The sequence below is a fragment of the Mesorhizobium sp. P2_F8 genome (assembly GCF_056403655.1).
In genome coordinates this window covers 336,275-391,317 of the sequence record NZ_JBFUFB010000002.1, presented here as the reverse complement: position 1 = coordinate 391,317, position 55,043 = coordinate 336,275, and the positions used below count along the sequence as shown (strand labels likewise).

Here is a 55,043-nt window from a genome sequence, read left to right as displayed (position 1 = left end):
TCCGTTCGATCCCGTCCCAGGTGGAATGATTGCCCGTCAGGCCATCGGTCCCGCCAAGCACGTGCGGCAGGATGATCTCGGCAGCGCCATAGGAATAGCTGAGGACCGAGCTTGTGTAGCCGCCGATCGTGTTGAGGAAACGGTGGACCTGGCTTTGGGCATGGTGGAATCGCCCCGCACTCGCCCATCCGTAGGACCCCGCATAGATCGCGGCATTCCCATGCTCAACGCGAATTCGGTCCAGTTCGGCCGCCACGATATCCAGTGCGGTTTCCCATGGGACTTCGACAAAGGGTTCGCTGCCGCGCCCGGCCTTAGCGCTGGACCTGTCCCCCTCCAGCCAGCCACGCCTGATAGCGGGACGGGAGACGCGCAGGTCACCCTGTACCGTACCAAGCATGGACTTGCCGATCGGCGATGGATCGGGGTCGCCGCTCCATGGCTCGACGCCGACGAGCCTGCCGTTCTCGGCACGGACTTCGTAAGTCCCCCAATGCATGGTGGTGAGCAGGGTCTCGGACTCCATGGGACAATGATAAATCGCCCCGCAACGCGGGGTTTCACGTCAGGCCGACGCGCAGCGCCTTGCCTCGGCCTGGCAGAGAAAGCGCCAGCCCCCGCAGGGGCTGGCAGTTGCGGGTTGGGCTTGTCTGCCTCCGTTCAGGCCCTCGATGCCTTGTCGAGGAACAGCTGCGACATCGCGGTCGGCTGCACGCCGGCCACGCCTTTCGCCGTCGCTGTCAGATAGTCGTAGAAATAGCCGAAGATGACCGGCGTTTCTTCGAGCAGCAGGTTCTGGATCTTGCCTGCGGTCGCCTTCTGCGCCTCGAGGTCGAGTGCGGCGATATAGCTGGTCGCCAGCGTGTCGTAGTCCTTGTTCTTGAAATGCGCGGCGTTCCAGGTGCCGTCGCTCTTCAGCGGTGCTGCAAGATAGACATTCGGCACCCCGCGGTGGCCATAGTCGGTGATGCCCATCACCGAATCCAGCCAGTTCGACTTGCCGAACACCGCGTCTCCGTAATAGCCGCCCTGGTCGAGGATATTGAGCTCGAGCTCGATGCCGATCTCCTTGACCCAGTTCTGGATCAGCTGGGCGTATTCGGGGATTTCCAGGTAACGCTCGGTGGTCAGCGTCACCTTGAAGCCCTTGCCGGCGCCCGCTGCTTCCATCAACTGCTTGGCCTGCGCGATATCCTGCTTGCGCTGCGGCACGCTCGCATCGGTTGACGGATAGGCCGGGGCGAATGGGCTGTCATTGCCTGGCGAAGCCCGGCCTTTCATCAGACCGGCAACCAGCTTGTCACGGTCGAGGCTGAGTGCGATGGCGCGGCGCACGCGCGGGTCCTTGAAGGGGTCGGAATCGCAGCGCATATGCAGTTGCTGGTGAGCGACCGACTTCAGGCTGATGATGTCGACATTCGGATCGTTGAGCAGCGCGACACCGGACAGCACCGGCAACTGGTTGATGATGTCGACCTGTCCGCCCTGCAGTGCCAGGATTTGCGGCTGCGTGTCGGTAAAGAAGGTGAACTCGGTGCGCTCCGGCAACGCCTTCGTGCCCCAATAGTCTTCGTTGCGGACGAAGGAGGCGCCGACCTTTGCCGTGTATTTCTCGATCTTGAACGGCCCAGTGCCGTCGAAGCTCTTCTCGTACTCGCCCTTGTAGCTCGCCGGGATGATGACGGCGTTGTAATTGTCGGACGACAGCATGTAGGGGAAATTGCCGTTCGGCGCGTCGAGGTGGAACTCCACCGTGTAGTCGTCGACTTTCTTACTGGCGCCCTTCTGCAGGATGCCATTGAACACCGACAGCGCGTTGGACGAGTTTGCCGGATCGGCAAGGCGGTCGATGCTGGCCACGACGTCGTCGGCCTTCATCTCGCCGCCGCTGTGGAATTTCACGCCCTTGCGCAGCTTGAACGTCCACACCGTGCCGTTGTCGTTCGGCTTCCAGCTTTCGGCCAGCGCCGGCTGCAGCACGAGGTCGGGGCCGTCCACGCAGAGGAACTCGGCAACCTGCTGCATGACCAGGAGGCCGCCGGCGTCGGCAATGGTAACAGGGTCGATCGTTGCCGCCGGCACGCTGCTGGCGACGCGGATGGTGGCGCCGGGCGCGCCCTGGGCGCGCGCCAGCGACGGCATGCCGCCGAGGCCGGCTGCCGCGCCGATGCGGCCCAGCAGCGGCAGCGACAGGCCGAGCAGGCTGCCGTGACGGATGAAGTCGCGGCGGCTGACCCTGCCGTCGACGAGGCCATCGATCAGGTGATTTTCAAGCGGCGAGCGATTGCGCCGGATCAGGTCGAGAATGTGATAATTCTTACTCATGGGTTTTTACCCTTTCCCCTATGTTTTTATGGCTGACGAATTTTGCGGATAGCTCCATTTTCCGGCCGCCAGAATAGCCCGTGACCGGGACTGTAGCATGCGATCTTTTCCGGTCCATCCAGTCCTTGGCGTGGATGCGCCGGATTCCTGGCTGCACTGCTTTCACCCGTCTTTGTCCAATCTTCCCGACCGAAGTCGCGGCGGTTGGCTTCTCGTTTCTTGGTCACCTGCCGTCATCTAGTTCAGCGGCAAACGGCGATAGGTTCCGGGCTTTGCCGGGTCATGATACTTGTTGCACGGTCCCCTCTCGGTAAAGTCTCTGTGACAGGCAGCGAGGTTTTCACGTGACAGCGTGACGCCCAGACCGGGCCCTTCCGGCACGCGCACGACGTTGTTCTTCGGCGAAAACGGCCCTTCCTCGATGACGTCCATCGGCAGCATGCGAAACAGCGACTGGTTAGGCTCCCTGATCCAGCCCAGCGCCGCGCACAGATGCAGATAGGCCGCGCTGCCGATGCCGCTGTCGCCGCTGTAGCACCAGAAGTCGATGCCGGCATGCTCGCAGGCGCCGACGAAACGCAGCATTCGTCCGATGCCTCCGTGCGTCGTCGGGTTGCCGACGAAAGCGTCCGGCACCTTCATGTCCATCGCGCGTGCAATGTCGATGTTGTGGGTCGAGAACGGGATCGAGCAGTGGCGCCGCAGTTCGCGCATCTCCTCGATCGTCGCCACCGGATCCTCCCAATTGCGCACGCCCAGCTCCTCCAGCGGCCGCGCCAGGCGACGCGCCGTCGCCAGCGAATAGGCCTGGTTGGAATCGATACGGATCATCGCATCGTCGCCAAGTCGTTCGCGGATCAGCTCGACCATTCTCAGCGAGACTTTTGGATCCTGCGTCGAGAACTTGCCTTCGAAGAAGGTCGTCCCATGGGTCTGGTGCAGCTCGACGCAATAGTCGGCGACCTCTTCCGGCGTCGTCTCGCCCTTGACCTTCAGCCCGTCGCCGCGCAGCGAAAAATAGTCGGTGAACGGGATGTCCTTGCGCACGGCGCCGCCGAGCAACTGGTAGAGCGGCTGGTTCCACGCCTTGCCGCGCAGGTCCCAGAACGCCATCTCGATGGCGCCAAACGCCATGATGCGGGTGCGGTCATTGATCGACTGCACGCCGGTCCAGTAGGGCAGGCAGGCATTCTCGGCGCCCGCGATGTCGAAGGCATCGCGGGCGACGAGGCGCGGCGCCAGGACATCATTGATGATCGCGGCGGCCGCCGGCGTCGGCGCCTCGCCGAGGCCGATCAGCCCATCCTCGGTCTCGACCTCGACGATGGTCGGCGAGAACCCATCGAGTTCGCCGAACACCCAGGCGTAGGGCGCCTCGAGGCGCAGGTTGATCGGCGTGGCCTTGATGCCGCGGATTTTCATCTCAGCCGCCGATTTCGAAGAACRGCGCCCCGAGCAGGTCGGGGACCACGTCGATGCCGAGGCCGGGTCCATCCGGAATGCCCATGCGGCTGCCGGTGACCGGCGGCTTGTTCGAAGCCGTGCGCACCGTCACCCATTCGTGGAAGGCGATCGCGTGCAGGCGGCGTTCCTCCGGCGTCGACAGCGACAGATGCGCCATCGCCGCGGTGTCGATCTCGGCGCCGCCGGTGTCCTCAACGGTGATCATGAAGCCGAGGTCGACGGCGAGATCGCGGATCTGCCGCGTCTTCGTCACGCCGCCAAGCCGCGAGATCTTTAACGTCAGCCCGTCGGCGGCACCCTTGCGATGGATATCGAGCATGTCGTCCAGCGAGGCGACGGATTCATCGAGCACCATCGGCTTGTCGAGCGAGCGGCGCACCGACATGCATTCGTCGATTGTCGTGCAGGGCTGCTCGAACGTGTAGTCGATGGCCCGCGTCGCGTCAGCGAACTGGCGCGCCTGGTAGGGCGTCCAGCCGGCGTTGGCATCGCAGAAGATCACCGTGCCTTTCGGCACCGAAGCGGCAACCGCCGTCACACGCTCGATGTCGTCACGGACATTGYCGCCGACCTTGACCTGGAGCCGGTGGAAGCCGTCCTTGACGATGCGCTTGGCCAGCGCCGCCATGGCCTCGACGCTGCCGTGGGTGACGACCTTGTACAGCTCCGCCGTCTCGCTCTCCTGGCCGCCGAGCAGCGTCACCAGCGGCACATCGGCGGCGCGCGCCGCCAGATCCCAGCAGGCCATGTCGAGCGCCGACTTGATGTAGGGATGGCCCTTGAACACCGTATCCATCAGCCGGCCGATACCGGCCAGCCCGCGCGGATCGTGGCCGATGAGATGCGGCGCGATCTCGACCACGCCGGCACGCACGCCGGCCGCGAAGGCGGGCGAGTAGAAATTGCCTAGCGGCGCCATCTCGCCCCAGCCGGTCAAACCGCCATCAGCGGTGATGGACACGATCACCGCGTCGAAGGCATCGGCAACGCGTCCTTTCGACATGCGGTAAGGCCCGTCCACGAAGGGCTGCACGACATGGTAGGCTTTGATGGTTTCGATCTGCACGTGTCTGTCCATTGTCTGCGGTGGTGAGGAACGGGTCAGGCGCCTTTCGACGGGCGCTGTTCGAGATCGCGCGCGTAGGAAAGAAGCTCCTCGAAATCGAGGTCGATATGCTCGCGGGCATGGCGCTGGGCAGCGCGCATGTCGGCTCCTTTGAGCAGCGACACATAGGTCTCGTGAACGTCTTCAGCCGGCACCGCTTCGTTGCGGGCCTGTTGGTGCAGGGCGAAATACATCTGCAGCCGGCTGGTCAGCCGCTGCCAGGTTTCCAGCAGCACAGAATTGTCGGCCCATTCGTAGATCAGGCCATGCAGTTGCAGCGCCGTTTCGATCTGACGAGTGGTGTCGCGGTTGCGGGTCGCCTGTTTCACCGCCTCGTGGCGTTGGTCGAGCTCGTCGAAGAAACGCTGGTCCCGCAGCGGCCAGGTGCGCTCGATGGCGAATTCGTCGAGCACCTTGTTGAGCGAATAGGCATCGTCGATGTCCTTGGCGGTGACGTCGACGACGAAAGTGCCGGCATAAGGAATACTGGTCAGGATGCCCTCCTGCACCAGCTCGCGCATCGCCTCGCGCAGCGGTGCGCGGCTGACCCGCATCTGTTCGGAAATGCGGAGCTCGTTGAGTTTCTGGCCCGGTTCCAACTGGCCGGTCAGGATCGCGCGCCGCAGCAGCGCGACGATCTCGGCGCGCCGCGTCGTATCCGCGATCGGACTGAAATCCACTTTCGCCATTCGGCCACTCCCAAGGAAACCGAGAGCAAGACAAGCAGATTGTCGACAATCTAACAAGAGGTCATTTTCGGATTCTTGGGGACCGCTTGGAGGACCGCTGGTATGTCTGCTTCTTCGGCCTCAGGCCGCGCGGCCGTAGAAGCCGACCCGTTCCTCGGCGCTGAACATCACGCCGGGCTTCTCGTAGTAGGAGAACACCGCGATCATGCGCTCGCGCTCGCCTTCGACGGTGGTGACGCGATGCGCGGTGTTCTTGCCACGAAAGACGTTGAGCGTGCCGGGCTTCATACGCAGGATCTTGGCTTCGGGGTCGCGCCCTTCGAGCAGTCTGGCGACGCCGTCATAGTTCGGATTGTCGTCCGACCGCAGGTCCGTGCGGTATTCGAGGTCGCCGCCGCGTTGCGACTGCTGCAGCAGGAGGGTTGTGGTGAATTCCGAACGGTCGAAATGCCAGTTGAGCGCCTCGCCGGCGCGATAGGCCATGACATTGGTGCGCGCCAGTGGGTCCTGCATGACATGCAGCCTGGTCTTGCCCATCGCCGCCGCCAGGAAGCGCAGCAGCGGTTCGTATTCGTAAATGGCGAGCACGACGCTGCCGGGGATCTGGTCGGCGCAAACGGTGTGGCTGATGGTCTCGACCTTGCGCAATGCCGGATGGTCAGGCGCAAGCTCGGGAATGTCAGGCTTGAAATAGATGTTATGCATCCGCTTGTGCACATGCGAGCGCGCAGCCATGACAGGCTGGATTTCCCCCACCGCCTTTTCAGCGACGCCGGGCCGTAAGAACCCCTCGAGGTTGAACATGCCGTCGGCTTCCAGTGCCGCGATGGATTGGTCGACGAGGCGCTGCCATTCGGCGCTGCCTTCGCGGTCGAGCGGATAGCGGTCGAGATCGAGGATGTCTTTCATGGTCGTGGGCTCCGAGTTTCCGAGCCTATGAGACGGCAAAAAAATCTTTCTCTCAACGCGCAAAATAATTAGGATTGGACAAGAAAAACTTTCGAGGATCGATGTGGAACGGCTGCCTCCGCTGAATGCGATCAAGGCCTTCGAGGTCGCGGCGCGTGCCGGCAGCTTCACCCTGGCTGCGACCGAGCTTGGCGTGTCCTCGGCGGCGGTGAGCCAGCAGATACGCAATCTCGAAACCTGGTTCGGCAAGCAACTGTTCGTGCGCAGCGGCAACCGCATCGCGCTGACCGACGCCGGCCACGCCATCTATCCGCAAACCGCGCGGGCGCTGGGCGACATAGCGGCGATCGGCCGGCGCATGCTGGAAGGCGGCTTGCGAACCCGCCTTGTCGTCAGCGTGCCGTTTTCGCTGGCCGAACTGTGGCTGGCCCCGAAGCTCGCCGTGCTTCTCGATGCCTTTCCGCAGATGGCGATCGATGTCCGGGTCGAGGACGATCCGGTCGACCTGATCCGCCAGAACATCGACCTGCGCATCAGCTATGGCGATTATCACTATCCCGGATTGAAGCTCGTCCGGCTTGTCCATGATGATGTCTTGCCGGTCTGCGCGCCCGAATTCTGGCACCGGCACGGCAATGGCGATTCGGGTCTGGCGGACCTGCATGAAAGCCTGTTCATCCACACTAATTGGGGACCGAACTACGCCTCGCATCCGACCTGGGCCGATTGGTTCGCGGCATCAGGCGGCAGTCGCTCGCCCGACCCGTCGCATGGGCGGCGCGTCGGCCTGTCCAGCCTGGCAATCACCTCGGCGAGGCTGGGTCTCGGCATTGCGCTTGGTCAGCAGGTCATGGCGCGCGCCGATCTGGAGGCAGGCCGCTTGATCGCGCTGTCACCCGTCTCGGTCCGCCTCGGGCATCCCTACTGCGCGTTCATGCCGCCGGCCAAGGCTGATCGTGCCGATGTCGCGGGCCTGCTGGAGCTGCTCACGAAAGCGGCGCCCGCGACCTATGGGAAGGTCGGGGCGCCGCGCTGAGGCCGGACCTGACGGGGGTGTTCAGGTGGCCGGCTTTTCCGGCAGCGGAGAAATCGGCATTCCGGGTCCGATCTTCTGCAGATTGCCTGTTATCACCTGATCGCCTTCGGCCACGCCGGTCAGGATCGCCACCTGGTTGCCGCTGGTCGGGCCAAGCGAAACCAGCCGCTGGTCGACCGTGTTGCCCTTGCCGACGACGTAGAGATATTTGCCGAGCTGGCTCGAGCCCAGCGCCGTCTGCGGCACCATCAGCGCATCGGCCTGCTGCTTCACATGCAGCCGGACACGTACATATTGGCCCGGCAGCAGCGTGAACTTGCCGTTGCCGATCGTCGCCCGCGCCGTGATGGTGCCGGTCGAACGGTCCACCGTATTGTCGATGAAGGTGAGTTCGCCCTTCTGGCTGGCCTCGGTCTCGCCGGGAAGCAGGACCTCGACCTCGATCGGACCGGCCGCGCGAGCCTGCTCGATCTCAGCCAGGTCCGTCTCGCTCGGATTGAAGGTGACGTAGATCGGATCGAGCTGCACCAGCGTGTTGAGCACGGTGCCGGCAACGCTGACCAGCGTCCCGACCGAGGCCTGGTTGCGACCCAGGCGTCCGGCGAACGGCGCGCGGATTTCGGCATAGCTCAGATTGAGCTCGGCCGTGCGGACCGCCGCCTGGTTGAGCGCCAGCGACGCCTGTGCTTCGCGCAAGGTGCTGGTGCGCTGGTCGAACCCGTCCTTGGCGAGATAGCCGCTCTTCGCAAGCTCGGTGCCGCGCCCGAGATTGGACTGGGCATAGTCGAGCGTTGCGGTGTCGCGCTGCACCTGCGCCTTCGCCTGGTCGAGAGCCGCCTGGAAGTCATCAGGCGAGATCTTGTAGAGCAGATCGCCCTGGCGGACGTCGACGCCGTCGGCAGCGGCCTGCTCCTGCAGATAGCCCGGAATCCTGGCCTGCAAGGTGATGTTGCGGATCGGCTCCGTCCGCGCGGCGTAGTCGAGGTAGATCGGGATCGTCTTCTTGACGACGCTGACCACCGGCACCGGCATGACGAACGCCGCCGGGGCGGGCGCCGCACCAGCGGTGCCGGCATTGAGGCTGACGTTGCCCATGTCGAGCAGATGGACGCTGGCCACCGAGATCGCACCCAGCGCGACAGCCGTTCCCAACGCGATTTTCCATTTACGCATGATTAGTCTCCAATCTTATTCGGCCGCTTCCGCCAGGGGAGGGAAGGCGGTTTCGGCAGTTGGTTCAGTGTGTTCGTCAGCGGCGGGCTCGTCATTGCCGCCGCGTTCGCGCAGCTGTTCGATGACCGCGTAGAAGACCGGTACGAACACCAGCGACAGGATGGTGGCCGCCACCATGCCGCCAAAGACGGTGGTGCCGATCGACTGACGGCTTGCGGCACCGGCGCCGGTGGCGAACATCAGCGGCAGCACGCCGAGGATGAAGGCGAAAGCCGTCATCAGGATCGGCCGCAGCCGCAGCCGTGCCGCCTCCATCGCTGCGTCGACGATGCTGAGGCCTTCCTCGCGGCGTCTCCTGGCGAACTCGACGATCAGGATGGCGTTCTTGGCCGCCAGGCCGATCAGCATGACGAAGCCGATCTGCGAGTAGACGTCGATCTGCATGCCACGCGCCCACAGCACCGCGAACGCGCCGAACAGGGCGAGCGGCACTGCCAGCAGCACCATGAACGGCATCGCCCAGCTCTCATACTGCGCCGCCAGGATCAGGAAGACGAAGACGATGGCGAGGCCGAAGACGACGGACGCGATCGATCCTGCCTTGAGTTCCTGGAAGGTGATGCCGGTCCATTCGAAACCGAAATCCCTGGGCAGTGCCGTGGCGGCGGCCCGTTCCATCGCAGCAACCGCCTGGCCCGAGGAGAAGCCCGGTGCGGCACCGCCATTGATCGAGGCCGACGCGTTGTTGTTGTAGTGCGGCACGGTTTCGGGGCCGACGAACGGCACGAGCTTGCCCAGTGTGCTCAACGGCACCATGCCGCCCGAGGCATTGCGCACATAGAGCCGGGAAATGTCGGCAGCGCCCGCACGTGCATCCTTGTCGGCCTGGATGGTCACCCGGAAGGTGCGGCCGAACAGGTTGAAGTCGTTGACGTAGAGCGAACCGAGATAGATCTGCAGCGTGTTGAAGACGTCCGGCAGGTTGAGGCCGAGCAGTTTCGCCTTGCTGCGGTCGAGGTCGTAGTTGAACTGCGGCGTCGAGGTCGAGAATGGCGAGAACAGCTGCTGCGGATTGATCTCGGGCTGCTTGCGCGCCTCGGCGATCACGGCTTGCGTCGCGTCGTTGAGGGCTGAACTGCCGCGGCCGGTGAGATCCTCGACGACGAATTCGAAGCCGCCCGTGGTCCCGATCCCGGGGATCGAGGGCGGATCGAAGCTCAACGCGAAGGCTTCCGGGATCTGCAGCAGCTTGCCGCGCACATCGGCGACGAGCTTCGACGCGCTCTGGTCGGGACTGCGTTCCTCCCAGGGCTTGAGGATGGCGAATTCGACCGCCGAGTTCGACTGCGCCGCACTGGTCAGGAAGTTCAGGCCGCTGATCGAGCCGACGATGTCGACGCCGGGTGTCGCCTGCAGGATGTCGCGCGCCTTTTGCGCCACCGCGTCGGTGCGCTCCAGTGAAGCGCCGTCGGGCAGCTGGATGACGACGAAGAAGTAGCCCTGGTCCTCGACCGGAAGGAAGGTCGAGGGCAGGCGCTGCCAGACGAAGTAGGTGGCGACAAGTCCGGCTGCAAACAGGCCAAGCATGATCCAGCGCAAGCGGATGAGGATGCGCACGCCGTGCGCATAAGCATGCGACAGCCGGTCGAAGCCTGTGTTGAACCAGCGGAACAGCACGAACTGCGTTGGCTGGCGATGCCGCAGGAAGGCGGCACTGAGCGCGGGGCTCAGCGTCAGCGAATTGAAGGCGGAGATGCCGACCGAGATCGCCACCGTCAGCGCAAACTGGTTGTAGAGCTTGCCGGAGACGCCGGGAATGAAGGCGACCGGCACGAACACCGCCATCAGCACGGCGGTGGTGGCGATGATCGGACCGGTGACCTCGGCCATCGCGGCCTTGGTCGCCGCCAGTGGCTTCAGCCCGGCCTCCAGCTGTCGTTCGACGTTCTCGACCACCACGATGGCATCGTCGACGACCAGGCCGATCGCCAGCACCATGCCGAGCAGGCTCAGCATGTTGAGCGAGAAGCCAAGCATCTCCATGACGACGAGCGTCGCCACCAGCGACACCGGAATGGCGATGGTCGGGATGATCGTCGTGCGCCAGCTCTGCAGGAAGATGAACACCACGGCGACGACAAGGACCAGCGCCTCACCGAGCGTGATCAGCACGTCATGCATCGACGCCGAGACGAAGCGGGTCGTGTCGTAGTGCATCGCATAGGAGACGCCCTTCGGGAAACGGGCCGACAGCTCCTGCATCTTGTCCTTGACGCGCTGCTGCAGATCGAGCGCGTTGGAGCCGGGCATCTGGTAGACGGCGAGCACCACGGTCGGATCCTTGCCGAAGAAGGCCGACGATGAATATTGCAGCGCACCGAGCTCGATGCGGGCGACGTCGCGCAGCCGCACCAGCGAGCCGGTGTCGGTGTTGGCGCGCACGACGATGTCGCCGAACTCCTTGGGATCGCTCAAGCGGCCGACGGCGTTGACCTGCATCTCGAAGGCGGTGCCGGCCGGGGCCGGCGACTGGCCGATCTTGCCGGCCGCCACCTGGACGTTTTGCTCGGCAATAGCGTTCTGGACGTCGACGGCGGTGATGCCGAGATTGGCGAGCTTGTCCGGATCGAGCCAGACGCGCATCGAATAGCGCCGCTCGCCGAAGATCTGCACGTCGCCGACACCGGGCAACCGCTTCAGCGGATCGACCACCTGCAAATAGGCAAGGTTGCTCAGCGCCACCGGATCGACCGAACTGTCGGGCGAGGTCAGGTTGACGATAAGGACGAAGTTCGGATTCTGTTTCTTGATCGTAACGCCGCCCTGATTGACGATCGCCGGCAGCGACGAGGCCGCTTGCGAGACGCGGTTCTGGACGTCGACGGCGGCGGTGCTGAGCGAATAGCCGACATCGAAGGTGATCGTGATGGTCGAGGAGCCGTCATTGGAGCTCGTCGACGACATGTAGGTCATGCCTTGCACGCCGTTGATCTGCTGTTCCAGCGGCGTCGTCACGGTGTCGGCCACCACCTGCGCGCTGGCGCCCGGATAATGAGCACTGACCACGACCTGCGGCGGTGTGATGTCGGGAAATTGCGAGACGGGCAGCAGGAAATAACAAATCGTCCCGGCGAGCACCATGATGATGGCGATCGCCGAGGCGAAGATCGGACGATGAATGAAAAAGTTTACCACGAAACACACGCCTCCCCGGCCGCTCTTGCCTTGCCGAAGGCGCTGGCAACCCTGGACAGCCTTTGGCCGCGCCCGTCACCGGGCTCTCCCAGCGAATGCAGCAACGGCATCTCGCTGTGCTGCGCATCGGCGAGCGAGCGCAGCATCCTTTCGAAGGCGCGCGGGTCGACGCCATCTGCTTTCATGACCAGCCGGATCATCGGATCCCGGACGGCTTCATCTATGGTAAGATCGCGGCGCTGTGGCATTGGCCGGCTCCTTGTCTGTCGGTTCGCAGCCCATGCTCACGAACCGTTTTCAACTCTTCACCGGCCGAGGCCGCATGAACTGCAATTGTTCGCCCATCTCGCTGAGGTCCCTCTCGATCTGGCAGGACCAGTTCACGGTCTTGTGATTGACGGAGGGCGACATAGGTGTTACCAGTAAGTAACATTCGTGACGTTACAGACCGGTAACACCCTAGTCAAGAGGCGTACCGAGGGATTTTTGGGAAACCAAGGAGGTTTTGATGGAAGACGGCACTGTGGAACGCGTTCGCCCCCGGGACAGGATCCTGGAGACGGCGCAGGACATGTTTCACAAGCATGGCATCAAGGGCGTCGGCATCGACGCCATCACTGAGGCCGCCGGAACCAACAAGATGACGCTCTATCGTCATTTCGATTCCAAGGATGATCTCATCATCCAATGCCTGCGCGCCACCGCCTGCAAGGCTGGTGCGATCTGGGAGAAATTCGAGAGTCAGCATCCCGGCGACAAGCTGGCGCAATTGCATGCCTGGGTTCGCATGGCCGCCGATTGCCTGACGGCTGACGGCCGCGGCTGCGATATGGCCAACGCAGCCATCGAGTTGACCGACGCGGATCATCCGGCCCGGCGCGTCATCAAGGAACTCAAGGAAGCCCAGCGCGATCGCCTTGTCACGCTGTGCAGGGATGCCGGCATCGGCCAAGCTGAGCTGCTTGCCGATACGCTGTCGCTTCTGCTTGAAGGCGCCCGTGTCAGCGTTCAAAGTGTCGGTACCGAAGGCCCCAGCGCGCAGTTCGTGCGCATGGCGGAAGGGCTGATCGTCTCCTTCCGCGGCACTGCTGCCGGCTGAATTCTCCCCGGCAATCTTTTCGATCTCGCGACCGAGAATGGACGATGCGCCACGCCTTTGGCGTGAGCGCCATTGCAATCGCGGCTGACTGGAACGAAAAAAGCCCGCTGCCGGGAGGAGGTGGCAGCGGGCTCGATTTCGAGTGTGGCGCGGGAGGAGGTGCACCCCACTCAGCGTCGGCATCGCATCTGGGAGGAGTAGATGGCCGACAACTGCAAATTAGGGGCTGCCCAATGATTCGGCAATCGTGGATCGTGCATAGCAGCTGTGGAGATTCGCTGTATCACCCGCGAAAGTTGCCGAGTGTGACCGGAAAAGCGCAGGCAAGCTTCACTGCACCGGAACGTTTTCCCTGAAGATCAGGCGCGGCTCGATGAACTTCCGCGTCAGATAGGGCGCCGAGGATGCAATCGAGCCGAGCAGGCGGATGACCGACTGCTCGGCGATCAGCCTGGCATTCTGGTCGATGACGACATCGAGCAGGTCGTCGACGAGATAGCCCCGGGTGTCCTTTGTGAGGTCGTGACAAATGAACACCGGCTTGCGGTTCGGCCTTAGTTCCCGGATCGCCTTTGCAACGCCCGAATGTCCGGCTCCGACGCAATAGATGCCGAGCAGTTCGGGCTCGTTGTGCAGCGCCTTCATGGTCTCGGCATAGCTGACGTCGGGCTCGTCGTTGATCTCGACCGCGCTGCTGACGGTCAGGTTGGGAAACTCTTCGTTGAGCACCGAGCGGAAACCCATTTCGCGCTCTTCGTGGCCGCGATAGGAGCGCGAGCCGACGACCATCGCCAGGTGCCCGGTGCGGCCGCCGAGGAAGCGTCCCATCAACAGCGCCGCGGTTCGTCCCGCCACCCGGTTGTCGATGCCGACATAGGCCGATCGCGGTGCGGCCGGAACATCTGACACCAGCGTGACCAGGCGCATGCCGGCGTCGACGATGTCGCGCAGGATGTTGCGTGTGCGCGGATGGTCGACGGCGATGACACCGACGCCATTGGCCCTGAGCGAGAGGTTTTCGACGGCGGTCTGCAGCGCGTTCGGCGAGATTCCGGCGAGGTTGTGGATCCGGCACGAGGCGACAAGCGGCAGCCGCGCGGCATAGTCCTCGATATGTCCGGCGAGATCGCGCATGAAGGCATTGCTGCCGATCGGCAGCAGGAATTCGAGATGGGCGGGCCGCGAGGGAAGCGTCACCTGATCGGCGACCGGCAGATAGCCGAGCTGCTTGGCGGCCTCCATGACACGCTGCCGGTTGGCGGCACTCGCACCTGGCCGGTTGTTGAGCACCCTGTCGACCGTTGCTGTCGACAGCCCGCAATTGCGTGCGATATCCGAGACGGTGGCTTTCATGCCCTAACCCTATGTCCCGATGCGATGCCGCGCCAGACGAGCGATGCGATTTGAGGTGACGGCTGATTGCCGCCCATCAGCCGGACAGTCATTCGGCCGCCTCGACAAGACGGCTGTCCCGGACTCAGTGCGATGGCTTGCCATCGGCGATGGCATCGCGGATTTCCTTGTCCGACATGCCGGTGATGATCCGCTCGACTTCCGCCACGCTGGTCTTCTTCGGGTCGATGTCGTCGGCGACCACCTTGCCCCGGCGCATGACGACGATGCGGTCGACCACCTGGAAGACATGGTGGATGTTGTGGGCGATGAAAATGCAGGAATGACCGGAATCGCGGGCGTTGCGCACGAAGCTCAGCACGCCCTGTGTTTCGGCGACGCCGAGATTGTTGGTCGGCTCGTCGAGAATGATGAGGTCGCTGTCGAAATGCATGGCGCGCGCGATCGCCACTGCCTGCCGCTCGCCGCCGGAGAGCGAGCCGATCGGTGTCGTCGGCGGGATGTTCTTCGAGATGCCGACCTGCTTGAGCAGGTCGCGTGCGACCGTGTTCATGGCGTCCTGGTCCATCCGGTTGAGGAAGCGCGGCGGCTTGATCGGCTCGCGTCCGAGGAACAAATTGCGGGCGATCGACAATTGCGTGACCAGCGCCGAGTCCTGGTAGATCGTCTCGATGCCGTGGGCGATGGCGTCGCTGGTGTTGCGCAAGCTGACCTTCTTGCCGCGGATGAAGATGTCGCCGCTGGTCAGCGGAACGGCGCCCGAGAGCACCTTGATCAGAGTCGACTTGCCGGCGCCATTGTCGCCGAGTAGGCCGACGATCTCCCGTTCATTGACATGGAAACTGGCGTCCTCGAGTGCCTGCACGCGGCCATAGGACTTGCGGATGTTCTGCATGCGGATCAGTGGCTCGGCCATGGTTCAAGTCCCTGCCTGATGCCGGCGTTCCAGCCATGAATGGAGCGCCATCATGCCAAGGATGATCGCACCGATGAAGATGTTGTAGGCAAGGCCGGGCACGCCGATCAACACAATGCCGTTGCGCATGACGCGCAGGATCAGGATGCCGAGCACGGTGCCGATGATCGTGCCGCGCCCGCCGGTCAGCGCCGTGCCGCCGATCACCACCATGGCGATGACTTCGAGCTCATAGCCGGTGCCGCTGTTGGGGTTGGCGGCCGAGGTGCGCAGCGAAGAGATGACGCCGGCAAGCGAGGCCATCAGCGATGACAGGACGAACAGGCCGATCTTGACGCCGCTGACGTTGACGCCGCGGGCGCGCGCCGCATTGGGATTGCCGCCGGCCGCCTGGATCCAGTTGCCGGTGCGGCTCTGCGTCAGGACATAGCCGAGCGCGATGGCCGCGGCGATGAACCAGAACAGCGACATGTAGATGCGGAACGGTCCGATGAAGAAGTCGCCGACCAGCGCCTCCGCCAGCCAGCTGCCTTCGGCGCTCCAGGTGCGCTGCGGAAACCCGTCGGTGACGAAAAGGGCGGTGCCGCGCACCACCAGCAGCATGCCGAGCGTCACCAGGAAGGACGGGATCTTGAGCTGCGTGACGAACCAGCCATTGACCAGCCCGATGAAGGCGGCGACCAGCAGCGCCGCGACAAAGCCGACCTCAAGCGAGGTGAGGCCGCTGTTGAACAGCGTCCACATCAGCACCGGCGAGAAGCCGAACAGCGAACCGACCGAAAGGTCGAACTCGCCCGACGTCATCAACAGCGTCATCGCCAGAGCGATCAGGCCGAGTTCGACCGTGAAGGCCAGCGTGTTCGAAATGTTCTGCGGCGACAGGAAGTCGTGGTTGATGCTCCAGAAAACGGCGATCTCGATGACGAGTAGCACCAAGGGGCCGAATTCAGGCCGCGCGATCAGGTGTTGGATGAGCGAACGATTTTCCACGAGCAACCCGCGATAGGATTGGAAAGGCTGAGCCTTGCACATCCGCATGCGAAGGGCTCGGCGAGGACGGAGAAGTCAGTCGCGACCGCCGGGGCAGTCGCGACTGTTTGAGTTTGGAATCTTATTTGCCGGACAGGATCTTGTCGTAGACCGCGGCGGTATCCTTTTCGTAGAGCGCACCGGTGATCACGTTGAAGCCCGGAGGAATGCCGGCAGCGGCCATGTTGGCCAGGGAGAGGGCGACATAGCTGGTCGCCTGCGGGTCCTGCCACTGGCCGGCATTGACGTAGCCGTTCAGCACTTCCTGGGTGGTGTCGAGCGAGTTGCCCCAGCCGACGACCGGAATTTCACCCGGCTTGATGCCGACCTGGTCGAAGACCCGCTTGATCGAGCCGGTCACCAGGTCGCCAAGGCCGATGATCGCCTTGACCTTGGCCTTGTTGGCGGTGAGGTAATCGACCATGCGGTTGATCACTTCGGCCTGGTCAAGCGTCGCCTCCGTGATCTCATACGTGATGCCGAGCGGACCGAAGACGCTCTTGATGCCTTCCTCTTCCTGGACGCCATAGGTGGCGCCGGGAACCTCGACCGGCATCCAGACGAAGTCACCTTTCTTCACCAGGCCCTTGTCGACCAGATACTGCGCCCAGTGCTTGCCGAAGGTGACGTTGTCACCGCCGACATAGGCGTTGAAATTGGCTTTGGGGTCTGGCGTGTTGAAGTTGATGATCGGGATGTTGGCCGCGCGGGCTTCCTTGACGATCTCGACAAGGCTGCCCGGATCAGGACTGGTGGTGACGATGCCGTCGGCCTTGGCGGAGAGGGCGGCGCGAACCGCTTCCTGCTGCGAGGCCACGTCGCCATTGTGGAACGAGGTGTTGACGGTGTTGCCGGTGTCCTTGGCCCATTGCTTCGCGCCGGCCAGGAAGTAGGTCCAGACCGGGTCAGCCGGGCCGCCATGCGAAATCCAGTAGAAGGTCTTGGCCTGTGCCGCTGCCGGAACAATCGTCAGCGCCACCAACAGGCCATATAGAACGAGTCTTAGCCGTGTCAGCATTTGATTTCCTCCCGTTTGTAGATGGTCAGTTCCTTATCCGTCCCTTGTTCCGGCGACCGCCGGATCGCGTATTTGCCAGCGCCGGTTGGATGCGTCAGAGCATTCCCTTTTTCGACGGATGGCAAGCCTCCATCTGCAGATGTAGTGGGCGCCTGACGGGGCGCCATCAACGCTCCCATCAGATTGCATCAGTTGCGGTGGTTTTTCGCGGCGGTCGAAAGATTGGCGTCGACGATGCCGCCGGAGCCGACGAGGATCACTCCCGCAAGCTCCGCCATCGCCCCCCCAACATCAGCCGCCACACCTTGGCGGTCGGAATGCCGGCACGGGCGTGCGAGCGGAGGCCGGCTAGATAAGCTTGGCCCCGGCCAACTCGCGCATCAGATGGCTGGCGCCGTAGGTCCAGTGCGGGCAGTCGGGCGACAGCCGCACGCGGTTGACCAGCGCGCCGAATTTTTCCGACGAGATCGTGACGATGTCGCCGACCTTGTGGGTGAAGCCCTTGCCCTTTTCGCCGCGATCCTTCGACGGCACGAACATGGTGCCGAGATAGAGCGCCAGCCCGTCGGGATACTGGTGGTGCGGACCCATGGCGGCGGCAACCAGCTCTTCCGGCGAGCGGCTGATCTCGGCCATCGAGCTTGCGCCCTCCAGCGAGAACCCGTCCTCGCCTTCGACCTTCAGGCGCACGACGGCCCGCTTCACGTCATCGATCGAGAATGTGTCGTCGAACAGCCGTATGAAGGGGCCGAGGGCGGCCGAGGCATTGTTGTCCTTGGCCTTGCCGAGCAGCAGCGCCGAACGCCCTTCGACGTCGCGCAGATTGACGTCGTTGCCGATGGTGGCGCCGACGATCCTGCCGCTGCCGGCGGCGATCATGGCGATCTCGGGCTCGGGGTTGTTCCAGGTCGACACCGGGTGCAGGCCGACATCGGCGCCGAAGCCGACCGAGGCCATCGGCTGGCACTTCGTAAAGATCTCGGCGTCGGGGCCGATGCCGACTTCCAGATATTGCGACCACGCGCCGCGTGCGATGAGCTTGGCCTTGATCTCCATCGCTTCTGGCGAACCGGGCTTCAGCTTCGACAGATCGTGGCCAATCAGCCCGGCAATGTCGGCGCGGATGGCGTCGGCTTTTTCCGCCGAACCGCGCGCCTGTTCCTCGATCACCCGTTCGAGCAGGCTGACGACGAAGGTGACGCCCGAGGCCTTGACCGCCTGGAGGTCGACCGGGGACAGCAGATACGGCTTTTTGGCATCGCGCGTGGCCGCAAAACTGTTCGCGGCGACGGCCTCGAGCGAGCCGATCGGTTTGCCCTTGGCAGACCGCACATGACCGGCCGGATCAGGCATCCCGCAGACATCACGCACGGTCGGTGCCGCGCTCGACGTGATGTCGAGGACCGTGCCGTCGCGCACCGTGACCACCATGGGGTACGGGACATCACTGCTCCTGGCGCGGCCGACAAAAAGGCCTTCAGCGGGCAGGTGCGTGGGGTTGGTCATGGCGTTCGGTCCTCTGAAATGATCGACAATGCGGGCTAGCCGCATCGGCGCGGCACCTTCACCGGATTCCGGTCAAAGGTCTATCCCGTTTGCTTGCCAATCTGCATTGCCGTGTTCGATCGGCAAGTACCTGGTCCGAAAGGTCCGTTGGCGTTGGTCCAAATGTCAGGGCCGCGAACGCTATTTCAAAATCGTGAAATTCTGACTACAGTTTTCATTCATCGCAGCCCATCCAGGTGACCCTTTGCCCGCACCGTTCTCCGATCCCGTCTGGCGCAAGCCGCAAGCGGCCTCCAGGTTTCAGTCGCTGTTTGCCGGCGGCGGACGTGTCGATGTGGTCATTGTCGGTGGCGGCATCATGGGTTTGTCGACGGCTTTGCATGCGGCCCGCTCTGGCATGTCCGTGCAGGTGCTGGAGGCCGGCGACATCGGCCGCGGCGCCTCGGGGCTCAATGGCGGGCAGGTCATTCCCGGTCTTAAATACGATCCGGCATGGTTGCTCGCGCATTTTGGCCCGGAGCGCGGCGAGGCGCTGATCGATTTCGCCGCTTCGACTGCGGATGCCGTGTTCGAACTGATCCGCGATGAAAAACTGGCGGTTCCCTTCGTCCGCAATGGCTGGATCCAGGCGGCGCACACCGAGGCCGCGCTGAAGGCGGCGGCAAACCGTGACCGGCAATGGCGGGCGAGGGGCGCCGACGTCGAGCTTTTGACTGAGGCCGAGATCGCGGCGATGACCGGCGCTCGAGGGTATCTCGGTGGCTGGCTCGACCGCCGCGCCGGTGTCATCGATCCGCTCGCTTACACATCGGAACTGGCCCGGGTCGCAGTGGCGGCTGGTGTCGGGATAGCGGAGCGCCAGAAGGTCGTAAAGCTCGTCAACGCCGGCGGCGTTTGGCGTGTTTCGACCGAAAGCGGCACTGAATTGCAGGCGAAGGCGGTCGTGCTGGCGACCAACGCCTATACGGATGGTTTGATCCCTGGCCTCGCCGAGACGATCGTGCCGCTGCATTCCTTCCAGATCGCCACGGCACCGTTGCCGCCCAAACTGGCGGCCACGATCCTGCCGGAAGGGCAGGCGGTGTCGGATTCGCGTCGCATCCTCGTCTACTACCGCAAGAGCGCCGATGGCCGGCTGGTGCTCGGCGGGCGCGGCCGCATGGCCTTGCCGACGAGCGCCAGTGACTGGGCACATCTCGAGCGGGCGCTGCGGCGGCTCTACCCCGGCCTGTCCAACGTCGCCATCGAGAAGCGCTGGTTCGGCCGGGTGGCGATGACGCCGGACCACCTGCCGCACATCCACGAGCCGGAGCAAGGCCTTGTCGCCGTGGTCGGCTGCCAGGGCCGTGGCGTCGGCCTGATGACCGCGCTTGGCGAGCGCATCGCAACCTATCTTTCCAATGGCGACGCCAGGCAACTGCCGTTTCCGCTCACGCCGATCCGGCCGATCCCGTTCCACGCCTTCCGGCAGGTCGGCGTTGCCGCGACCATCGCCTGGTATCGCCTGCTCGATGCGCTGGAGCGTTGACGCAGCATGCCAGCGGGATTCCGCTTGACAGTTTCATGAATATGAAAAATTCTTAGGTAATTTCAAAATTCGATGGGCAGGTCGATGTCGACCATTGTTGCAACGCAAGCGCCAGAGGCCCGGTCTTCAACGGGCTTCCGGGTCGCGATGTTGCTGCCGGGCGCATTGGTCACCTTCCTGCTGATCCTGTTTGCCCTCGGCCTGGTGCTCTTCCTTGCCTTCCGAAACAACGACGGTTCGCTGCTCGGCACCGGTTTCAGCCTGGCGAATTTCGCCACCGTGCTGTCCGATCCGCTGTACTGGACGGTGACGCTGCGCTCGCTGGTCATTGCCGCGCTGGTGACGCTGGCCACCGTCGTCACCGCCTATCCCGTTGCCTACTACCTTGCCTTCCATGCCGGACGGCGGCGCGGCCTGCTGCTATTCCTGGTGACGCTGCCGTTCTGGACCAGCTATCTCCTGCGAGTCTTCGCCTGGAAGATCGTGCTCGCCTACAACGGCGTCTTGAACTCGGCGCTGATCGAAAGCGGCATCTGGTCCGAGCCGACATTGGCCTTTCTCAACACGCCGGCCGCTGTCGTCGTCACGCTCGCCCACGCCTATGCGCCGTTCGCCATCCTGCCGATCTATGTGGCGCTGGACACCATCCCGAAGTCGCTGATCGAGGCCGCTTCCGATCTCGGCGCCAGACCCTTCACCTCTTTCCGCCGGGTCGTGCTGCCCAATTCGATGCCCGGCGTGCTGGCGGCCGCACTTGTCGTCTTCGTGCCGACGGTCGGCGACTATGTCACGCCAGCGCTCGTCGGCGGCCCGGCCAGCACCATGATCGGTACGCTGATCCAGGCCGAGTTCGGCAAGGCCAACGACTGGCCGTTTGGCGCCGCACTCGCCGTCGCCGTCATGCTGGTCATCCTTGCTGTGGTGCTGGTCGCACGCTTCACCGACCGCAGATTTGGCAGCCGCACATGAACATCGCGCACACGCAGGGTGGCGGCCGCTGGCTTGGCGTCTATGTCATCGCCTACCTGGTCTTTCTCTATTTGCCGGTGCTGCTGATCCCGCTGTTTTCCTTCAACAACTCGATCCAGGCAGCATTTCCGCTGCAGGGCTTCACCTTGCAATGGTACGCGACGCTCTACGGCAATTCGGTGCTGTCCGGCGCGCTCGTCAACAGCCTCGTCATCGCTGCGATTGCCGCCACGGGGGCAACGCTGTGCGGCATCACCGTGTCCTACATGGATCTCTATGGCCGCTCGCCGCTGGCCGCCGTCATCAGCGCCGTCGCGCGGCTGCCGATCCTGATCCCGGGTGTCATCGTCGGCATATCATTGCTGATCCTCATCAACCTCATCGGTCTCGGGCCGTCGCGCATTGCCATCGTTCTCGGCCACATACTGGTGGCACTGCCAACGACGGTGGTGATCATGCGCAGCCGCTTTGCCGCCATTCCGAAAACCATTCGCGAGGCGGCACTCGACCTCGGCGCTTCCGACTGGACGACCTTCCGGCGGGTGATGCTGCCGCTCAGCCTGCCGGCCATCGTCTCGGCCTTCATGCTGGCCTTCCTGATCTCCTTCGACGAGTTCATCGTCGTCTTCTTCCTCGCCGGCACAGAGCCGACGCTGCCGCTCTATATCTGGAGCCAGCTTAGGTTCCCGAAATCGCTGCCGACCGTCATGGCGCTGGGCACGTCGATCCTGGCCGTCTCCTTCGTCATTGCTGCAATCGCCGAAATCCTGCGCCATCGCGGCCTGTCCGCAGCGGCGCCACGACCCGCGGATCCATCACAACCAAAACAAACCAAGAGAGGAGAACTGCAATGGCATTCGACCTGATATCTGGAAAGTTGGCCCGGACCGGCCTGGCCGCCCTGGCTCTGGCGCTGTCGTCGACCGTCGCTTTCGCCGGCGACAAGCTGCAATATTTCACCTGGTCGGGCTATGAACTGCCCGACTTCAACAAGAGCTTCCTTGCCGCGCATCCCGATGGCGTCGAGGCCTCCATCTTCGGTGACGATGATGATGCCTTCACCAAGGTCAAGGCGGGCTTCCGCCCTGACATCGCCCATCCCTGCTACGACAAGGTGGCGCGCTGGAACAAGGAAGGCCTGCTGCAGCCGATCGACACCAAGCGCATCAAGAACTGGGATTCGATCTTCCCGGTGTTCAAGAACCTGCCCGACCTGCAGGCCGGTGACGGCAAGGTCTGGATGGTGCCGTGGGACTGGGGCAACACCTCAATCCTCTACCGCACCGATCTGGTGAAGAACCCGGAAGCGAGCTGGAACCTTCTGTGGGACAAGCAGTATGCCGGTCGCATGGCGACCATCGACGCCGTGCATGACACGCCGATCGTTGCGGCACTTCTGGCCGGCGTCAATCCGTTCGACATGACGCCGGAGCAAATGGACAAGGTGGCGGAGAAGCTGCGCGAGCAGCGTCCGCTGCTCTCCAACTACACCACCGACATGACCTCGGTCGAACAGGCGCTGGCCAGCGGCCAACTGGTCGCCGCCATGACCTGGAACGCGTCGGCCACCTCGCTGAAGAAGCAAGGGGTGCCGGTCGAGTTCATGAAACCGAAGGAGGGCATGCTGACCTGGTCCTGCGGCTTCGTCATGCTCAAGGACGCCAAGAATGTCGATCTCGCCTATGATTTCATCAACAGCCGGCTGGACGCCGACTCGGGCAAATACCTGATCGAGTCCTATGGCTATGGCAGTTCGCTGAGCTCTGCCTTTGCCACCGTGCCGAAGGAGGATTTGGAAAAACTGCAGCTGCCGTCCGACCCCGAGGTGATGCTGAAGACCACCATCTTCACCGGACCGATGAAACAGAATGACGAACTCGCCAAGATGTTTGAAAAGGTCAAGGCAGGCGGCTGAGCCTGGTTCTTCCTTCTCCCCTTGTGGGAGAAGGTGGATCGGCGCGCAGCGCAGAGACGGATGAGGGGTGTTGGACGGATCACCGTCTTTGCCAAGCTGGAACACCCCTCATCCGTCGCCTTCGGCGACACCTTCTCCCACAAGGGGAGAAGGGAAGCCCAGCAAGCGCCCCGCCCAAAAGTTGACTGCAACGAGGACGAATGCATGGACATGCTGGACGAAGCGGCTGAAAAGCCGAAGGACGATGCCGATGTGCGGGTTGGCCGGCGCGTGCGGGCGCTGCGGCTTGAGCGCAACCTGTCGCTGGCCGATCTGGCCGCCAGGGCCGGCGTGTCGATCGGCGCGCTCAGCCAGATCGAGCGCGGCATGTCCTCGCTCCGCGTCAAGGTGATCTGGCCGCTCGCGGCCGCCCTCGATATCGAACCTTCGGCGCTGATCGCCGACGGCAACGATGCCGTGAGCGATCTCTATTGCGTGCGTGCCAACAGCCGCCGCGCCATTCCGGTCAAATCTGAAGGCATCGCCAAGGCGCTGCTGTCGCCACCGGGCGCGACGCTGACCGGCATGCTGGTGTCGGTGGAAGCCGGCGGCGGCACCGCCGAGGCCTATGCCCACGCCGGCCATGAATTCGGCTTCGTCGTTTCGGGTGAGGTCGAACTGGTGGTGGATTCGACGAACTACGTGCTGAAGGCCGGCGACAGTTTTGCGTTCAAGAGCACGCTTTTGCACGCCTTCCGCAATCCGGGCGCCGAGCGCTGCCAGATACTCTGGGTCAACACCACCAAGCCGTCCGAGGTTCGCGATGGCGCCTGATCCTCTTGTCCGGCTGCAGGCGGTCTCGAAGATATTTCCAGGCGGCATTGTCGGCCTCGACGCCGTCGATCTCGACATCGTCCGCGGCGAGTTTCTCACCCTGCTTGGGCCGTCGGGCTGCGGCAAGACCACCAGCCTGCGCGTCATCGCTGGCTTCGAAAGCCCGTCGAGCGGCAAGGTGCTGCTCGACGGCCGTGATATCACTGCACTCAGGCCCTACGACCGGCCAGTCAACACCGTGTTCCAGGATTACGCGCTGTTTCCGCATATGAATGTTGCCGAAAATGTCGGCTTCGGGCTGTCCTTGCGAAAACTTTCCGGCGCCGAGCAGGCAAAACGCGTTGGCGAAGCCCTCGATATGGTTGGTCTGGCCGACAAGCTCGGCGCCCGCGTCTCCGATCTGTCGGGCGGCCAGCGCCAGCGCGTGGCGCTCGCCCGCGCCATTGTCTGCGAGCCGCGCGTGCTCTTGCTCGACGAGCCGCTGTCGGCCCTCGACGCGCATCTGCGCGAACAGATGCAGGTCGAGCTGAAGCGGCTGCAGTCGCGGCTCGGCACCACCTTCGTCATGGTCACCCACGACCAGACCGAAGCGCTGTCGATCTCCGATCGCATCGTCGTCATGAACAAGGGCCGCATCGAGCAGATCGCGCCGCCGGCAACGCTCTACGATCGGCCCGCCACCACATTCGTCGCCAGTTTCATCGGCACCATGAACCTGTTGCAGTCGCGTTTTATCGAGCGCGATGGCGACCGCTTGCGGTTCGCCGCCGGTGCCTTGCCGCTGGAAGCGACCTCCGAAACCGGCGAAGCTCCGGCCGAGGGCACGATCCGCACCGTCGGCGTGCGGCCCGAGGATTTGCTCGCGGCCACCGAGGCGGCACCCGGTACGGCGCCGGCCCGCGTCAACAGCATCGTCTTTCACGGCCGCACGTTGCGCCTGCATGCCGAACTCGGGCAGGGCGCACCTGTTGTCATCGACGCGCCGCGCCAGGCCGATGGTTTTCAATTCAGCGTCGGCGATGTGGCGCATATCAGGGTGCGCCGGGGTGCCAACTGCCCTATGCTGCCAAGCTAGTTTCACCGACATTCCAGAACCGGAGCACCGCGGGTGAGCAGTCATCTGGACTGCTTACCGACGGCAGATGGGTGGCACCCGTGGTATCGTACGCGTGGAAATCCCACGCTTGACTCGAAGCTAGGTTCCTGTTTTGTTCTATGTCGACAAGGCAAGAGCGTACTTCTGCGGGCGTATGCGTATGTATCTGCAAGGCGAATTCGACTTAGGCATTCCAAAGCCGTCATGGTGGCCCAAACGGCCGGCCGCTGAGGGCGATGTGATCCGCCGATCGCTCCCTCAAATCGTCGTCACATACCCCGCGCGATATCATCATCCTGACATCGCTTGTCAGCTACCAAGCGGATCGATGATGGCAGGCCAACAGGCTGTCCCCTAATTGCAATGCGTCTGAACAGGAGGAACACAAATGACCATCGCGGAAATTGCCAAGGATTTCACCGAACTCCTACAGCAAGGCGACCACCACGGTGCCGCTGAGAAATACAATGCCAACGAAATCGTCAGCTACGAAGCCATGGAGGGGCCGATGGCCGTCTCCCATGGCAAGGAGGCCCTCAAGCAGAAGGGCCAGTGGTGGCAAGAGAACCACGAAGTCCATGGCGGCTCGGTCGAAGGCCCCTATGTCAACGGCGACCAGTTCGCAGTGCGCTTCAAGTTTGACATAACGCCCAAGGCTACGGGCGAGCGTGTCACCATGGATGAAGTCGGCGTGTACACGGTCAAGAACGGCAAGATCACCGAAGAGCGCTTCTACTACTGAGGCCGGAAATAATACCGGGCTCCGGGAGCCTGCTCGCTTCGCTGCAGGCTTGAAAATAAGCATGGCGGCCGGGACGATAGCCCGGCCGCATGTGAGAGTTCAAATCGTCTTCACGTACTCTGCCAGTTGATCCGCCACAGTGCCCCAGCCATCGAAGAAGCCCATCTCTTCATGGTTCTTGCGGGTCGCTTCGTCGCGGTGGATGGCGGTGGCGGTGTAGCGCGTACCCTTGCCGTCCGGCTGCAAGGAAATGACTGCGGTGATGAACGGCTCCCCTGACGGCCGATAACCCGGCAGCAGCGCATCCGTCCACACCAACCTCTCGTTCGGCACGATTTCCAGATAGCAGCAATGGCGGTCGTTGACCTCCTTGCCGTCAGGCGACTGCATGCGCGTGCGAAACAGCCCGCCCGGCCTGAGGTCGATCTCGCAGTCGGTGACGGTCCACGGCTTCGGCGTGAACCACTGCTTGACATGGGCAGGGGTCGTCCAGGCTTTCCACAACAACTCGCGCGGCGCATCGACGACACGCTCCAGCACGAGGTCCAGTCTGGGGTCCGGCTTGAACGGATAGCTCATGCGTCTTTCTCCTTCAGGGTCATCACATAGGCGTCGAACTGGTCGAGGCGGCGTTCCCACAATGTGCGCTGTTCGGCCAGCCAGTTTTCGGCAAGCTTCAGCGGCTCAGGCGCCAGTTGATAGGTCCTGACCCGGCCGGTCTTTTCCGAGCGCACCAGCCCGCAGCCCTCCAAAACCCGCAGATGCTCGATGAACGAGGGCAGGGCCATGTCGAAGGGCTTCGCAAGTTCGCTGACCGAGGCGGGGCTGCGGTTCAACCGCTCCACCACGCGTCGCCGCGTCGGGTCCGACAGGGCGCGAAAGATGCCGTCGATCGGTGGCGGCGTTTGTGTCGCGGATTGCAGACTTGTCATGGCGATCACCGCTCGACACGATAGGCGAGCACCACGGCGCCGTTGGCGAAGGAGCGTGTGTCGACCAGCCTGAGGTCCGTCGCGTCCTCGGTCCTGTCGAAAAGCTGCGTGCCGCTGCCGAGCATGACCGGGAACACCATCAGCCGGTATTCATCGACAAGGTCGTGCTGCTTGAGCGCGTTGACCAGCGTGCGGCTACCGCCAACGACGATATCGCCTTTCAGATCCTGCTTGAGTTTGCGGATGGCGGCCATCAGCTCGCCTTGAAGGACTGTCGTGTTGTTCCAGGCCGGGGTCTTCACCGTCGCCGACACCACATATTTCGGCATGCTGTTCATCCGGTCCGCAAAGGCGCCTTTGTAGGTCGGCCAGGCGTCCGCGAAGCTTTCATAGGTCACCCGGCCGATCAGCAGCGCTTCGTGGTCCAGTACCTCTTGGAATTTGTACTCGATCTGTCCGGCCTCGTGCCGTTTGCCGACCCAGTTGGTGTGCCGGTAGCCCGGCTCGCCTCCCGGCGCTTCCATCACGCCATCGATGGAGATGAATTCCGATACAACGATCCTGGCCATGGTCATTCCTTTCCAGCGCTGACCAATACTTAGGAAAAATCCTTAGTGTTGGCAACAGCCAAAATTCGAAGGATGCCAACCAGGGGTGCTGGCAAAGCGGGAAGGGCGGTTCTAGGCTGGGAGCGGATTCGACTGTCAGTTTGGGGAAGTGCGCTTGACGATCACGATGTACGGCATCACCACCTGCGACACGATCAGGAAGGCACGCGTCTGGCTGGAGGGTCATGATGTGCCCTACCGGTTTCACGACTACAGGGCGGAAGGGCTGGAGGCGAAGCGGCTGGATGGCTGGGTCGGCAAGGTTGGCTGGGAAATCCTGATCAACAAGGCGAGCACGACCTTTCGCGAATTGGCCGACACGGACAAGCAGAACCTCGACGAGAAGAAGGCCAAGGCGCTCATGCTGGCCAAGCCGACCATGATCAAGCGGCCGGTGCTGGACCTGGGCGAGAAGATTCTGGTCGGCTTCAAGCCGGATGTTTATGAGATGGCGGTGGGCAGTTTTAAGTAGGAGCAGCAGGACGGCGAAGCTGCCGATCTCCCCCCTTGCGGGGGAGATGGCCGGCAGGCCAGAGGGGGGTGGGAAGGATCGCCAACCGTCGGCCGACTTATTCCAAAGGGGCCTGTCGAAGCACGTGGCCGCAGTTGCAATTAGTTGACAGACCGGAGGGACAGCACCCCCCTCTGCCCTGCCGGGCATCTCCCCCGCAAGTGGGGAGATCGGCCAATCGCCACCGTTGCAGGGAATAGGCGCCCTTCAATCCGACTTTCTGAGATACGCCGCCAGCGCCACCGCATTGTTGTGCGCTTCGTCATGCGCACCATAGAGCAGCGTGACCTTTCCCGTGTCGAGCAGCGCACGCAACTGCCCGACCACCTCTGCATTCCCGTCCAGCTCAGCCCGATATCGCTTCTGAAACTCCGCCCAGCGCTCCGGCGCATGGCCGAACCATCCGCGCAAGCCGTCGCTCGGTGCGATCTCCCTCAGCCATAGCGCCAACACGGCCTCTTGCTTGCTGACGCCGCGTGGCCAGATCCGGTCGACCAGAACCCGTTGCCCATCGTCGGGCGCCGGCGGCTCGTAGATCCGCTTGACCGCCAGGTCGAAGGCCATCCAACGCTCCTCAAGTGCCTGTCAGGCCCACTCGCCCTTGCGCATCACCGGCACACGAGCGCCATCCTTGTGGACGCCATCTATGTCGATCTTGTCCGAGCCGATCATCCAGTCGATGTGGATGAAGCTCTTGTTGCCGCCGCGTGCGGCGATTTCGTCCTGGCTGAGCGAGGCGCCGTCGACGAAACACTTCGAATAGCACTGGCCGAGTGCGATGTGGCAGGCGGCGTTCTCGTCGAACAGCGTGTTGAAGAACAACAGGCCGCTGGCCGCGATCGGCGAAGAATGCGGCACCAGCGCCACCTCGCCGAGACGGCGCGCGCCCTCGTCGGTGTCGAGCACCTTCTTCAGCACGTCCTCGCCCTTCGAAGCCTTCGCCTCGACGATCCGGCCCTCCTCGAAACGCACCGAGATCTCGTCGATCAGCGTGCCTTGGTAGGACAGCGGCTTGGTCGAGGAGACATGGCCCTCGACGCGCCTGGCATGCGGCGTGGTGAAGACTTCCTCGGTCGGGATGTTCGGGTTGCAGGTGATGCCGTTCTTGGCGGTCGAGGCGCCGCCCATCCATTCGTGGCCGTCCGCCAACCCGACGGTCAGGTCGGTGCCCGGCCCGGTGAAATGCAGCGCATGGAAATTGTGGCCGTTGAGCCATTCGGTGCGGCCACGAAGTGCTGCATTGTGCGCCTTCCAGTTGCCGATCGGGTCTTCGACGTCCACGCGCGACGCCGCAAAGATGGCGTCGGCGAGCTTCGCCACGGCAACGTCGTCGGCATCATCCGGGAAGACCTGCCTGGCCCAGGCGAGATCCGGGTAGGCGACGATGTTCCAATTGATATCGAAGCCGGTGATCTTCTCCAGTGCCGGCTGATAGGCCATCGAATTCGCCTTGTTGGCGCGCGCCACTTTCGCCGGATCCTGCGCCGACAACAGCGACGGATCCTCGCCGCGTACGGCAAGCCGCGCCGCATTGTTGGCGAAGGCCTTAGCCATGCCTTCATAAAGCCAGCCGGCGGCCCGGTCGAAACTGGCATCGGCGCCGAAGCGATAGCGCGCCAGCGTCATCTCGTCGTCGTTGAAGATCGGCGTCACCAGCCCGGCGCCGGCCTTGTAGGCATGCTCGACGATCCGTCTGGTCAGCGGCAGTGCCGCGATCGACGACGTCAGCACCAGGTCCTGTCCGGGTTGCAACTGCAGCCCGACCTTGATGGCGACTTCCGCCAGCCTGTCGAGCTTCACCGGGTCGATCGATGCGGCAACGCCGCGCGAATGTGTGGTCATGATCCTGCCTGCCGTAGTTTGATGTCTCACTCTACATAGACCGGTGCCACGGTGCTTTCCACCGCGATCCCACCGGTGGGTGCGGTGGCCGCATTCGGCGACCCGAACTGTGCCATCGTCGCCTCGATCTCTTCCTTGATCCAGACCTTGAAATCCCGGACCTTGCGGTTTTCGGCCTTGGCCGAGGAGGTCACCAGCCAATAGCCGAGGCCGCTCTGGGCGCGGATTCCGAACGGCGCCACGAGCCGGCCGTCGGCCAGCGCATCGGCGGTGAGCAATTGCCAGCCGAGCATCACGCCATGGCCGGCAATCGCCGATTCCAGGCACAGCATCGGATCGGTGAAGCGCGCGCCCTTCAGGAACGTGACGGGCGGAACGCCGGCTGCCTCGAACCAGCTTTCCCAATTGATCATGGCCCGTTCGTCGGTGATGGCGCAGGTCTGGGCAAGATCCTCGATCGATTTCAGTTTCCCGGCGATCGCCGGGGCGCAGACTGGGAAGACTTCCTGGGCCAAAAGCAGTTCCGCCCTCCCGCCCGGCCATTTGCCGTCGCCGAGCCGGATGGCAATATCGATGTCGGAGTGGTCGAGATCGGCCAGCCGCACCGAAGCATCGATGCGCAACAGCACGTTGGGATGCCGCGTGAAGTGACGCGACAGCCGCGGCAGCAGCCACTTCGAGGCAAAGGCCGGCGCCACCGAAACCACCAATGTGCATTGCGTCGCCTCGTCGGCCATCGCCACGGCGTGGGCAAGCTCGCGAAACCCCGCACCGAGGCGGGCCGCGAAGACGGCGCCGAACTCGCTCAGCACGAGACCGCTCGCCGTTCGCTCGAACAGCGCCTGGCCGAGCTGCTTCTCGGTGCGGCTGATCTGCTGGCTGACGGCGCTGACGGAAACGTTGAGTTCCCCGGCGGCCGCCGCGAGCGAGCCGAGACGGGCGACGGTTTCGACGGCGCGAAGGCCGTTGAGATGGACGCGATTGAGCATGGCCATTTGAGTTTTTCTAAACCGATCCGGCTGAAATCTCAATTGAAAGACACATCGGAACGGCACACTTACGGAGGGAGCCAGACCCGTGGAGCCGAAAATGTTGAGCATGTTGTCATCGCTGAAGATCTTTTTCTCGACCCATGCTCCGCAGGAGCCAAGCCGGGAGAGTGTGACGCAGAGATGGCTGACTGATCCGCTTTCGCATCCTGTGCTCAACACCATGTCGGAGCGCGAATTGGGTGATGTGCCGTTCAGGCTGACGGCGCTCCGCACGGTGCACGAGACTGCTTCATTGCATGCGGGTTTCGGTGGACGCTGCTAAACGGACGCCTCGCTTTCCGGCTTAAGCAAAAGTCGAGGCGAGCGCCGCGCATTGCGACCGCGCTGGCCCAACCAAAGGTGGATTGTTTCACCGGCTCGCGCACTTATTGTGCACTGCAATGACACCCACCTCGACAGCACTGCGTTTCGCCATCGCGGGTATGATCGCCATGGCTGTTGCCATGGGCATCGGGCGCTTTGTCTACACGCCGATCCTGCCTGGCATGATGGAGGAGCTCCATCTGTCGCCGGCCGATGCCGGGTGGATCGCTTCCGCCAACTATCTTGGCTACCTCGTCGGCGCGCTGGCGGCTGCGGGCGGTTGGGCGCAGGGACGTGAACGCATGCTGATGCTGGCGGGTCTCGGCGCCAGCACGGCCCTTGCTGCGTTGATGGGACTGTCCGACACCATGGTCGCCTTTCTCGTCATCCGCTTTCTGGCCGGCCTGACCAGCGCCTTCGTCATGGTGTTCATGGCCAGCATCGTTTTCAGCCATATTAACGCTGCCGGCCGCGGCGACCTGCAGGCGTGGCATTTTGGCGGCGTTGGTCTCGGCATCGCGGTGTCCGCGGCGATGATGGCGGCGCTGGTCACCGAACATGCCGGCTGGGCGGCTGGCTGGCTCTGGTCGGCGGCAATTTCGGCTTGCGGTTTCGTCGTCGTGGCGCTGTTGGCGAACGAAGGCCCACTAGCCAATGGCGACGCCACGCGCGAGCCGGCGCTGCCGAAGGACTGGTCGCTGATGAAGATCATCGTCGCCTACGGCCTGTTCGGTTTTGGCTATGTGGTGACGGCGACGTTCCTGGTCGCCATCGTCCGGCAAGGCGGCGGCAGCCGCGTCTTCGAGGCGATGGTGTGGATGGTCGCCGGCCTTGCCGGTTTTCCCTCCACATGGCTCTGGCAGAAGATCGCCGCCCGGATCGGGCTTTACGCAGCCTATGCTCTGGCATGCTTCATCGAAGTTGCGGGCGTCACCGCCAGCGTGGCTATCGGCGGACGCACAGGGCCACTGCTTGGCGGCCTGCTGCTCGGCGGCACCTCATTGCCATCACGGCACTTGGCCTGCAGGCCGCGCGGCACCAGGCGCCAAAAGCGCCGCGGCGTATCTTTGCCTTGATGACGGCGTCCTTCGGCCTTGGCCAGATCATCGGCCCGATCGCCGCCGGGTTGCTGGCGCAGATGTCAGGCGATTTCTTCCTCGCCTCGATCGCCGCCGCAGTGATGCTGGTCGTCTCCGGCGCCATCACATGGTCGGCCGCGCCAAAATCGCCATGATTATAGGGTTGCTCGATGCCGGGCATCGGGTAGGCATTTGCTTTCCACCTAATATGTGACTTTATGCCCGCTAAACCCCGCTGATTTGCGCATCGACCGAGGAATCCCCCACAGTGTTCGTATCCTTCTTCCCGCAGCCGAAGCTTTTTTTCTCTTCGGCAGCCATCTGGAGCCTTGCGGCGATCCTGTTCTGGTTTTTCGGCGGCGAGCAGTTGGGCGCCGTTTTCGGATTGCCGCCGGCTGCGGCTGGCGCGCCCCCCATCATCGGCATCGCCATCCTTTTGTCGCCGCCGTTTCTCTGGTTTTATCTCTACTTCGCGTTTTGCGTGCTCGTCTTCTACGCGTTCTGGAACTGGTATTCGCCGCATCCTTGGCAGCGCTGGTCGATCCTGATGACGGCGGTCATCCTGTTCTTCATCTATTTCAATGTGCAGGTCAGCGTCGCGGTCAACGCCTGGTACGGTCCCTTCTTCGACTATGTGCAGGGGCTGATGTCGGGGACTGGAAAGTCGACCAACGGTGAGTTTTACATCGGGCTGGCCGATTTTTCGTGGCTAGCGCTCGTCGGCATGAATGTGCAGGTGGTCAACGCCTTTATCGTCAGCCACTGGATCTTCCGCTGGCGCACCGCGATGAACAATTATTTCGTCGAGAACTGGGGCAGGCTACGCCATATCGAGGGCGCCTCGCAGCGTATCCAGGAAGACACGATGCGGTTCTCGCAGATCATGGAGGATCTCGGCTCGAGCTTCGTCCAGTCGATCATGACATTGATCGCATTCCTGCCGGTCATGATCCAGTTGCAGGCTCACATCAGCGAGTTGCCGATTGTCGGCGCGATCCCGCAGCCATTGGTTGTCGCAGCCCTGGCCTGGTGTCTGTTCGGGACGATCTCGGTGATGATTGCCGGGCTGAAACTTCCGGGACTGCAGTTTCGCAACCAGCGTGTTGAGGCCGCCTATCGCAAGGAACTTGTCTATGGCGAGGATCATGCGGAGAGGGCCCAGCCAGCTACCACCGCCGAGCTGTTCGCGAACGTTCGTCACAACTATTTCAGGCTCTATTTCCACTACATATATTTCAACGTGGTCCGGTATACGTATCTGCAGGCCGACAACATCTTCTCGCTGCTGATCCTTGGGCCGTCACTGGTGGCGCACAAGATAACCTTCGGCGCACTGAACCAGATCTCGAACGCATTCGGCAAAGTGACGAGTTCGCTGCAGTTTCTGCTCACCTCCTGGTCGACCATCGTCGAGCTGCAATCGGTCCACAAACGCCTGCGCGCCTTTGAAGCGACGCTGCAAGGCGAGCCGCTGCCGCCGATCGATCAGCGCTATCTGGAACGCCAAGGCGCCGAGGACCCGGCTTAAAGAGCTGAGGTTTGGAACCGGGTTGGCGGCTCAGCCGCCAACCGATGCCTGTGTCTCGCCGGCTTTCTGCCGCGAAACATAGTCGCGAAAACTGATGCATTCGACATCGGCCTTGACGCAGACCTCGCCGGCGAAGCGCTCCAGCGCGTTCCAGTAGGCGCCGTCATTCATCAGGGCGAAGTGGAAGCCGAGTTCCAGCGGAATGCGCTTGCCCTGATATTGCGCATCGAAGGCGGCGCGAAAGGCATCGTAGGTTCGGTTGGCGAACTCGTCCGCCTTGCTCGGCCGCTCGAAGCCGCCGGAATGTCTGACATAGAGATTGTAATCCATGGCGATCACTGGCCTCGATTTCGGTCCTTCCGGAATCTGCGGCAGTGAAAAGTGCATGATGCCGTGGCTGGCCGTCGGCCGGGCAGGGCCCTGCGAGACGCCGCTGGCGTCGAATTGATAACCGGCCGCCGGCAGCGCCTCGTAGAGCGCCTTGCCTGTCGACAAATACGGCGCGCGGAAACCGACCACCGCATGCCTTGCGAAATCGCGCCAGCCGTTGGGTTCGGGCGCGATGCCGTTGATCGCGTAGGCGTTCTCGAGAATGTGCTCGAACGAGCCGAACTCCTTCAGCCAGTCGGCCTTGCTCCAGTCCTTGCCGTCGAAATGGCCGCAGCCATGGCTGGCGATATCGTGGCCCTCACGCGCAGCAAGTCCGACCTGCTCGAGCCGTTCGCCCACTTCCTGCTTGGAGGCGGCAAAGCCGATGTTGGATTTGCCTGATGTCTTGCCGGGCGTCGTGTATTCCTTGCGCGTTTCCGGCGACAGCAGGAACACGCAGGATAGAAAGTAAGTGAAATGCGCCCCGGTGCGCTGCGCCAGCGCGCGACTGCGCTTCCACTGCGAAATGTCGCGGGCGCTGTCGAACGAGATGATGACGACCTGCCTGGGCTTTGCCGGCGTCGGTGGCGCCGGCGGATCGGCCAAAGCAACACCGGCGGTGGCGAGCGAAGCGAGGGAAAACGCAACAGCGCGGAACGGACGATACATCGGCAATCTGATCTTGACCTCGGAGGATGTCTGGAAGCCGGCTATCGCGCAAATGTGGCGCGGGTGCGATTGGCCTTTTGGGCGGCCCGCCGTGGGAATAGGCGATTTTCCCGTCGAACCCCTTCCATGCCGACAAAATTTCGCTAAAACGCGGGCTGACAACGGCCCGAGAGGGCAGGAATGGTTTGATTGATGTCCGACGACAGTTTTATCCGTGAAGTCAACGACGAGATGCGTCGCGAACAGGCGCAGAAGCTATGGGACCGTTTCGGTCCCGCCTTGCTTGTCCTCGCGATCCTCGTGGTGCTCGGCACAGCCGCCTTCGTCGGCTATCGCTATTGGGACGAGACGCGCGCCAACCGCTCCGGCGATGCGTTCTCGCAGGCGCTGAAGCTTGCCAATGACGGCAAGAACGACGAAGCGCTGACCGCTCTCGACCAGTTGGAGAAGGATGGCTACGGCGCTTATCCGCTGCTCGCCCGCATGCGCGCCGCGACCGTCAAGGCCAGCAAGGGCGACGTCGACGCGGCCGTCAAGGATTTCGACGATGTCTCCGCCGATACGGCCATTCCCTCGGGCATTCGCGACATGGCCCGCCTCAGGGCAGCGCTCCTGCTTGTCGACCATGGCTCCTTCGCCGATGTCTCCAGCCGGGTCGAGGCGCTTACGTCGGACACCAACACGCTGCGCCACACGGCGCGTGAGGCGCTCGGTCTTTCCGCCTGGAAGGAAGGCAAGACCCAGGATGCGCTGAAGCTGTTCGACCAGATTGCCGCCGACGACGGCGCCCCGCGCAACACCCGTGAGCGGGCTACCTTGATGTCCGAGCTGATCCGCGGGTCGGGCAGTGCGTCGTGACCTTCAAAGTCGCCATCATCGGCAGACCTAACGTCGGCAAATCGACTCTTTTCAATCGGCTGGTGGGAAGGAAGCTGGCGCTTGTCGACGACACGCCGGGCGTCACCCGTGATCGCCGCGTGCATGCCGCCAAGCTTTACGACCTGCATTTCGACGTCATCGACACCGCCGGCTTCGAGGATGCCGCCGCCTCGACCTTGCCCGGCCGCATGCGGGCGCAGACCGAGATTGCCATCCGCGAGGCCGACCTGATCTTCTTCACGGTCGATGCCAAGTCCGGCCTGATGCCCGATGACAAGACTTTCGCCGAGATCGTGCGCAAGTCCGGCAAGCCGGTCGTGCTGGTCGCCAACAAGGCCGAGGCGAAGGGCGCCCAGGGCGGCATGTTGGAGGCCTGGGAGCTCGGCCTCGGTGAGCCGATCCCGGTGTCGGCCGAACACGGCCAGGGCATGCCCGACCTGCGCGACGCGGTGATTGGAGCTCTTGGCGAGGCGCGCGCCTTTGGTGAAGAAGAAGACGGCGAAGGCGAAGAGGTCGTCGCCGGTGAGGTGCTGATCGGCGAGGATATTGTCGACCCGGATGCGGAGGATGTGCCTTCATACGACGACACCAAGCCGATGCGCATCGCCGTGGTCGGCCGCCCGAATGCCGGCAAATCGACACTGATCAACGCTCTGATCGGCGAGGAGCGGTTGTTGACCGGGCCGGAAGCCGGCATCACCCGTGATTCCATCTCCGTCGACTGGGACTGGCATGGCCGCCGCCTGAAATTGTTCGACACGGCCGGCATGCGCCGCAAGGCGAGGATCCACGAAAAGCTGGAAGTGATGTCGGTGCAGGATGGCTTGCGCGCCATCCGCTTTGCCGAGATCGTCATCATCGTGCTCGACGCCACCATTCCTTTCGAGAAGCAGGATCTGCAGATCGCCGACCTGATCATCCGCGAGGGGCGGGCGCCGGTGATCGCCTTCAACAAATGGGACCTGATCGACCATCCCCAGGAGCTTCTGGCGGAGTTGCGCGAGAAGACCGAGCGGCTGTTGCCGCAGGTGCGCGGCATCCAGGCGGTGCCCGTCTCGGCCGAAACCGGGCGCGGCCTCGACAAGCTTATGGATGCGGTGCTGAAGACCCACAAGGTGTGGAACAGCCGCGTCTCGACAGGCAAGCTCAACCGCTGGCTGGAAAGCATCCTGGCGCATCACCCGCCGCCGGCCGTCGCCGGCCGCCGGATGAAGGTCAAATACGTCACCCAGGCCAAGACGCGGCCGCCGGGTTTCGTCGTCCAGTGCTCCCGGCCGGAGGCGATGCCGCAATCCTATGTCCGCTATCTCTCCAACAGCCTGCGTGAAGCCTTCGACATGCCTGGCGTGCCGATCCGCATTGCGCTGCGCACCTCGGACAACCCGTTCGCCGGCAGGGCCAAGAAACGCAGCTGAGCATCTGCGCCTGTCTGGCGCCGATCACGCCACCTCGCGCAAACCGTTTTCGTTGGTCTGCGTATTTTCGGACAGCGCCTGCCGTGCCGCCTGCAGCAATATCTCGGCGAGGCGCGCGACCACCGGCTCGGGGTCGGCGTCCTTGCGATGCAGGAACAACGCCATTTTGGGCAGTGCCGGCAGGCCGGCGATCTCCGGTGTCATCGCGCTGACGCTGGCCGGCAGCCCGATGTCGGTGCGGATCGTCAGCCCCAGTCCCGCCGCGACGGCTGCCCAGATGCCGCCAAGGCTTGGGCTGGAAAAGGCCATCCGCCACGATAGGCCGGCACGGTCGAGCGTTTCGGTCGCTACCGTGCGCAAAAGGCAGGGTGCTTCAAGCGCCACAAGCGGCAGCGGCTCGCCGTTGCGCAGGCTGGTCGCGATGCGCTTTGCCGGGCCGATCCAGCGCATCTGCACGTCGGCGACGTGCTCGCTGTAGGGCAGGGTCTCGCCGCTGTGCCAGGCGAGCGCGATGTCGAGATTGCCTGAAGTGACGCGCTCGGCAAGGTCGTAGCTGCGCGCGATCCTGGCTTCGATCTTGACCTTGGGGTGGGCGCGGGCGAAGCGCCCGAGCACGTCAGGCAGCACCGCCTCGCCGAAATCCTCCTGCAGCCCAAGCCGCACCCAGCCTTCCAGCTCGACGTCATGGATAGCGGATGCCGCCTCGTCATTGAGCTCGATCAGCCGGCGCGCATAGCCGAGCATGGTTTCGCCGGCCTCGGTCAAGGCGAGGCCACGTCCCGATTTGCGGAAGATCGGCGTCGCCGCCTGCTCCTCCAGTTTCTTCAACTGCGCGCTGACCGCCGACGTCGATCGGCCGAGCCGGTCGGCAGCCTTGGCGAAGCTGCCCAGCTCCATGCCGGTGACGAAACTGCGAAGAACGTCGAGGTCGAATGTCACGCGTCGCATGGAAATAGTCCTGATTTTCGGGACAATTAGTCAAAAACTTCCCGATATTCAGCATGAATCTATGGCGGTAAAGACGAGGCGTCAAGGTTCGGATGCAGTCGGACCATCAAGGGAAACTCAGCCATGTCGCTCGTCGCTACGGATTTGAAATGCAGCCAGGGCAGGCCTCGGCAACAGGCTGGCGCAGCCGCCGCTGGTGCCGCGACAGTCCGCTCCAATCATCGCTGGAAGGTGCTGGGCATTGGCGTTGCCGCCAATGCCAGTTTTTCCGCGACCTTCTCCGGCATCCCGGCGACGGCGGTCTTCTTGCGCTCCGGCTACCAGCTCGGCAATGGCCAGCTCGGACTGGTTCTCGGTCTGCTTGGCCTGGGTGTGGCGCTGAGCGAACTGCCATGGGGATTGCTCACCGATCGCTGGGGCGATCGCCGCGTGCTGCTCACCGGCCTCGGCGCCACCGCGGCATGGCTGCTTCTCATGGCATTGCTGGTCGTGCCGTCGCCGGCACACCTTCCCGGGGTTGTGCTTTTGGCCGCCGTGTTGCTTGTCACTGGCCTGCTTGGCGGCAGTGTCAACGGCTCAAGCGGCCGCGCCATCATGGCTTGGTTCCGTGAAGGCGAGCGCGGCTTCGCCATGAGCATCAGGCAGACTGCGGTGCCGCTCGGCGGCGGGCTCGGCGCCTTTGTCCTGCCGTCGCTTGCCTCGATGCATGGCTTTGCAGCGGTCTACGGCTTGCTGGCCGCATTCTCCGCCGTCACGGCGCTTTTCGCGTGGCGCTGGTTGCACCAGCCACCAATCGGCGAAGACGCGACGTCCGCCAGCGACGCCATGGTGTCGGCCGGCCCGACACCGCTGCGCAATCCGGACGTCTGGCGCATCGCAATGGCCATCGGCCTGCTCTGCGTCCCGCAAGTGGCGGTGCTCACCTTCGCCTCCGTCTTCCTGCATGATTTCGGCGGCATGGGAACGGCAGTGATCAGCGCCAGCCTGGCAGCCGTGCAGGTCGGCGCCATGGTCATGCGCGTCTGGAGCGGCCGTTTCACCGACCGTCACGGCAACCGCCGCTCGTTCCTGCGCTTTTTCAGCATGCTGAGCGCAGCCGCCTTTGCCACCCTCACGCTGCTTGTGTTTGTCGCGGCCACCATTCCCGGCTGGCAGCCTATGCTCGCGACAACGATCGTTGCCGTCCTGATCCTTGCCGGCATCTGTGTTTCAGCGTGGCACGGCGTTGCCTATACCGAGATTGCCACGCTTGCCGGCGCCAGCAATGCCGGGACGGCGCTCGGTCTGGCCAACAGCTTTGTCTTCGTCGCCTTCTTCCTGGTGCCGATCGCCATCCCCGGGCTTCTGGTCGTCGGATCATGGGCGGGCGTCTGGCTGTCGGCCGCCATCTGCGCGCTGATCGCCCGGCCGATCTTCCTGCGGCCGGCCTGACTTCGCATGCTGACCGCAAAATCGCCCGACTTCGGAACCACGACCTTGAGCCGACTGAGAAAACCCGATCGAACCTGTTAACGTCCCATCAAGGTTAATGCATCATTTTGCTCTCCAGTGGGGTCAGTCGCGTTCCTGGGGAGAGTTCCGTGCATCGACGTGTGTTGAAGCGGCTTGCGGCCGCCGCCGGTGAGAAAAAACGTGGCTTTCTGACCCCGTTCGTCATCGGTCTCGGCATCTGGATCGGCTTTCCGACCGTCGCCGCCTACCAGGACATGACCAGTTTTGTCTCCGGCCTCGAAGCGTCGAACACCCGCTGGAATTCCTATGTCGAGAAATCTGTCGCCGGCTCGACCCATGCGGCCGAGATGCCCTTTGTCGATTCCGACGTCACCGGTTCCATCTCCGGATCGGGCGTCCATCTGGCCGGCGTCGGCAACGTGTCGTTTCGTGGCAAGGGCGGCAAGGTCAGCGGCACGCCCGACGAGGATCGCATCGTGCGGGCCGACAAGAAGGGCCGCATCGTCCAGGTTTCTCCCGTCGCGCCGCCGAAGAATTTCAATGCCGGCTCGATCTTCGAGCGCACCTCCTCCTTGCTGCGGCCCAGCATGGACAGCGGCTTGAAGATGGCTTTCGCCAAACCGCAGATCAAAGGCAAGGAAATCCAGATCGCCGCGGCATTCCATGCGCGTGAGGACACGAAGCCGGATCCCGGCGTGCCGGCCATGCTTGCCGCGCTGGTCAACAACGACCATCCCGATGTGCTGGCGACCGCCTATGCGCAGGCCGAGCCCGACTATGCCAAGGCGTCGCCCTTCGAAGCCCTGCTTCAGGACGAGCAGCCCAATGACGGCCGCTTCATCCCGCCGATGGCCAAGGGCGACCACTCGTGGATCCAGAACCCGCTGCCGGCGAGTGTCTTCTCCAAGAAGGAGCAGGCATGCCTTGCCAACGGCATCTATTTCGAGGCGAGAAGCGAATCCGTGCGCGGTCAGGCCGCCGTCGCCCAGGTCATCCTCAATCGCGTCCGCAACCCGGCCTATCCCAATTCGATCTGCGGCGTCGTCTACCAGAACGACAGCTGGTTCAACCGCTGCCAGTTCTCCTTCGCTTGCGACGGCAGGAGGAAGCGCATCGACAGTCCCGTCGCTTACAAGACCGCGCAGGATATCGCCATGGCCGTCACCGCCGGCAAGATATTCATCCCCGAGGTCGGATCGTCGACCCATTACTACGCCCAATATGTGCATCCCGGCTGGGCGCGCACGATGCAGAAGATGACCAAGATCGGCCTGCATATCTTCTACCGCACCTATGGCGGCGGCTGGAGCTGAGCACCGCACAGTCACCGATCTTTTCGCGCTGCGTGCAGCCGATCGAAGAGCCAATGCCGGGGGGATTCGTGCAGCGCATCCCCGTCGCCGTGGCGGGCACGATGTCGCACCTTTATAACCAATTGATTTTGTTGCCTAAAATACATGACAATGAACTTCCGCCCGTGGCTTGACTGGCGCAAACCCTCTAACTATGTTGCCGGCGACTTTAGAAGCGGACGGACGGTGACGGTCTGACCGGGCAGGGGGGTTGCGATGGCCGATAAAAACAGGCCAGACGGAACCGGAGAAACCGGCCGCGGCAAGCAGCATGAAGCCGAAATCCGCGACGACGATCTTGAGCGCCGCCGGCGTGAACTTGAAGCATCGCTTGCGACAAGGCGGCCGGACCGGCTCGAGGGGAAAGACGACGCGAAAGCGGGCAGTGTGGCCGGTTATGGCCAGGCGCTCAAACTCTCCAGCGAGTTCATCGCCGGAGTGGTGGTGGGTGCCGGCATCGGCTGGATCATCGACCGTCTGGCGGGGACATCGCCATGGGGTCTGATCGTGTTTCTGCTGCTGGGTTTTGGCGCCGGCGTGCTCAATGTGATGCGTTCCGCGGGCGTTGTGGCAGAATTCGGACAGGGCGATAAATCGCGCCGTGACCAGGACGACAGGAAATGACCGCGCTTCATGTGTGGTAATGGTAACGAAGCCGTACGCGGCATTGACGGGGTTTGAACGTGGCAGCTGACAAGGTCGATCCGATCCACCAGTTCCATATCAACAAGCTGATACCGATCGAGATCGGCGGCTACGACCTGTCTTTCACCAATTCCGCACTGTTCATGGTCGCAACCGTGGTCGTTGCGGCGGCATTTCTGTTTCTCACGACCTCGAGCCGCAGCCTGGTTCCCGGCCGGCTTCAGTCGGTCTCCGAGATGGCCTATGAGTTCGTCGGCAACATGTTGCGCGATGCCGCCGGCACGCAGGGCATGAAGTTCTTCCCGTTCGTGTTCTCGCTGTTCATGTTCGTGCTGGTGGCCAATCTGCTTGGCCTGTTCCCGTATTTCTTCACCGTCACCAGCCATATCATCGTCACCTTCGGCCTCGCCGCCCTGGTGATCGGAACCGTAGTCGTCTACGGTTTCATGAAGCACGGTCTGGGCTTCCTGAAGCTGTTCGTGCCGCATGGCGTGCCGGTGTTCCTGCTGCCGCTGGTGGTGCTGATCGAGGTGATCTCCTTCGTGTCGCGCCCGGTCAGCCTCTCGGTTCGTCTGTTCGCCAACATGCTCGCCGGCCACATCACCCTGAAGGTGTTTTCTGGATTTGTCGTCAGCCTGAGCGCGCTGGGCGCAGTCGGCGTGGCGGGCTCGGTGCTGCCCCTGGCAATGGCGGTGGCGCTGACGGCACTGGAACTGCTGGTCGCTTTCCTGCAGGCCTACGTCTTTGCGGTGTTGACCTGCATGTACCTGAACGACGCCCTGCACCCCGGGCACTGAGCAAGAGTTTCCGGCCCAAGAGTTTCCAACATTGGCGCCGGATTGAATCGCAACTGAATTTTAGATCCAAAGGAGTTGAACAAATGGACGCAGAAGCAGCAAAGTACATCGGCGCCGGCATCGCTTGCCTGGGCATGGGTGGCGCGGGCATTGGCCTCGGCAACATCTTCGGCAGCTACCTGGCGGGCGCTCTGCGCAACCCGTCGGCTGCTGATGGCCAGTTCGGCCGTCTGATCTTCGGCTTCGCCGTGACCGAAGCTCTGGGCATTTTCTCGCTTCTCATCGCGCTTCTGGCCCTGTTCGGCTGAGCACTGGGAAGATTGGACAGGCCGGCCGCGCGAGCGGCAGGCCTGAATTTCGGGGATAGTCCATGTTCGTGACATCTGCCTTCGCGCAAGAGTCCGCACCTGCCGCCGACACCAGCCACGCTGCGACGGAAGGCGACACGCATTCCGGCACCAGCGTGCCTGCCGAAGCGCACGGCACCTTTCCGCCATTCGATCCTGCGACGTTCCCGTCGCAGCTTCTGTGGCTGGCGATCACTTTCGGGCTGTTCTACCTCTTCCTGAAGCGGGTCGCGATGCCGCGCGTCGCGGGAATCATCGAGGTCCGCAACGACCGCATCACGCAGGACCTCGACCAGGCGAGCAAGTTGAAGGGCGAGGCCGACGCTGCCGTTGCTGCCTACGAGCAGGAACTGGCGGAAGCCAAGACCAAGGCCAACGCGATCGGCCAGCAGGCCGGCGATGCGGCCAAGGCCGAAGCCGAGACCGCACGCAAGAAGGTCGAGGCGGCCCTCGACGAGAAGCTTGGCGAGGCCGAAGCCCGCATTTCTTCCATCAAGGCCAAGGCCATGAAGGAAGTCGGCAGCATTGCCGAGGACACCGCTTCGGCGATCGTCGAGGCATTGGTCGGCGGCAAGGCTAGCAAGGCCGAGATCGCGGCCGCGGTCAAATCCGTGGCCCGGTGAGGAGCGCATCATGGATTACACATCTCTCGCGACGCTCTGGGCAACGATAGCCCTCATCATCTTCCTCGGCGTTGCCGTCTACATCAAGGTGCCTGGCATGATCGCCAAGGCGCTGGACGCCCGCGCCGCCAGGATCAGCAACGAGCTGGATGAAGCGCGCCGGCTGCGCGAGGAGGCCCAGCAGTTGCTCGGCCAGTACCAGCGCAAGCGCAAGGAAGCCGAACAGGAGGCCGCCGACATCGTTGCGGCCGCCAAGCGCGAAGCCGACATGCTTGCTGCGGAAGCGCACAAGAAGACCGAGGACTATGTCGCCAGGCGCACAGCACTTGCCGAACAGAAGATCGGTCAGGCCGAGCGCGACGCCATCAGCGAAGTCCGTGCCAGCGCCGTCGACATCGCCGTCGAGGCTGCGCGTGCGCTGCTCGCCGGCAAGATGGACGCCAAGGCCGGCGCCGACCTCTTCAAGGCATCGCTGGCGGATGTGAAATCCAAGCTCAACTGAGCCTGTAACTATCGAGTAAAGAAAAAAGCCGTCCGGGAAACCCGGCGGCTTTTTGTTGTGGAAAACTATCCGCTCAATCCAGGCCGGCGAGGCTCTCGTCTTCCGCAACCTCCGTCCCGCCAAGCCTGAACGGCGCGAAGGAAACGCGGTGCAGCCGCGCCACCGGCCCATGCGCTTCGATCGCCGTGCGATGGCGGGCCGTGGCGTAGCCCATGTGGACCTCGAACCCGTAGCGATCGTGATGGTTGCCGCAGCCGCACATCATGCGGTCGCGCATCACCTTGGCGACGATCGAGGCGGCGGCGATCGATTGCGAGCGCTGGTCGCCCTTGATCAGCGCGCGTCCGGCGCAGGGCAGCCCTGGCGGCACGTCGCGTCCGTCTACGAGCGCGAGCTTCGGTTGGATCGATAGCCCGACCAGGGCGCGGCGCATCGCTTCCAGGCTGGCCTTGAGGATATTGCTGCCGTCGATCCCCTCGGCGCTGATGGACGCCATCGAAACGCCCAGCGCGGAGCCAAGAATTCGCACGAACAGCGCTTCGCGCTGCAGATGGCTGAGACGTTTGGAATCGTCGAGCCCGTCCGGAATGTTGGCGGGGTCGAGCACCACCGCCGCCGCTACCACCGGCCCAGCCAGCGGACCGCGGCCGGCCTCGTCCATGCCCGCCACCGGCCACAGGCCATCGGCCATCGCCTTCGTCTCGAAGGAGAAATCGGGTTTCTCGATGATCTCAAAGAGAAGCGGAGAATCGGAACGCGCGCGAGCCATGTTGCGGCGAGGTTCGCATCGGCTCCGATTCTCCGCAAGTCCCTCCGGGTCGGGTGGGGCGCCGGACCGGGAGGGCACCGTCTGCAGGCCGGGGCAGGCCGGACGGGATTCTTGTGCCGCGACAGGTCAAACCGCCGCGGTGAATTGTTTTCAAAGCAGGGTCAGCTGCACCTGGTCCTTGCCGCCGGCCACGAACTGATCGGTCCGAAGCGTGCGCCGTTCGACGTTGAGGCCGAGCCGCTTGGCCGTGATCTCAAAGCGCCGGCCGATCTGCCAGGCGTAGGGACCAGCACCCTTCATGCGCTTGCCCCATTCCGAATCGTAGTCCTTGCCGTCGCGCATCGAGCGGATCAGCGACATCACGTGGCGGTAACGGTCGGGATAGTGGCGCAGCAGCCAGTCCTTGAAGATCGGACTGACCTCCAGCGGCAGGCGCAGCACGACATAACCCGCTTCGCGCGCACCGGCGGCGCGTGCCGAATCGAGGATGCGTTCCATCTCCTGGTCGGTCAGGCCGGGGATGATCGGCGCCACCATGACCGAGGCCGGAATGCCGGCATCCGAAAGCCGTCGGATCGCCTCCAGCCGCTTGGTCGGCGTCGAGGCGCGGGGCTCCATCGTCCTCGCCAGCATACGGTCGAGCGTCGTCACCGACAGCGCCACCTTGGCCAGCCCGCGCTCGGCCATGCGCGACAGGATATCGATGTCGCGCGTCACCAAAGCGGACTTGGTGACGATGCCGACCGGATGGCCGCGCGCTTCCAGCACTTCGAGGATCTCGCGCATGATCCGGTATTGCTTCTCGATCGGCTGGTACGGATCGGTGTTGGTGCCGATCGCGATGGTGCGCGGCTGGTAGCTGTCCTTCGACAGTTCCTTGTCGAGCAGTCGCGCCGCATCCGGCTTGGCGAACAGCTTCGATTCGAAATCGAGGCCCGGCGAAAGGCCCATGAAACTGTGCGTCGGCCGGGCAAAGCAATAGACGCAGCCATGTTCGCAGCCGCGATAGGGATTGATCGACCGGTCGAAGGAGATGTCTGGCGATTCGTTGCGAGTGATGATGGTGCGTGGCTTCTCGACCTGCACCTCGGTCTTGAAGGGCGGCAGTTCCTCCAGCGAATTCCAGCCATCATCGAAGACATGCCGGCTGACCGGCTCGAACCGGCCGGATGGATTGATGCCCGCCGACCTGCCGCGATTGCGGTCCGGACGGACACGCACGCCACTCTGCTCGATCATCGCATTGGCCATCTCGGCTCTTCCAGCTCCGAAAGCTGCAATGTCGGCGCGCACGATCTGTTCCATCTTCGCCCGCTCCCAGGGACTGTCCATGTTGTGTCGAATCGCTCTGTTCATGAAATTATTCCTATTTCGCCGATGAGAACAAAGCAAGAACTTTTTATGGTGCGCTGCAAAAACTGGCGCTGCGTTCGGCTTTCCGCTATTCGGCTAATGATGCTCAGTGTCCTGATCGAAACCCGCAATGACGAGGAGGGCCTCGCCCGCACGCTCGCCTCGCTGATTGGCGGCGCGGTCGAGGGCGTGGTGCGTGACGTCCTCGTCTGTGACACGGGTTCCACCGACCAGACGCATCGTGTTGCCGAGCATGCCGGCTGTCAGTGCGTAACTGGCGGTATCGCTGCGGGCATCCGCCAGGCCAAGGGTGACTGGCTGCTGCTCCTGGAGCCGGGCTCGCGGCTGATGGATGGCTGGATCGATGCGGTCGTTGCCCACACGGCCAGGCAGACCATGGCGGCACGCTTCTCGCGGGCGCGGGGCAGCCGCACACCGTTCCTGGCCCGGGTGTTTTCGGGAAGCCGCGCCTTGGCCGACGGATTGCTGATCAGCAAGCTTCAGGCCGCGGCAGCGTCGAAGAGTGCCGGCAGCGCCGAGGCCATCGCACGCGGCCTCGCGACAAAGCGGCTCGACGCCGAAATCTGGGTGGCACCTCCGAAGCAGCTCTCCCCGGAGTGATCTTTTGCAGCTGCTCTCTTCATTGTGCATTGCACAAAATCTGACGCGAGGTTAGTTTCCCGGTCAGACGGGTGGATTGGGTTTGGGTCATGCCGAGTGATGAGCACCGATGCGGCATCGGCGCCACGCTCATAGCCGAGGACCCGATGAAGCTTTCAACCCCCGACAAATCCGGCGCTGCCAGTCTTGAAGCCGTTGCGCGCAACGGCAGCCTGCTGCGCCGCATCGCCGTGCGCATTCCGACCTATCTGACGGACCTGCGCGAAAACCCTGCCTGGCTGCCGATGTTCGTGCTGGCACGCACAATGCCAGGACGCCGGATGCATTGGCTGGGTGCAAAACGCGCTCGTCCGGCCTATGATTCTGGAGATACGATGTTTGCCGGCGTCGACCGCGAAGCCGTGGTTGAAGCGCTGCGCTCCGACGGGCTGTTTTCGGGCCTGATGCTGCCACTGGCGGCCCATGAAGAGATCGCCAGTTTCGCCCAGCGCACGCCTTGCTTTGGCAATTTCGATCGCCGTCTCGAATTCATGCCGGGTGAACATGCCGAGGCCGAGAAGCGCTTCGGCCGCTCACTGCTCAGCGGACATTTTTTCGAGCGCATCCTCGACTGCCGGGCGGCACTCGCCATCCAGCGCGATCCGCTGCTTCTGGATATTGCGGCGCACTATCTCGGCGGCCAGGCAAAACTGATCACCACGCGCGTCTGGTGGAGTTTTCCGACGGGTGAGGCTACGGACGCCGACAAGAACCTTGCCTCGCTCGGCAAGTATCATTTCGACCTCGACGACTGGCGCATGCTGAAATTCTTCTTCTATCTCAAGCCGGTCGACGCCGACACCGGCCCGCATGTCTATGTCCGGGGCAGTCACAAGCGCCGCAGCCTCAAGCATCAGCTCACCTTGCTGGTCGGCCATCCCGCACAAGAGGTTCTGGATGTCTACGGCGAGCACAGCCCGGTGACGCTAACCGGTGAAGCCGGTCTCGGCTTCGTCGAGGATCCGTTTGGCTTCCACATGGGCACGGTGCCGGCGCGCACGCCGAGATTGATGATGGAGGTCGGCTTCGGCGTGTCGCCGCCCTCACGCCGGCGCTTTCATGGCGAGCCGGTCATCCGCTGAAAGGGAACCATCCCAGCCGGTCCCGCCGTCAAAATCGTGGCCGAGACTATTCATGCGGCATCCGGTTGGGAATGACACTTCGAAGGCGCAAGCAGTGTTCTGCTGGCGAAACCGAGGTCGGGCGCTTGAATTGCTTGCCGTTTGGCCTCAACCGCGCCGCAGATGCTCGTCCAGGCGCGGCATGATCTCGACGAAGTTGCAGGGCATGTGCCGGTAGTCGAACTGCGCCTTCAGGATGCCATCCCAAGCGTCCCTGCAGGCGCCCGGCGAGCCCGGCAGCACGAAGACGAAGGTGGCGTTGACAACCCCGCCGGTCGCCCGGCTCTGGATCGTCGAGGTGCCGATCTTGTCGTAGGAGATGCGGTGGAAGACTTCCGAAAAGCCGTCCATGCGCTTTTCGAAGATCGGCTCGAGCGCTTCCGGCGTCACGTCGCGGCCGGTGAAGCCAGTACCGCCAGTGGTGATGACGACGTCGATCGCCGCATCCTTGGACCAACCAAGCACCTTGTCGCGGATTTTTTCGCGGTCATCGGTGACGATATCGCGGGCGGCGAGGACGTGGCCGGCTTCAGTGATGCGGTCGGCCAGTGTCTGGCCGGATTTGTCGTCGGCGAGGCTGCGCGTATCCGAGACGGTCAGCACCGCGATGCGGATCGGGATGAAAGGCCGGCTCTCGTCAATCCTGGCCATCTCAGTCAGCCTCCGATGCCATGCTGCGCGTCGCGGCGACGAACCAGTCGGGCTGGCGGCTGCGGATGTCGGCGGCAGCGCGCTTGGCGACATTGCCGGTCTCGAACAGGCCGAAGCATGTCGCGCCGGATCCGGACATCCGGGAGAATCCCGATCCAGCCTTGTTAAGCCAGGAAAGCGCTCTGCCGATGGCGGGCTGCATCGCCAGCGCCGCGGGCTCAAGATCATTGCGGGTGATCTCCAGCCAGTTGCGCAGGCTATGGAAATCGATGCTGCGCGGCAAAGGCGGCAGTGGCTCATTGTCGCGACGGGACAGGGCTGCAAACACCTCGGCGGTCGAGACGGCCGTTCCGGGATTGACCAGCACCAGCCCCAGCGCCGAAAAATCCGGCACCATCGACAGCTCGTCCCCGATGCCGCGCGCGATCAGCGGCTTGGCCGCCAAGCACATCGGCACATCGGCGCCAAGCGAAAGGCCGATCCGCGCCAGCTCAGTGCTGTCCATGTCCAGGGCCCATGTCTCTGCCAGCCCGCGCAGCACGGCTGCCGCATCGCTCGAGCCGCCGCCGACGCCGGAGGCAACCGGCAGGTTCTTTTCGAGCCGGATGGAGACCGTCGGGGTTCTCTTGGGCCCAGCCTCTCTTCGCAGCGCATCGCGGGCCTTGAGCACGAGATTACTGGCGTCAAGCGGAACGGCCTGCGCGTAGCGGCCAGACACGGTAAAATCATCGCTGTCGGCGAGCGCGATTTCAACCCGGTCGCCAAAGCGCGTGAACACCGCCAGGCTTTCGATCAGGTGATAGCCGTCAGGGCGCCTGCCGGTGACATGCAGCGCCAGATTGATCTTGGCGTGCGCATGCCAGGTGCGCGACCCGATCTCGGTGTCCACGGCGTCAGTCGTATGCGGGATGATGCTCAGTCCTTGGCCAGCCGGTATTCGCCGGTCTTCGGATCCTTGACCAGCGTACCCATCGCGCCGTTGGCCGCCTGCTTTTCCGTGCGCCGCACCTTGGCGGTCACGCGCTCGGCTTCCCGGATGAAGGTGCGGTAGCCGAAATAGGCGGCGACGCCAACGACGGTGAAGAAAATGATCTGCGGCATGTCAAAACTCCTCCCACGCTGGGCGGCGGCCGGTCGGGTCGGTTCATGCATGTCGCCCAAAAGTGGATCCGGTTTGGGAAAACGACATGCATAAGACTTCAAGCTCTCATGCTAGACGGTTTTGCCCGGTTTTCAAAGCCCGAAGCGAGACCACAACGCGCGCTCTTCCGCCGCATCGATCACGCCGCTGGCGGCTGCCGCGGCGATATCGGGCGCTGAAAAGCCCTTGCTCGACCCGAACAGGCCGAACCGGCTGAGGAAACCGCGCGGCGCTGTGACCAGCCTGAGCTGGGTCTTCGCTCCGAAACGGGTCTTGAGCACCGTGCGCATGTCACCGAGTGCATCGACCAGGCCGAGTTCGAGACCCTTCATGCCGGTCCAGAACAGACCGGTGAACAGGTCCGGATCGTCCTTCAGCTTCGTGCCGCGCCTTTCCTTGACGAGGTCGATGAACGTGCCGTGCACCTCGAGTTGCAGCGCTTTCAGGCGCTCGACGTCTTCCTTCTTCTCCGGCTTGAACGGATCGAGCACAGCCTTGTTCTGGCCAGCGGTGTGGACACGGCGCTCGACGCCGATCTTCTTCATCAGCTCCGGGAAGCCGAACGAGGCCGAGACCACGCCGATCGAACCGACGATGGAGGACGGATCGGCGAAGATCTCGTCGCCGGCGACCGCGATCATGTAGCCGCCCGATGCCGCGACGTCTTCGACGAAGACCAGCACTTTCTTGTTCTTTTCAGTTGCCAGGTCACGAATACGCTTGAAGATCAGCCGCGATTGCACCGGCGAGCCGCCCGGCGAATTGATCGAGATGGCGACCGCCGGTGCGTCGTAGGAAAACGCCTTCTCGATGAGGCCGGCGGTCGAGGCCAGCGACAGGGTCGGCCGGAACTGGCCACCCCCGGGCATGATGGTGCCGTGCAGCCGGATGACCGGAATGGTGACGACGGTCGAGCGCCAGGACTTCGGCAGCAGGCGGTTGATAAGTCGTTTCACGAGGGCGCGGTCTCCGGTCGATAGGTTGCAGGCATGTAGGAATTCCCCGGCCAATGGCAATGCGGCCGGTAAGAATAGCTCAATCTCCGAACAGCGAGGCGAGGCCGTTGGCGATCATTTCGCTGCGCTCATCAGGGCCGTCGCCCGATTGCGCATGAAGCATCAGCGGAGGGCGAATGGCGAGCTTACCCCGCGCCCCGAGCGCAGCCCTGACGACGATGCGGATCGCCGCCGCGTCGGGGCGGGGATGGACAGCGAGGATCTCGGCATCGCCGAAGCGGCCGGAGATCGCGTCGAGAATGGCGCCGAGCTGCTCGGGTCGGGCGATCACGGCAAGCCCACCGCGCGGCCTGACCACGGCGGCAGCACTTCTGATCCAGCTCTCGAACAGTCCGTCCTCCGTGACGTGGGCTTCCTTTCTCAGGCGATCGGGCGTGGCACGATCCCGTACGGCGTTGAAAGGCGGGTTCATGATGACGAAGTCGAAGTCGTTGTCGGCGAGGCCCGCCGCCGCCCGCGCCCGTCCCGATACGGTGACATCGGCTATGAGCACCGAGGCACGGTCACTGAGATGGGCATTGCCGGGATGGGCAAGCGTTGCCGCGGCGAAGGCAGCCATTTCCGGCGCCCGTTCGACGAGCACGGCAGCGGCCGTTGGGCAGCGCGACAGCACCGCAAGGCCGGCGGCCCCGGCGCCAGCACCGAAATCGGCCAGACGTCCGCCAAAGGAGGATGGTACGGACGCCGCCAGCATCATGGCATCCATGCCGGCGCGATGGCCGCCTTGCTTGGGCTGCACGAGCCAGAACCGGCCGCGATGGAAGGCATCGACCGTATGGGCCGGCGTGTCCGGGGCAAGGGTGGCCGGCGCGGCGGACATTATTTCCCGCGGATCTCGTTGGCGATGCCGGCATCCGTCAGGATGCGCCGTGCCGCGTCGGCCTGGTCGGCATCGACCATGACACGTCGCGGCAGGATACCGAGCGAGCCGTCGAGCACGCTCATGTTCTGGTCGGCGACGAAGCAGCCGATGCCGGCATCGCGCATCAGCGATTCGACAAAGGAGATGATGACGGCGTCGTTGGTGCGAATGAGCTCTATCATCGGGCGAAACTCTCAGTTTGCGGCGCATATGTAAACGGGCAGGCGGATTTCCGTCACCAAGCAGACCTGCTCTTTCGGTAGGGTTGACAGGCTGTCATCGCCGCCGCGCCAATTCGCCACTTGCCGTGGCCGTGTCTGCCGCCCTAGAGTCCCTGCAGGGACCAAGGGTGCCGTCGCACGCGTTATACCAAGACGGGAGTGATTGTCGTGGGTGTCGTTCTCAACATCGAAAACGGGAAGCGGGAACCCGCCTCCATCAAGGATTTGATTGATCTGACGGCGGCCGACATGGGACGCGTCAACGAATTGATCCTGTCCAAGGCCGGCTCCGACGTCGAGATGATTCCGGAGGTTGCCAACCATCTGATCTCGTCCGGCGGCAAGCGGCTGCGGCCGATGCTGACGCTCGCCGCCGCGCAGATGTTCGGCTATGCCGGCGAGGGCCACGTCAAGCTCGCAACGGCGGTCGAATTCATGCACACGGCAACGCTTCTCCACGACGATGTCGTCGACGAAAGCGGCATGCGGCGCGGCAAGAAGACCGCGCGCATGATCTGGGGCAACCAGGCGAGCGTCCTGGTGGGTGACTTCCTGCTCGGCCAGGCCTTCCGCATGATGGTCGATGTCGGCTCGCTCGAAGCACTCGACATCCTGTCGAGTGCGGCCTCGATCATCGCCGAGGGCGAGGTCATGCAGCTCGCCGCCGCCAAGAACCTCGATACCACCGAGGACGAGCATTTCGCCGTCATCAAGGCCAAGACCGCGGCGCTGTTTTCGGCCGCTGCCGAGGTCGGCCCGGTCATTGCCCAGGCGACACGCAACGACCGTGCCGCACTGCGCTCCTACGGCATGAACCTCGGCCTTGCCTTTCAGCTGATCGACGATGCGCTGGACTATGGCGGCACCAGCAAGGATCTGGGCAAGAATGTCGGCGACGACTTCCGCGAGGGCAAGGTGACCTTGCCGGTCATCCTCGCCTACCGGCGCGGCACCAAGGCCGAGCGCACCTTCTGGAAGCGCGCCATCGAGGACAATGTCGTCGATGACGCCGGCCTGGAAAAGGCGATCGGCTTGATGACCCGCCACGGCGCGATCGCCGACACGATCGGGCGTGCCCGCCATTTCGGCGAGATCGCCCGCGACGCGCTGGCGCCGCTGGAAGCGACGCCGCAGAAATCGGCGCTGATCGACGTCATCGATTTCTGCATCAGCCGGGTGAACTGAGCGGCTGGCGTTTCGACAGTGGACAGTAAATCCGTTACTGATCCTTCTTGAACAGGTCCTGGAAGATCAGCCGGCCCCAAATGCGGCCGCGTGCGTGCACCAGCGCGCCACCCTCGTTGAGCTTTCCCAGCTTGACGGGTGCGAACCCGAGTTGTTTGGCCAAATCCGCCACGGGAGCGATCGCGTCCTCGTCGTCGCTCGACAGGAAGACCACCCGGTGGCCGCCCTCGACGATCGGATCGGCGGCCAGGGTGGCCGCAACGAGGTGATTGAAACCTTTCACGAACTTAGCGCCGGTGAACGACTTCGCAACGAAGGCGGAGGACGGGAGGCCGTCCAGTTCCTCAAGGGGAACCAACGCGTTCATCGCGTCGATGACCGTCTTGCCTTTCCAGCTCGGCAGGCCCTTCGCAACCTCGCGATGTTCCCCGAACGGGACCGCCAAGATGATTGTGTCGGCCTCGAGTGCATCCCGCAGCGACTTGGCGACGACCGTGGGTCCAATCGCCCCAGCCTGCGGCGCCAACGCCTCGGGCGGCCGGCGGCTCGCGACGGTCACGTCGATGTTCTTACGGGCGAAGGCGTGGGCGAGGGCCTGGCCTATCTTACCGAATCCTACAATCGCATAGCTCATAATACTTCTCCTATCGGTGTTGATACTGATTAGCCGGCCTTCGACAGCGCTGGGTTATCCGTTTCGCCGCATGGCGACCTTCGCGAGATCTTCGGACCGCCACCGCAAGCGATGCGTGACATCGGTTCGAATTCCTGAATTGACGCGTAGTCGTCCTGCCGTGACGACTTCGGCGCGCCTGGACGGTCAACCATTTCCGGCGATCGGGCGCGATTTCAGATGGCCGAGAAGCCGCCGTCGACAGACAGCTCCACCCCATTCACGAAGCTTGAATCGTCTGAAGCAAGAAACAGCGCGACCGCCGCAATTTCCTCAGGACGCCCCATCTTTCCCCGCGGGATCAGAGATTCGAACAACCGCTTCGCCTCCTCCGTGAGAACATGGTCCTGCATCGGTGTGGCGATCGGCCCCGGGCTCAGCACGTTCACCCGGATATTCCTGCCCTTCAGTTCGTTGAGCCAAGTGCGTGCGAATGAGCGCAACGCCGCCTTGCTCGCCGCATACACGCCGTAACCAGGAAAGCCTTTCACCGAAGCAACTGACCCGGTCATGAAGATCGATCCGCCATCGTTGAACAGCGGCAACGCCTTCTGAACGGTAAACAGCGTGCCGCGCGTATTCAGGCCGAAGGCCGCATCGAAATGCTGCTCGGTAATCTCGCCCAGTGGGACGGCTTCGCCCATGCCGGCGCTCGCGTACAGGACGTCGATCCTGCCCTTTTCCCGCTTGACCATGTCGAACAGGCGGTCGAGGTCGTCGAGATTGGCCGCGTCGCCACGCACGCCGGTCACGTTACGGCCAATCAGCTTGACCGCCTCGTCGAGCGCCTCCTGCCCTCGGCCCGTGATGAAAACATAGGCGCCTTCTTCAACGAACCGCTTGGCGCTCGCCAGCGCCATGCCGCTCGATCCGCCCGTGATGACCGCAACCTTACCGTCCAGCTTTCCCACGATTTTTCCTTTCAGGCTCTGCCTTTGGTCGTTCGGGAAGAACCCCGAGAGCCTCCAAATAAGTCTGCCGGGGTCAGGCTTTGAGTGCGGAAACGCGCACATCGGTGGTGCAAAATCGATCCGGCTGGACGACGGACGCCAGCCGCGACGACCGGTGTGCGCCATTCAGGATTGGGCCGCGCTTGTCGGCAGGGGTTATGATCATCGCCGTGCTACCCGCAAACGAGATGCTGTTCGATGTGGTAGATGTGGGCTTTGGAAGGCGCACCGTGCGGTGCGAGATTGCACCATGATCGACTGGGATGACGTTCGCTACTTTCTTGCCGTCGCGCGTGGAGGCTCGGTGCGGGCTGCCGCCGAGCGCCTCGGTGTGAACCACTCGACCGTGCTGCGACGCATCGCCCAGCTCGAGGAACGCCTCGGRGTGCACATGTTCGAAAAGYTGCCGTCGGGCTACCGCCTGACGGCTGCGGGCGAGGAGGTCCTCGAGTTYGCGGACCAGATGGAAGCGTCGTCGCACCTGCTGGAGACGCGCGTCTTCGGGCGCGACCAGAGCGTGCGCGGGCTTCTGCGGGTSACGCTGGCACCGCCCCTCGCGACACACCTGCTCATGCCGGACTTCGCCGATTTCGCGCGTCTGCATCCGGACATCGAGATGGAAATCTTGTCGTCCGGCGAGCTGGCAAATCTGACCAACYGAGAGGCCGACGTCGCGATCCGCGTCGTCTACGACCGCAAAACCCTGCC

The 55,043-nt window shown here is 63.5% G+C and carries 57 protein-coding genes and 1 pseudogene (2 of these 58 running past the window's edge); 26 read left to right on the top strand and 32 right to left on the bottom strand.

Annotation, left to right across the window (positions count from 1 at the left end; genetic code table 11):
* The 6 genes from AC1DZP_RS05630 to AC1DZP_RS05605 all read right to left on the bottom strand — a co-directional run.
* Positions 1 to 526: the start of a molybdopterin guanine dinucleotide-containing S/N-oxide reductase gene (locus tag AC1DZP_RS05630; protein WP_477300685.1), read on the bottom strand. It extends 1,826 nt beyond the left edge of the window; only the first 526 of its 2,352 coding nucleotides appear in the window; the start codon lies at positions 524 to 526; its stop codon lies beyond the left edge, outside the window.
* Positions 527 to 660: 134 nt separating this feature from the next.
* Positions 661 to 2,325: an ABC transporter substrate-binding protein gene (locus AC1DZP_RS05625; RefSeq protein WP_477300683.1), complete on the bottom strand. Its 1,665-nt coding sequence runs from the start codon at positions 2,323 to 2,325 to the stop codon at positions 661 to 663.
* Between the two features lie 237 nt (positions 2,326 to 2,562).
* Positions 2,563 to 3,747 (bottom strand): mandelate racemase/muconate lactonizing enzyme family protein, encoded by a 1,185-nt coding sequence (locus tag AC1DZP_RS05620; RefSeq protein WP_477300682.1) that lies wholly within the window; start codon positions 3,745 to 3,747, stop codon positions 2,563 to 2,565.
* A 1-nt stretch (position 3,748) separates the two neighbouring features.
* Positions 3,749 to 4,855, bottom strand: coding sequence for a mandelate racemase/muconate lactonizing enzyme family protein (locus tag AC1DZP_RS05615; RefSeq protein ID WP_477300681.1), 1,107 nt, complete (start codon positions 4,853 to 4,855; stop codon positions 3,749 to 3,751).
* Between the two features lie 35 nt (positions 4,856 to 4,890).
* Complete coding sequence (locus AC1DZP_RS05610; protein ID WP_477283824.1) at positions 4,891 to 5,583, bottom strand: GntR family transcriptional regulator; 693 nt, start codon at positions 5,581 to 5,583, stop codon at positions 4,891 to 4,893.
* Between the two features lie 120 nt (positions 5,584 to 5,703).
* Complete coding sequence (locus AC1DZP_RS05605; RefSeq protein WP_477300680.1) at positions 5,704 to 6,492, bottom strand: HalD/BesD family halogenase; 789 nt, start codon at positions 6,490 to 6,492, stop codon at positions 5,704 to 5,706.
* A 103-nt stretch (positions 6,493 to 6,595) separates the two neighbouring features.
* Between AC1DZP_RS05605 and AC1DZP_RS05600 the strand changes: the two genes are divergently transcribed.
* Positions 6,596 to 7,528: a LysR substrate-binding domain-containing protein gene (locus tag AC1DZP_RS05600; RefSeq protein WP_477300678.1), complete on the top strand. Its 933-nt coding sequence runs from the start codon at positions 6,596 to 6,598 to the stop codon at positions 7,526 to 7,528.
* 21 nt (positions 7,529 to 7,549) lie between these two features.
* Here AC1DZP_RS05600 and AC1DZP_RS05595 read toward each other — a convergent pair whose 3' ends face one another.
* Genes AC1DZP_RS05595 through AC1DZP_RS05585 form a run of 3 tightly spaced genes read right to left on the bottom strand, consistent with a single transcriptional unit; the run spans position 7,550 to position 12,144 of the window.
* Positions 7,550 to 8,701 carry an efflux RND transporter periplasmic adaptor subunit gene (locus AC1DZP_RS05595; RefSeq protein ID WP_477300676.1) on the bottom strand — a complete coding sequence of 384 codons (1,152 nt, stop codon included), beginning with the start codon at positions 8,699 to 8,701 and terminating at the stop codon, positions 7,550 to 7,552.
* A gap of 15 nt (positions 8,702 to 8,716) precedes the next feature.
* A complete protein-coding gene (locus AC1DZP_RS05590; protein WP_184871481.1) occupies positions 8,717 to 11,896 on the bottom strand; it encodes a multidrug efflux RND transporter permease subunit in 3,180 nt (1,059 codons plus the stop codon).
* A complete protein-coding gene (locus AC1DZP_RS05585; protein ID WP_477300674.1) occupies positions 11,890 to 12,144 on the bottom strand; it encodes a hypothetical protein in 255 nt (84 codons plus the stop codon). The genes AC1DZP_RS05590 and AC1DZP_RS05585 overlap by 7 nt, the downstream gene beginning before the upstream one ends.
* A gap of 260 nt (positions 12,145 to 12,404) precedes the next feature.
* Here AC1DZP_RS05585 and AC1DZP_RS05580 point away from each other — a divergent pair, with 260 nt between their 5' ends.
* Complete coding sequence (locus AC1DZP_RS05580; protein ID WP_477300672.1) at positions 12,405 to 12,995, top strand: TetR/AcrR family transcriptional regulator; 591 nt, start codon at positions 12,405 to 12,407, stop codon at positions 12,993 to 12,995.
* Between the two features lie 330 nt (positions 12,996 to 13,325).
* Here AC1DZP_RS05580 and AC1DZP_RS05575 read toward each other — a convergent pair whose 3' ends face one another.
* The 5 genes from AC1DZP_RS05575 to AC1DZP_RS05555 all read right to left on the bottom strand — a co-directional run bounded on the left by AC1DZP_RS05575 (position 13,326) and on the right by AC1DZP_RS05555 (position 18,817).
* Positions 13,326 to 14,348 carry a LacI family DNA-binding transcriptional regulator gene (locus AC1DZP_RS05575; RefSeq protein ID WP_477300670.1) on the bottom strand — a complete coding sequence of 341 codons (1,023 nt, stop codon included), beginning with the start codon at positions 14,346 to 14,348 and terminating at the stop codon, positions 13,326 to 13,328.
* Positions 14,349 to 14,472: 124 nt separating this feature from the next.
* Positions 14,473 to 15,264 carry an ATP-binding cassette domain-containing protein gene (locus AC1DZP_RS05570; RefSeq protein ID WP_457154340.1) on the bottom strand — a complete coding sequence of 264 codons (792 nt, stop codon included), beginning with the start codon at positions 15,262 to 15,264 and terminating at the stop codon, positions 14,473 to 14,475.
* A 3-nt stretch (positions 15,265 to 15,267) separates the two neighbouring features.
* Positions 15,268 to 16,254 (bottom strand): ABC transporter permease, encoded by a 987-nt coding sequence (locus AC1DZP_RS05565; RefSeq protein WP_095091975.1) that lies wholly within the window; start codon positions 16,252 to 16,254, stop codon positions 15,268 to 15,270.
* A 121-nt stretch (positions 16,255 to 16,375) separates the two neighbouring features.
* Entirely contained in the window at positions 16,376 to 17,311 is a 936-nt protein-coding gene (locus tag AC1DZP_RS05560) for a substrate-binding domain-containing protein (RefSeq protein WP_095091864.1), read from the bottom strand.
* A gap of 348 nt (positions 17,312 to 17,659) precedes the next feature.
* Positions 17,660 to 18,817 carry a fumarylacetoacetate hydrolase family protein gene (locus AC1DZP_RS05555; RefSeq protein WP_477300668.1) on the bottom strand — a complete coding sequence of 386 codons (1,158 nt, stop codon included), beginning with the start codon at positions 18,815 to 18,817 and terminating at the stop codon, positions 17,660 to 17,662.
* 244 nt (positions 18,818 to 19,061) lie between these two features.
* On the opposite strand from AC1DZP_RS05555, the gene AC1DZP_RS05550 reads away from it, so the two are divergent.
* The 7 genes from AC1DZP_RS05550 (at position 19,062) to AC1DZP_RS05520 (ending at position 25,880) form a co-directional block, all read left to right on the top strand.
* On the top strand, positions 19,062 to 20,345 hold the full coding sequence (locus AC1DZP_RS05550; protein ID WP_477300666.1) for an NAD(P)/FAD-dependent oxidoreductase: 1,284 nt from the start codon (positions 19,062 to 19,064) through the stop codon (positions 20,343 to 20,345).
* An 84-nt stretch (positions 20,346 to 20,429) separates the two neighbouring features.
* Positions 20,430 to 21,314, top strand: a complete 885-nt coding sequence (locus tag AC1DZP_RS05545) for an ABC transporter permease (RefSeq protein ID WP_457153031.1) — start codon at positions 20,430 to 20,432, stop codon at positions 21,312 to 21,314.
* Complete coding sequence (locus AC1DZP_RS05540; RefSeq protein WP_477300664.1) at positions 21,311 to 22,180, top strand: ABC transporter permease; 870 nt, start codon at positions 21,311 to 21,313, stop codon at positions 22,178 to 22,180. The genes AC1DZP_RS05545 and AC1DZP_RS05540 overlap by 4 nt, the downstream gene beginning before the upstream one ends.
* Positions 22,165 to 23,229 (top strand): ABC transporter substrate-binding protein, encoded by a 1,065-nt coding sequence (locus AC1DZP_RS05535; RefSeq protein WP_477300662.1) that lies wholly within the window; start codon positions 22,165 to 22,167, stop codon positions 23,227 to 23,229. Before AC1DZP_RS05540 ends, AC1DZP_RS05535 begins: the two co-directional genes overlap by 16 nt.
* Positions 23,230 to 23,433: 204 nt before the next feature.
* Positions 23,434 to 24,042 carry a cupin domain-containing protein gene (locus AC1DZP_RS05530; RefSeq protein WP_477300660.1) on the top strand — a complete coding sequence of 203 codons (609 nt, stop codon included), beginning with the start codon at positions 23,434 to 23,436 and terminating at the stop codon, positions 24,040 to 24,042.
* Positions 24,032 to 25,117, top strand: coding sequence for an ABC transporter ATP-binding protein (locus tag AC1DZP_RS05525; RefSeq protein ID WP_477300658.1), 1,086 nt, complete (start codon positions 24,032 to 24,034; stop codon positions 25,115 to 25,117). Before AC1DZP_RS05530 ends, AC1DZP_RS05525 begins: the two co-directional genes overlap by 11 nt.
* Positions 25,118 to 25,526: 409 nt before the next feature.
* A complete protein-coding gene (locus AC1DZP_RS05520) occupies positions 25,527 to 25,880 on the top strand; it encodes a SnoaL-like domain-containing protein (RefSeq protein WP_477300656.1) in 354 nt (117 codons plus the stop codon).
* Between the two features lie 99 nt (positions 25,881 to 25,979).
* On the opposite strand, the gene AC1DZP_RS05515 is transcribed toward AC1DZP_RS05520, so the two are convergent.
* Genes AC1DZP_RS05515 through AC1DZP_RS05505 form a run of 3 tightly spaced genes read right to left on the bottom strand, consistent with a single transcriptional unit; the run spans position 25,980 to position 27,381 of the window.
* Positions 25,980 to 26,459 carry an SRPBCC family protein gene (locus tag AC1DZP_RS05515; protein WP_477300654.1) on the bottom strand — a complete coding sequence of 160 codons (480 nt, stop codon included), beginning with the start codon at positions 26,457 to 26,459 and terminating at the stop codon, positions 25,980 to 25,982.
* Positions 26,456 to 26,812: an ArsR/SmtB family transcription factor gene (locus AC1DZP_RS05510; RefSeq protein WP_477300652.1), complete on the bottom strand. Its 357-nt coding sequence runs from the start codon at positions 26,810 to 26,812 to the stop codon at positions 26,456 to 26,458. The genes AC1DZP_RS05515 and AC1DZP_RS05510 overlap by 4 nt, the downstream gene beginning before the upstream one ends.
* Before the next feature lie 5 nt (positions 26,813 to 26,817).
* Positions 26,818 to 27,381, bottom strand: coding sequence for a dihydrofolate reductase family protein (locus AC1DZP_RS05505; RefSeq protein WP_477300650.1), 564 nt, complete (start codon positions 27,379 to 27,381; stop codon positions 26,818 to 26,820).
* Between the two features lie 154 nt (positions 27,382 to 27,535).
* On the opposite strand from AC1DZP_RS05505, the gene AC1DZP_RS05500 reads away from it, so the two are divergent.
* Complete coding sequence (locus AC1DZP_RS05500) at positions 27,536 to 27,892, top strand: ArsC family reductase (RefSeq protein WP_477300648.1); 357 nt, start codon at positions 27,536 to 27,538, stop codon at positions 27,890 to 27,892.
* 246 nt (positions 27,893 to 28,138) lie between these two features.
* Here the strand turns inward: AC1DZP_RS05500 and AC1DZP_RS05495 are convergent, their stop codons facing one another.
* The 3 genes from AC1DZP_RS05495 to AC1DZP_RS05485 are packed head-to-tail and all read right to left on the bottom strand — an operon-like array spanning position 28,139 to position 30,768.
* Positions 28,139 to 28,495, bottom strand: a complete 357-nt coding sequence (locus AC1DZP_RS05495) for a DUF488 domain-containing protein (protein WP_477225984.1) — start codon at positions 28,493 to 28,495, stop codon at positions 28,139 to 28,141.
* A gap of 21 nt (positions 28,496 to 28,516) precedes the next feature.
* Positions 28,517 to 29,773: an aminopeptidase gene (locus AC1DZP_RS05490; protein ID WP_477225985.1), complete on the bottom strand. Its 1,257-nt coding sequence runs from the start codon at positions 29,771 to 29,773 to the stop codon at positions 28,517 to 28,519.
* 26 nt (positions 29,774 to 29,799) lie between these two features.
* Entirely contained in the window at positions 29,800 to 30,768 is a 969-nt protein-coding gene (locus tag AC1DZP_RS05485; protein ID WP_477300647.1) for a LysR substrate-binding domain-containing protein, read from the bottom strand.
* 94 nt (positions 30,769 to 30,862) lie between these two features.
* Between AC1DZP_RS05485 and AC1DZP_RS05480 the strand changes: the two genes are divergently transcribed.
* The 3 genes and pseudogenes from AC1DZP_RS05480 to sbmA all read left to right on the top strand — a co-directional run bounded on the left by AC1DZP_RS05480 (position 30,863) and on the right by sbmA (position 33,735).
* Positions 30,863 to 31,087 (top strand): hypothetical protein, encoded by a 225-nt coding sequence (locus AC1DZP_RS05480; protein ID WP_095091877.1) that lies wholly within the window; start codon positions 30,863 to 30,865, stop codon positions 31,085 to 31,087.
* A 160-nt stretch (positions 31,088 to 31,247) separates the two neighbouring features.
* Positions 31,248 to 32,362, top strand: a pseudogene (locus tag AC1DZP_RS05475) (YbfB/YjiJ family MFS transporter).
* 113 nt (positions 32,363 to 32,475) lie between these two features.
* Entirely contained in the window at positions 32,476 to 33,735 is a 1,260-nt protein-coding gene (sbmA, locus tag AC1DZP_RS05470; protein ID WP_477225988.1) for a peptide antibiotic transporter SbmA, read from the top strand.
* A gap of 30 nt (positions 33,736 to 33,765) precedes the next feature.
* Here the strand turns inward: sbmA and AC1DZP_RS05465 are convergent, their stop codons facing one another.
* The gene (locus tag AC1DZP_RS05465) at positions 33,766 to 34,773 is read right to left on the bottom strand and encodes a polysaccharide deacetylase family protein (protein WP_477300645.1); all 1,008 of its coding nucleotides are present in this window, start codon (positions 34,771 to 34,773) and stop codon (positions 33,766 to 33,768) included.
* A gap of 192 nt (positions 34,774 to 34,965) precedes the next feature.
* On the opposite strand from AC1DZP_RS05465, the gene AC1DZP_RS05460 reads away from it, so the two are divergent.
* Complete coding sequence (locus tag AC1DZP_RS05460) at positions 34,966 to 35,631, top strand: tetratricopeptide repeat protein (RefSeq protein ID WP_477300643.1); 666 nt, start codon at positions 34,966 to 34,968, stop codon at positions 35,629 to 35,631.
* Entirely contained in the window at positions 35,628 to 37,067 is a 1,440-nt protein-coding gene (der, locus tag AC1DZP_RS05455; RefSeq protein ID WP_477300641.1) for a ribosome biogenesis GTPase Der, read from the top strand. The genes AC1DZP_RS05460 and der overlap by 4 nt, the downstream gene beginning before the upstream one ends.
* 24 nt (positions 37,068 to 37,091) lie before the next feature.
* Here der and AC1DZP_RS05450 read toward each other — a convergent pair whose 3' ends face one another.
* Positions 37,092 to 38,015 (bottom strand): LysR substrate-binding domain-containing protein, encoded by a 924-nt coding sequence (locus AC1DZP_RS05450; protein ID WP_477300639.1) that lies wholly within the window; start codon positions 38,013 to 38,015, stop codon positions 37,092 to 37,094.
* 123 nt (positions 38,016 to 38,138) lie between these two features.
* On the opposite strand from AC1DZP_RS05450, the gene AC1DZP_RS05445 reads away from it, so the two are divergent.
* From AC1DZP_RS05445 to AC1DZP_RS05415, 7 genes are all read left to right on the top strand, one after another.
* Positions 38,139 to 39,446 carry an MFS transporter gene (locus AC1DZP_RS05445; RefSeq protein ID WP_477300637.1) on the top strand — a complete coding sequence of 436 codons (1,308 nt, stop codon included), beginning with the start codon at positions 38,139 to 38,141 and terminating at the stop codon, positions 39,444 to 39,446.
* Positions 39,447 to 39,595: 149 nt separating this feature from the next.
* Complete coding sequence (locus AC1DZP_RS05440; RefSeq protein WP_477300635.1) at positions 39,596 to 40,780, top strand: cell wall hydrolase; 1,185 nt, start codon at positions 39,596 to 39,598, stop codon at positions 40,778 to 40,780.
* A gap of 255 nt (positions 40,781 to 41,035) precedes the next feature.
* A complete protein-coding gene (locus AC1DZP_RS05435) occupies positions 41,036 to 41,443 on the top strand; it encodes an AtpZ/AtpI family protein (RefSeq protein WP_457154877.1) in 408 nt (135 codons plus the stop codon).
* A 59-nt stretch (positions 41,444 to 41,502) separates the two neighbouring features.
* The gene (locus AC1DZP_RS05430) at positions 41,503 to 42,261 is read left to right on the top strand and encodes a F0F1 ATP synthase subunit A (protein WP_095091979.1); all 759 of its coding nucleotides are present in this window, start codon (positions 41,503 to 41,505) and stop codon (positions 42,259 to 42,261) included.
* An 83-nt stretch (positions 42,262 to 42,344) separates the two neighbouring features.
* Positions 42,345 to 42,569: a F0F1 ATP synthase subunit C gene (locus AC1DZP_RS05425; RefSeq protein WP_006206606.1), complete on the top strand. Its 225-nt coding sequence runs from the start codon at positions 42,345 to 42,347 to the stop codon at positions 42,567 to 42,569.
* Positions 42,570 to 42,631: 62 nt separating this feature from the next.
* A complete protein-coding gene (locus AC1DZP_RS05420; protein WP_477300633.1) occupies positions 42,632 to 43,231 on the top strand; it encodes a F0F1 ATP synthase subunit B in 600 nt (199 codons plus the stop codon).
* A 10-nt stretch (positions 43,232 to 43,241) separates the two neighbouring features.
* The gene (locus tag AC1DZP_RS05415; RefSeq protein WP_095091887.1) at positions 43,242 to 43,733 is read left to right on the top strand and encodes a F0F1 ATP synthase subunit B; all 492 of its coding nucleotides are present in this window, start codon (positions 43,242 to 43,244) and stop codon (positions 43,731 to 43,733) included.
* Positions 43,734 to 43,806: 73 nt separating this feature from the next.
* Here AC1DZP_RS05415 and AC1DZP_RS05410 read toward each other — a convergent pair whose 3' ends face one another.
* Complete coding sequence (locus AC1DZP_RS05410) at positions 43,807 to 44,502, bottom strand: ribonuclease HII (protein WP_477300631.1); 696 nt, start codon at positions 44,500 to 44,502, stop codon at positions 43,807 to 43,809.
* A gap of 150 nt (positions 44,503 to 44,652) precedes the next feature.
* Positions 44,653 to 45,807 carry a PA0069 family radical SAM protein gene (locus AC1DZP_RS05405; protein WP_477301158.1) on the bottom strand — a complete coding sequence of 385 codons (1,155 nt, stop codon included), beginning with the start codon at positions 45,805 to 45,807 and terminating at the stop codon, positions 44,653 to 44,655.
* Between the two features lie 150 nt (positions 45,808 to 45,957).
* Between AC1DZP_RS05405 and AC1DZP_RS05400 the strand changes: the two genes are divergently transcribed.
* Together AC1DZP_RS05400 and AC1DZP_RS05395 are read left to right on the top strand one after the other, a co-directional pair.
* Positions 45,958 to 46,476, top strand: coding sequence for a glycosyltransferase (locus AC1DZP_RS05400; protein WP_477301156.1), 519 nt, complete (start codon positions 45,958 to 45,960; stop codon positions 46,474 to 46,476).
* A gap of 146 nt (positions 46,477 to 46,622) precedes the next feature.
* Entirely contained in the window at positions 46,623 to 47,597 is a 975-nt protein-coding gene (locus AC1DZP_RS05395; RefSeq protein WP_477300629.1) for a hypothetical protein, read from the top strand.
* A 147-nt stretch (positions 47,598 to 47,744) separates the two neighbouring features.
* Here AC1DZP_RS05395 and moaB read toward each other — a convergent pair whose 3' ends face one another.
* The 6 genes from moaB to AC1DZP_RS05365 form a co-directional block, all read right to left on the bottom strand.
* Positions 47,745 to 48,287: a molybdenum cofactor biosynthesis protein B gene (gene moaB / locus AC1DZP_RS05390; protein ID WP_477300627.1), complete on the bottom strand. Its 543-nt coding sequence runs from the start codon at positions 48,285 to 48,287 to the stop codon at positions 47,745 to 47,747.
* Position 48,288: 1 nt separating this feature from the next.
* The gene (locus AC1DZP_RS05385) at positions 48,289 to 49,176 is read right to left on the bottom strand and encodes a 4-(cytidine 5'-diphospho)-2-C-methyl-D-erythritol kinase (RefSeq protein WP_477300625.1); all 888 of its coding nucleotides are present in this window, start codon (positions 49,174 to 49,176) and stop codon (positions 48,289 to 48,291) included.
* A gap of 26 nt (positions 49,177 to 49,202) precedes the next feature.
* Positions 49,203 to 49,388, bottom strand: a complete 186-nt coding sequence (locus AC1DZP_RS05380; protein WP_027023000.1) for a membrane protein — start codon at positions 49,386 to 49,388, stop codon at positions 49,203 to 49,205.
* Between the two features lie 132 nt (positions 49,389 to 49,520).
* Entirely contained in the window at positions 49,521 to 50,384 is an 864-nt protein-coding gene (locus AC1DZP_RS05375; RefSeq protein ID WP_095091892.1) for a S49 family peptidase, read from the bottom strand.
* Between the two features lie 79 nt (positions 50,385 to 50,463).
* Positions 50,464 to 51,264 (bottom strand): tRNA1(Val) (adenine(37)-N6)-methyltransferase, encoded by an 801-nt coding sequence (locus AC1DZP_RS05370; RefSeq protein ID WP_477300623.1) that lies wholly within the window; start codon positions 51,262 to 51,264, stop codon positions 50,464 to 50,466.
* Positions 51,264 to 51,488: a putative signal transducing protein gene (locus tag AC1DZP_RS05365; RefSeq protein ID WP_015318845.1), complete on the bottom strand. Its 225-nt coding sequence runs from the start codon at positions 51,486 to 51,488 to the stop codon at positions 51,264 to 51,266. The genes AC1DZP_RS05370 and AC1DZP_RS05365 overlap by 1 nt, the downstream gene beginning before the upstream one ends.
* Positions 51,489 to 51,695: 207 nt before the next feature.
* Here AC1DZP_RS05365 and AC1DZP_RS05360 point away from each other — a divergent pair, with 207 nt between their 5' ends.
* Positions 51,696 to 52,712: a polyprenyl synthetase family protein gene (locus AC1DZP_RS05360; protein WP_095091894.1), complete on the top strand. Its 1,017-nt coding sequence runs from the start codon at positions 51,696 to 51,698 to the stop codon at positions 52,710 to 52,712.
* 34 nt (positions 52,713 to 52,746) lie between these two features.
* Here AC1DZP_RS05360 and AC1DZP_RS05355 read toward each other — a convergent pair whose 3' ends face one another.
* Both AC1DZP_RS05355 and AC1DZP_RS05350 read right to left on the bottom strand, forming a co-directional pair.
* Complete coding sequence (locus AC1DZP_RS05355; RefSeq protein WP_477300620.1) at positions 52,747 to 53,346, bottom strand: NADPH-dependent F420 reductase; 600 nt, start codon at positions 53,344 to 53,346, stop codon at positions 52,747 to 52,749.
* A gap of 215 nt (positions 53,347 to 53,561) precedes the next feature.
* Positions 53,562 to 54,296: an SDR family NAD(P)-dependent oxidoreductase gene (locus AC1DZP_RS05350; RefSeq protein ID WP_477300618.1), complete on the bottom strand. Its 735-nt coding sequence runs from the start codon at positions 54,294 to 54,296 to the stop codon at positions 53,562 to 53,564.
* 289 nt (positions 54,297 to 54,585) lie between these two features.
* Between AC1DZP_RS05350 and AC1DZP_RS05345 the strand changes: the two genes are divergently transcribed.
* Positions 54,586 to 55,043 carry the 5' portion of a LysR family transcriptional regulator gene (locus tag AC1DZP_RS05345; protein WP_477300616.1) on the top strand. The gene runs 466 nt beyond the window's last position, so only the first 458 of its 924 coding nucleotides appear in the window; it begins with the start codon at positions 54,586 to 54,588; its stop codon lies off the right edge, out of view.

Excerpts from the sequence above, each read along its gene's own strand:
- AC1DZP_RS05625 (WP_477300683.1), bottom strand. The coding sequence starts at position 2,325 with ATGAGTAAGAATTATCACATTCTCGACCTGATCCGGCGCAATCGCTCG.
- AC1DZP_RS05620 (WP_477300682.1), bottom strand. The coding sequence starts at position 3,747 with ATGAAAATCCGCGGCATCAAGGCCACGCCGATCAACCTGCGCCTCGAG.
- AC1DZP_RS05610 (WP_477283824.1), bottom strand. The coding sequence starts at position 5,583 with ATGGCGAAAGTGGATTTCAGTCCGATCGCGGATACGACGCGGCGCGCC.
- AC1DZP_RS05605 (WP_477300680.1), bottom strand. The coding sequence starts at position 6,492 with ATGAAAGACATCCTCGATCTCGACCGCTATCCGCTCGACCGCGAAGGC.
- AC1DZP_RS05595 (WP_477300676.1), bottom strand. The coding sequence starts at position 8,701 with ATGCGTAAATGGAAAATCGCGTTGGGAACGGCTGTCGCGCTGGGTGCG.
- AC1DZP_RS05585 (WP_477300674.1), bottom strand. The coding sequence starts at position 12,144 with ATGCCACAGCGCCGCGATCTTACCATAGATGAAGCCGTCCGGGATCCG.
- AC1DZP_RS05580 (WP_477300672.1), top strand. The coding sequence starts at position 12,405 with ATGGAAGACGGCACTGTGGAACGCGTTCGCCCCCGGGACAGGATCCTG.
- AC1DZP_RS05575 (WP_477300670.1), bottom strand. The coding sequence starts at position 14,348 with ATGAAAGCCACCGTCTCGGATATCGCACGCAATTGCGGGCTGTCGACA.
- AC1DZP_RS05570 (WP_457154340.1), bottom strand. The coding sequence starts at position 15,264 with ATGGCCGAGCCACTGATCCGCATGCAGAACATCCGCAAGTCCTATGGC.
- AC1DZP_RS05560 (WP_095091864.1), bottom strand. The coding sequence starts at position 17,311 with ATGCTGACACGGCTAAGACTCGTTCTATATGGCCTGTTGGTGGCGCTG.
- AC1DZP_RS05555 (WP_477300668.1), bottom strand. The coding sequence starts at position 18,817 with ATGACCAACCCCACGCACCTGCCCGCTGAAGGCCTTTTTGTCGGCCGC.
- AC1DZP_RS05545 (WP_457153031.1), top strand. The coding sequence starts at position 20,430 with ATGTCGACCATTGTTGCAACGCAAGCGCCAGAGGCCCGGTCTTCAACG.
- AC1DZP_RS05540 (WP_477300664.1), top strand. The coding sequence starts at position 21,311 with ATGAACATCGCGCACACGCAGGGTGGCGGCCGCTGGCTTGGCGTCTAT.
- AC1DZP_RS05535 (WP_477300662.1), top strand. The coding sequence starts at position 22,165 with ATGGCATTCGACCTGATATCTGGAAAGTTGGCCCGGACCGGCCTGGCC.
- AC1DZP_RS05530 (WP_477300660.1), top strand. The coding sequence starts at position 23,434 with ATGGACATGCTGGACGAAGCGGCTGAAAAGCCGAAGGACGATGCCGAT.
- AC1DZP_RS05525 (WP_477300658.1), top strand. The coding sequence starts at position 24,032 with ATGGCGCCTGATCCTCTTGTCCGGCTGCAGGCGGTCTCGAAGATATTT.
- AC1DZP_RS05520 (WP_477300656.1), top strand. The coding sequence starts at position 25,527 with ATGACCATCGCGGAAATTGCCAAGGATTTCACCGAACTCCTACAGCAA.
- AC1DZP_RS05515 (WP_477300654.1), bottom strand. The coding sequence starts at position 26,459 with ATGAGCTATCCGTTCAAGCCGGACCCCAGACTGGACCTCGTGCTGGAG.
- AC1DZP_RS05510 (WP_477300652.1), bottom strand. The coding sequence starts at position 26,812 with ATGACAAGTCTGCAATCCGCGACACAAACGCCGCCACCGATCGACGGC.
- AC1DZP_RS05505 (WP_477300650.1), bottom strand. The coding sequence starts at position 27,381 with ATGGCCAGGATCGTTGTATCGGAATTCATCTCCATCGATGGCGTGATG.
- AC1DZP_RS05495 (WP_477225984.1), bottom strand. The coding sequence starts at position 28,495 with ATGGCCTTCGACCTGGCGGTCAAGCGGATCTACGAGCCGCCGGCGCCC.
- AC1DZP_RS05490 (WP_477225985.1), bottom strand. The coding sequence starts at position 29,773 with ATGACCACACATTCGCGCGGCGTTGCCGCATCGATCGACCCGGTGAAG.
- AC1DZP_RS05485 (WP_477300647.1), bottom strand. The coding sequence starts at position 30,768 with ATGGCCATGCTCAATCGCGTCCATCTCAACGGCCTTCGCGCCGTCGAA.
- AC1DZP_RS05480 (WP_095091877.1), top strand. The coding sequence starts at position 30,863 with ATGTTGAGCATGTTGTCATCGCTGAAGATCTTTTTCTCGACCCATGCT.
- AC1DZP_RS05465 (WP_477300645.1), bottom strand. The coding sequence starts at position 34,773 with ATGTATCGTCCGTTCCGCGCTGTTGCGTTTTCCCTCGCTTCGCTCGCC.
- AC1DZP_RS05460 (WP_477300643.1), top strand. The coding sequence starts at position 34,966 with ATGTCCGACGACAGTTTTATCCGTGAAGTCAACGACGAGATGCGTCGC.
- AC1DZP_RS05450 (WP_477300639.1), bottom strand. The coding sequence starts at position 38,015 with ATGCGACGCGTGACATTCGACCTCGACGTTCTTCGCAGTTTCGTCACC.
- AC1DZP_RS05445 (WP_477300637.1), top strand. The coding sequence starts at position 38,139 with ATGTCGCTCGTCGCTACGGATTTGAAATGCAGCCAGGGCAGGCCTCGG.
- AC1DZP_RS05435 (WP_457154877.1), top strand. The coding sequence starts at position 41,036 with ATGGCCGATAAAAACAGGCCAGACGGAACCGGAGAAACCGGCCGCGGC.
- AC1DZP_RS05425 (WP_006206606.1), top strand. The coding sequence starts at position 42,345 with ATGGACGCAGAAGCAGCAAAGTACATCGGCGCCGGCATCGCTTGCCTG.
- AC1DZP_RS05420 (WP_477300633.1), top strand. The coding sequence starts at position 42,632 with ATGTTCGTGACATCTGCCTTCGCGCAAGAGTCCGCACCTGCCGCCGAC.
- AC1DZP_RS05415 (WP_095091887.1), top strand. The coding sequence starts at position 43,242 with ATGGATTACACATCTCTCGCGACGCTCTGGGCAACGATAGCCCTCATC.
- AC1DZP_RS05410 (WP_477300631.1), bottom strand. The coding sequence starts at position 44,502 with ATGGCTCGCGCGCGTTCCGATTCTCCGCTTCTCTTTGAGATCATCGAG.
- AC1DZP_RS05405 (WP_477301158.1), bottom strand. The coding sequence starts at position 45,807 with ATGGAACAGATCGTGCGCGCCGACATTGCAGCTTTCGGAGCTGGAAGA.
- AC1DZP_RS05400 (WP_477301156.1), top strand. The coding sequence starts at position 45,958 with ATGCTCAGTGTCCTGATCGAAACCCGCAATGACGAGGAGGGCCTCGCC.
- AC1DZP_RS05395 (WP_477300629.1), top strand. The coding sequence starts at position 46,623 with ATGAAGCTTTCAACCCCCGACAAATCCGGCGCTGCCAGTCTTGAAGCC.
- moaB (WP_477300627.1), bottom strand. The coding sequence starts at position 48,287 with ATGGCCAGGATTGACGAGAGCCGGCCTTTCATCCCGATCCGCATCGCG.
- AC1DZP_RS05380 (WP_027023000.1), bottom strand. The coding sequence starts at position 49,388 with ATGCCGCAGATCATTTTCTTCACCGTCGTTGGCGTCGCCGCCTATTTC.
- AC1DZP_RS05370 (WP_477300623.1), bottom strand. The coding sequence starts at position 51,264 with ATGTCCGCCGCGCCGGCCACCCTTGCCCCGGACACGCCGGCCCATACG.
- AC1DZP_RS05365 (WP_015318845.1), bottom strand. The coding sequence starts at position 51,488 with ATGATAGAGCTCATTCGCACCAACGACGCCGTCATCATCTCCTTTGTC.
- AC1DZP_RS05355 (WP_477300620.1), bottom strand. The coding sequence starts at position 53,346 with ATGAGCTATGCGATTGTAGGATTCGGTAAGATAGGCCAGGCCCTCGCC.